Annotated in this window: 55 protein-coding genes (1 of these 55 cut by a window edge); 23 read left to right on the top strand and 32 right to left on the bottom strand. The window is 59.8% G+C overall.

All coding sequences use genetic code 11. The features are described 5' to 3' along the window. Together E4P00_RS22245 and E4P00_RS22240 are read left to right on the top strand one after the other, a co-directional pair. Window positions 1-351: the 3' portion of a cytochrome c oxidase assembly protein gene (locus tag E4P00_RS22245; protein WP_078822713.1), read on the top strand. 201 nt of this gene lie to the left of the window's left edge; 351 of the gene's 552 nt are visible here — the last part of the coding sequence; its start codon lies off the left edge, out of view; its stop codon occupies window positions 349-351. A 35-nt stretch (window positions 352-386) separates the two neighbouring features. Then, window positions 387-1,274 carry a cytochrome c oxidase subunit 3 gene (locus E4P00_RS22240; protein WP_005783427.1) on the top strand — a complete coding sequence of 296 codons (888 nt, stop codon included), beginning with the start codon at window positions 387-389 and terminating at the stop codon, window positions 1,272-1,274. Between the two features lie 6 nt (window positions 1,275-1,280). Here E4P00_RS22240 and E4P00_RS22235 read toward each other — a convergent pair whose 3' ends face one another. After that, window positions 1,281-1,484, bottom strand: a complete 204-nt coding sequence (locus tag E4P00_RS22235) for a twin transmembrane helix small protein (protein ID WP_032878566.1) — start codon at window positions 1,482-1,484, stop codon at window positions 1,281-1,283. A gap of 32 nt (window positions 1,485-1,516) precedes the next feature. Between E4P00_RS22235 and E4P00_RS22230 the strand changes: the two genes are divergently transcribed. Genes E4P00_RS22230 through E4P00_RS22210 form a run of 5 tightly spaced genes read left to right on the top strand, consistent with a single transcriptional unit; the run spans window position 1,517 to window position 5,440 of the window. Next, window positions 1,517-2,281, top strand: a complete 765-nt coding sequence (locus E4P00_RS22230) for an SURF1 family protein (protein WP_078822714.1) — start codon at window positions 1,517-1,519, stop codon at window positions 2,279-2,281. Next, window positions 2,247-2,831: a hypothetical protein gene (locus tag E4P00_RS22225; protein WP_005783430.1), complete on the top strand. Its 585-nt coding sequence runs from the start codon at window positions 2,247-2,249 to the stop codon at window positions 2,829-2,831. Before E4P00_RS22230 ends, E4P00_RS22225 begins: the two co-directional genes overlap by 35 nt. Before the next feature lie 10 nt (window positions 2,832-2,841). After that, window positions 2,842-3,921 (top strand): COX15/CtaA family protein, encoded by a 1,080-nt coding sequence (locus tag E4P00_RS22220; protein WP_078822715.1) that lies wholly within the window; start codon window positions 2,842-2,844, stop codon window positions 3,919-3,921. Beyond that, window positions 3,909-4,808, top strand: a complete 900-nt coding sequence (gene cyoE / locus E4P00_RS22215) for a heme o synthase (RefSeq protein ID WP_078822716.1) — start codon at window positions 3,909-3,911, stop codon at window positions 4,806-4,808. The genes E4P00_RS22220 and cyoE overlap by 13 nt, the downstream gene beginning before the upstream one ends. Then, entirely contained in the window at window positions 4,805-5,440 is a 636-nt protein-coding gene (locus tag E4P00_RS22210; protein ID WP_005783433.1) for an SCO family protein, read from the top strand. The genes cyoE and E4P00_RS22210 overlap by 4 nt, the downstream gene beginning before the upstream one ends. A 143-nt stretch (window positions 5,441-5,583) precedes the next feature. On the opposite strand, the gene E4P00_RS22205 is transcribed toward E4P00_RS22210, so the two are convergent. The 3 genes from E4P00_RS22205 to E4P00_RS22195 are packed head-to-tail and all read right to left on the bottom strand — an operon-like array spanning window position 5,584 to window position 8,087. Further along, window positions 5,584-6,354 (bottom strand): MetQ/NlpA family ABC transporter substrate-binding protein, encoded by a 771-nt coding sequence (locus E4P00_RS22205; RefSeq protein ID WP_032878561.1) that lies wholly within the window; start codon window positions 6,352-6,354, stop codon window positions 5,584-5,586. 51 nt (window positions 6,355-6,405) lie between these two features. Then, on the bottom strand, window positions 6,406-7,080 hold the full coding sequence (locus E4P00_RS22200; RefSeq protein ID WP_005783435.1) for a methionine ABC transporter permease: 675 nt from the start codon (window positions 7,078-7,080) through the stop codon (window positions 6,406-6,408). Then, window positions 7,080-8,087 carry a methionine ABC transporter ATP-binding protein gene (locus E4P00_RS22195; protein WP_103734077.1) on the bottom strand — a complete coding sequence of 336 codons (1,008 nt, stop codon included), beginning with the start codon at window positions 8,085-8,087 and terminating at the stop codon, window positions 7,080-7,082. Before E4P00_RS22195 ends, E4P00_RS22200 begins: the two co-directional genes overlap by 1 nt. 265 nt (window positions 8,088-8,352) lie before the next feature. Here E4P00_RS22195 and katE point away from each other — a divergent pair, with 265 nt between their 5' ends. After that, a complete protein-coding gene (gene katE, locus E4P00_RS22190) occupies window positions 8,353-10,494 on the top strand; it encodes a catalase HPII (protein WP_248133087.1) in 2,142 nt (713 codons plus the stop codon). A 100-nt stretch (window positions 10,495-10,594) separates the two neighbouring features. Here katE and E4P00_RS22185 read toward each other — a convergent pair whose 3' ends face one another. From E4P00_RS22185 to E4P00_RS22170, 4 genes are read right to left on the bottom strand one after another with little or no spacing between them, the layout of a single operon-like run. Beyond that, window positions 10,595-11,314, bottom strand: coding sequence for a PA5502 family lipoprotein (locus tag E4P00_RS22185; protein ID WP_248133085.1), 720 nt, complete (start codon window positions 11,312-11,314; stop codon window positions 10,595-10,597). A gap of 37 nt (window positions 11,315-11,351) precedes the next feature. After that, window positions 11,352-12,140, bottom strand: a complete 789-nt coding sequence (gene znuB / locus E4P00_RS22180) for a zinc ABC transporter permease subunit ZnuB (protein WP_032878556.1) — start codon at window positions 12,138-12,140, stop codon at window positions 11,352-11,354. Then, complete coding sequence (gene znuC / locus E4P00_RS22175; protein WP_005783440.1) at window positions 12,133-12,903, bottom strand: zinc ABC transporter ATP-binding protein ZnuC; 771 nt, start codon at window positions 12,901-12,903, stop codon at window positions 12,133-12,135. The genes znuB and znuC overlap by 8 nt, the downstream gene beginning before the upstream one ends. Then, window positions 12,903-13,397: a Fur family transcriptional regulator gene (locus E4P00_RS22170; RefSeq protein ID WP_177327430.1), complete on the bottom strand. Its 495-nt coding sequence runs from the start codon at window positions 13,395-13,397 to the stop codon at window positions 12,903-12,905. The genes znuC and E4P00_RS22170 overlap by 1 nt, the downstream gene beginning before the upstream one ends. A gap of 46 nt (window positions 13,398-13,443) precedes the next feature. Here E4P00_RS22170 and E4P00_RS22165 point away from each other — a divergent pair, with 46 nt between their 5' ends. Continuing rightward, window positions 13,444-14,373: a zinc ABC transporter substrate-binding protein ZnuA gene (locus E4P00_RS22165; RefSeq protein ID WP_078822719.1), complete on the top strand. Its 930-nt coding sequence runs from the start codon at window positions 13,444-13,446 to the stop codon at window positions 14,371-14,373. A gap of 34 nt (window positions 14,374-14,407) precedes the next feature. On the opposite strand, the gene E4P00_RS22160 is transcribed toward E4P00_RS22165, so the two are convergent. Next, a complete protein-coding gene (locus tag E4P00_RS22160) occupies window positions 14,408-15,361 on the bottom strand; it encodes a homoserine kinase (RefSeq protein ID WP_078822720.1) in 954 nt (317 codons plus the stop codon). A gap of 55 nt (window positions 15,362-15,416) precedes the next feature. Beyond that, window positions 15,417-15,707, bottom strand: coding sequence for a DUF2782 domain-containing protein (locus tag E4P00_RS22155; RefSeq protein ID WP_003187366.1), 291 nt, complete (start codon window positions 15,705-15,707; stop codon window positions 15,417-15,419). 74 nt (window positions 15,708-15,781) lie between these two features. Between E4P00_RS22155 and polA the strand changes: the two genes are divergently transcribed. Next, on the top strand, window positions 15,782-18,577 hold the full coding sequence (polA, locus tag E4P00_RS22150; RefSeq protein ID WP_248133083.1) for a DNA polymerase I: 2,796 nt from the start codon (window positions 15,782-15,784) through the stop codon (window positions 18,575-18,577). A 268-nt stretch (window positions 18,578-18,845) separates the two neighbouring features. On the opposite strand, the gene yihA is transcribed toward polA, so the two are convergent. Next, window positions 18,846-19,487: a ribosome biogenesis GTP-binding protein YihA/YsxC gene (gene yihA / locus E4P00_RS22145; RefSeq protein ID WP_005783451.1), complete on the bottom strand. Its 642-nt coding sequence runs from the start codon at window positions 19,485-19,487 to the stop codon at window positions 18,846-18,848. A gap of 192 nt (window positions 19,488-19,679) precedes the next feature. On the opposite strand from yihA, the gene E4P00_RS22140 reads away from it, so the two are divergent. From E4P00_RS22140 to E4P00_RS22115, 6 genes are all read left to right on the top strand, one after another. Continuing rightward, window positions 19,680-19,901: a cytochrome gene (locus E4P00_RS22140; RefSeq protein ID WP_078822722.1), complete on the top strand. Its 222-nt coding sequence runs from the start codon at window positions 19,680-19,682 to the stop codon at window positions 19,899-19,901. Between the two features lie 33 nt (window positions 19,902-19,934). Further along, a complete protein-coding gene (locus E4P00_RS22135; RefSeq protein WP_032878549.1) occupies window positions 19,935-20,561 on the top strand; it encodes a cytochrome c4 in 627 nt (208 codons plus the stop codon). Between the two features lie 167 nt (window positions 20,562-20,728). After that, window positions 20,729-21,364 (top strand): thiol:disulfide interchange protein DsbA, encoded by a 636-nt coding sequence (dsbA, locus tag E4P00_RS22130; RefSeq protein WP_032878548.1) that lies wholly within the window; start codon window positions 20,729-20,731, stop codon window positions 21,362-21,364. Between the two features lie 10 nt (window positions 21,365-21,374). Next, window positions 21,375-22,253, top strand: a complete 879-nt coding sequence (locus E4P00_RS22125) for an endonuclease/exonuclease/phosphatase family protein (RefSeq protein WP_005783460.1) — start codon at window positions 21,375-21,377, stop codon at window positions 22,251-22,253. Continuing rightward, window positions 22,250-24,295: a GGDEF domain-containing protein gene (locus E4P00_RS22120; protein WP_148854268.1), complete on the top strand. Its 2,046-nt coding sequence runs from the start codon at window positions 22,250-22,252 to the stop codon at window positions 24,293-24,295. The genes E4P00_RS22125 and E4P00_RS22120 overlap by 4 nt, the downstream gene beginning before the upstream one ends. An 88-nt stretch (window positions 24,296-24,383) precedes the next feature. Then, a complete protein-coding gene (locus E4P00_RS22115; RefSeq protein ID WP_032878546.1) occupies window positions 24,384-25,160 on the top strand; it encodes an N-acetylmuramoyl-L-alanine amidase in 777 nt (258 codons plus the stop codon). A 65-nt stretch (window positions 25,161-25,225) separates the two neighbouring features. Here the strand turns inward: E4P00_RS22115 and E4P00_RS22110 are convergent, their stop codons facing one another. Together E4P00_RS22110 and algB are read right to left on the bottom strand one after the other, a co-directional pair. Next, entirely contained in the window at window positions 25,226-27,013 is a 1,788-nt protein-coding gene (locus E4P00_RS22110) for an ATP-binding protein (RefSeq protein WP_078822725.1), read from the bottom strand. A gap of 10 nt (window positions 27,014-27,023) precedes the next feature. After that, window positions 27,024-28,370, bottom strand: a complete 1,347-nt coding sequence (gene algB / locus E4P00_RS22105) for a sigma-54-dependent response regulator transcription factor AlgB (RefSeq protein ID WP_032878543.1) — start codon at window positions 28,368-28,370, stop codon at window positions 27,024-27,026. Window positions 28,371-28,762: 392 nt separating this feature from the next. On the opposite strand from algB, the gene E4P00_RS22100 reads away from it, so the two are divergent. The 5 genes from E4P00_RS22100 to E4P00_RS22080 all read left to right on the top strand — a co-directional run bounded on the left by E4P00_RS22100 (window position 28,763) and on the right by E4P00_RS22080 (window position 33,161). After that, on the top strand, window positions 28,763-29,047 hold the full coding sequence (locus tag E4P00_RS22100; protein ID WP_032881167.1) for a hypothetical protein: 285 nt from the start codon (window positions 28,763-28,765) through the stop codon (window positions 29,045-29,047). A gap of 78 nt (window positions 29,048-29,125) precedes the next feature. Next, a complete protein-coding gene (locus E4P00_RS22095) occupies window positions 29,126-29,290 on the top strand; it encodes a DUF1328 domain-containing protein (RefSeq protein WP_003187386.1) in 165 nt (54 codons plus the stop codon). Window positions 29,291-29,292: 2 nt separating this feature from the next. Next, complete coding sequence (locus E4P00_RS22090; protein WP_078822726.1) at window positions 29,293-29,760, top strand: inhibitor of vertebrate lysozyme family protein; 468 nt, start codon at window positions 29,293-29,295, stop codon at window positions 29,758-29,760. Window positions 29,761-30,501: 741 nt separating this feature from the next. Continuing rightward, window positions 30,502-31,833, top strand: a complete 1,332-nt coding sequence (gene gltP / locus E4P00_RS22085; RefSeq protein WP_005783475.1) for a glutamate/aspartate:proton symporter GltP — start codon at window positions 30,502-30,504, stop codon at window positions 31,831-31,833. A 98-nt stretch (window positions 31,834-31,931) separates the two neighbouring features. Beyond that, complete coding sequence (locus tag E4P00_RS22080) at window positions 31,932-33,161, top strand: spore maturation protein (protein ID WP_005783476.1); 1,230 nt, start codon at window positions 31,932-31,934, stop codon at window positions 33,159-33,161. A gap of 92 nt (window positions 33,162-33,253) precedes the next feature. On the opposite strand, the gene E4P00_RS22075 is transcribed toward E4P00_RS22080, so the two are convergent. From E4P00_RS22075 to E4P00_RS21985, 19 genes are all read right to left on the bottom strand, one after another. Beyond that, entirely contained in the window at window positions 33,254-33,865 is a 612-nt protein-coding gene (locus tag E4P00_RS22075) for an ABC-type transport auxiliary lipoprotein family protein (protein ID WP_032878540.1), read from the bottom strand. Beyond that, window positions 33,862-34,800 (bottom strand): MlaD family protein, encoded by a 939-nt coding sequence (locus E4P00_RS22070; protein WP_005783479.1) that lies wholly within the window; start codon window positions 34,798-34,800, stop codon window positions 33,862-33,864. Before E4P00_RS22070 ends, E4P00_RS22075 begins: the two co-directional genes overlap by 4 nt. Before the next feature lies 1 nt (window position 34,801). Next, a complete protein-coding gene (locus E4P00_RS22065) occupies window positions 34,802-35,605 on the bottom strand; it encodes an ATP-binding cassette domain-containing protein (RefSeq protein WP_248133081.1) in 804 nt (267 codons plus the stop codon). Continuing rightward, complete coding sequence (locus E4P00_RS22060; protein WP_216090528.1) at window positions 35,602-36,750, bottom strand: ABC transporter permease; 1,149 nt, start codon at window positions 36,748-36,750, stop codon at window positions 35,602-35,604. The genes E4P00_RS22065 and E4P00_RS22060 overlap by 4 nt, the downstream gene beginning before the upstream one ends. A 54-nt stretch (window positions 36,751-36,804) precedes the next feature. Beyond that, window positions 36,805-37,836 (bottom strand): DUF5924 family protein, encoded by a 1,032-nt coding sequence (locus E4P00_RS22055; RefSeq protein WP_005783485.1) that lies wholly within the window; start codon window positions 37,834-37,836, stop codon window positions 36,805-36,807. Between the two features lie 69 nt (window positions 37,837-37,905). Continuing rightward, window positions 37,906-39,291: a pitrilysin family protein gene (locus E4P00_RS22050; protein ID WP_078822730.1), complete on the bottom strand. Its 1,386-nt coding sequence runs from the start codon at window positions 39,289-39,291 to the stop codon at window positions 37,906-37,908. Between the two features lie 58 nt (window positions 39,292-39,349). Next, window positions 39,350-41,008, bottom strand: coding sequence for a Na/Pi cotransporter family protein (locus E4P00_RS22045; protein WP_005783487.1), 1,659 nt, complete (start codon window positions 41,006-41,008; stop codon window positions 39,350-39,352). Between the two features lie 212 nt (window positions 41,009-41,220). Then, window positions 41,221-41,988: a TerC family protein gene (locus tag E4P00_RS22040; RefSeq protein ID WP_005783489.1), complete on the bottom strand. Its 768-nt coding sequence runs from the start codon at window positions 41,986-41,988 to the stop codon at window positions 41,221-41,223. 64 nt (window positions 41,989-42,052) lie between these two features. Further along, window positions 42,053-43,360 (bottom strand): CitMHS family transporter, encoded by a 1,308-nt coding sequence (locus E4P00_RS22035; RefSeq protein ID WP_003187405.1) that lies wholly within the window; start codon window positions 43,358-43,360, stop codon window positions 42,053-42,055. Between the two features lie 367 nt (window positions 43,361-43,727). Further along, a complete protein-coding gene (locus E4P00_RS22030) occupies window positions 43,728-45,689 on the bottom strand; it encodes a DUF4105 domain-containing protein (RefSeq protein ID WP_248133079.1) in 1,962 nt (653 codons plus the stop codon). Then, on the bottom strand, window positions 45,686-46,006 hold the full coding sequence (locus tag E4P00_RS22025; RefSeq protein WP_005783494.1) for a DUF2388 domain-containing protein: 321 nt from the start codon (window positions 46,004-46,006) through the stop codon (window positions 45,686-45,688). The genes E4P00_RS22030 and E4P00_RS22025 overlap by 4 nt, the downstream gene beginning before the upstream one ends. Window positions 46,007-46,032: 26 nt before the next feature. After that, on the bottom strand, window positions 46,033-46,341 hold the full coding sequence (locus E4P00_RS22020; protein WP_032878533.1) for a DUF2388 domain-containing protein: 309 nt from the start codon (window positions 46,339-46,341) through the stop codon (window positions 46,033-46,035). A gap of 105 nt (window positions 46,342-46,446) precedes the next feature. Further along, complete coding sequence (locus E4P00_RS22015) at window positions 46,447-46,767, bottom strand: DUF2388 domain-containing protein (RefSeq protein WP_032878532.1); 321 nt, start codon at window positions 46,765-46,767, stop codon at window positions 46,447-46,449. A 328-nt stretch (window positions 46,768-47,095) separates the two neighbouring features. Beyond that, window positions 47,096-47,311, bottom strand: coding sequence for a DUF1127 domain-containing protein (locus E4P00_RS22010; protein ID WP_248133076.1), 216 nt, complete (start codon window positions 47,309-47,311; stop codon window positions 47,096-47,098). Between the two features lie 318 nt (window positions 47,312-47,629). Next, window positions 47,630-49,123 (bottom strand): acetyl-CoA hydrolase/transferase family protein, encoded by a 1,494-nt coding sequence (locus E4P00_RS22005; protein ID WP_032878531.1) that lies wholly within the window; start codon window positions 49,121-49,123, stop codon window positions 47,630-47,632. A gap of 179 nt (window positions 49,124-49,302) precedes the next feature. Continuing rightward, window positions 49,303-50,739: an NAD(P)(+) transhydrogenase (Re/Si-specific) subunit beta gene (locus tag E4P00_RS22000; RefSeq protein WP_005783504.1), complete on the bottom strand. Its 1,437-nt coding sequence runs from the start codon at window positions 50,737-50,739 to the stop codon at window positions 49,303-49,305. Beyond that, complete coding sequence (locus E4P00_RS21995; protein ID WP_005783507.1) at window positions 50,739-51,062, bottom strand: NAD(P) transhydrogenase subunit alpha; 324 nt, start codon at window positions 51,060-51,062, stop codon at window positions 50,739-50,741. The genes E4P00_RS22000 and E4P00_RS21995 overlap by 1 nt, the downstream gene beginning before the upstream one ends. Before the next feature lie 15 nt (window positions 51,063-51,077). After that, the gene (locus tag E4P00_RS21990; RefSeq protein WP_005783509.1) at window positions 51,078-52,199 is read right to left on the bottom strand and encodes a Re/Si-specific NAD(P)(+) transhydrogenase subunit alpha; all 1,122 of its coding nucleotides are present in this window, start codon (window positions 52,197-52,199) and stop codon (window positions 51,078-51,080) included. Between the two features lie 452 nt (window positions 52,200-52,651). Then, window positions 52,652-53,551, bottom strand: a complete 900-nt coding sequence (locus E4P00_RS21985) for a LysR family transcriptional regulator (RefSeq protein ID WP_005783510.1) — start codon at window positions 53,549-53,551, stop codon at window positions 52,652-52,654. A gap of 156 nt (window positions 53,552-53,707) precedes the next feature. On the opposite strand from E4P00_RS21985, the gene E4P00_RS21980 reads away from it, so the two are divergent. Both E4P00_RS21980 and E4P00_RS21975 read left to right on the top strand, forming a co-directional pair. Next, window positions 53,708-54,889, top strand: coding sequence for an acyl-CoA dehydrogenase (locus E4P00_RS21980; RefSeq protein ID WP_005783512.1), 1,182 nt, complete (start codon window positions 53,708-53,710; stop codon window positions 54,887-54,889). A gap of 13 nt (window positions 54,890-54,902) precedes the next feature. Then, window positions 54,903-56,123 carry a CaiB/BaiF CoA-transferase family protein gene (locus E4P00_RS21975; RefSeq protein WP_032878530.1) on the top strand — a complete coding sequence of 407 codons (1,221 nt, stop codon included), beginning with the start codon at window positions 54,903-54,905 and terminating at the stop codon, window positions 56,121-56,123. Window positions 56,124-56,398: the final 275 nt, after the last annotated feature.

The raw sequence follows: 56,398 nt of genomic DNA, 5'->3' as shown, positions 1-56,398 counted from the left end.
ACCAACGCCATCGACATGGTCTGGGAATTTCATTCCAAGGCCGATGAGATTGTGGTCAACCCGGGGGCGGTCAACGAGATGCTGTTCGTGGCCTACAACCCCACCAATAAGCCGATGACCGCCCAGGCGATCCCGAGTATTTCCCCGGCCGAAGCGGCCATGTATTTCCACAAGACCGAATGCTTTTGCTTCACCCAGCAAGTGCTTCAGCCGGGTGAGCGCATCGAGATGCCGGTGCGTTTTATCGTCGACCGCGCGATGCCCAAGGATGTGAAGCATTTGACCCTGGCGTACACGCTGTTCGATATCACTGCGCGCCAACCGCCCGTGGCCGCGAGGACCGGGGGCTAGCTACTGTTTGCCCCCTCAATCAGGAGAGCGAATACATGTCGACTCATGATACGTACTACGTACCAGCGCAAAGCAAATGGCCGATAATTGCCACGATTGGCCTGCTGGTCACCGTGTACGGCCTGGCGGTGTGGTTCAACGACTTGAAGGCTGCGCGCCCCGAATCCCACGGGCCGTGGATCTTTTTCGTCGGCGGCCTGTTGTTGGCCTACATGCTGTTTGGCTGGTTCGGTGCTGTGATCAAGGAAAGTCGCGACGGGCTGTACAGCGCGCAAATGGACCGCTCGTTTCGCTGGGGCATGACCTGGTTCATCTTTTCGGAGGTGATGTTCTTTATCGCGTTCTTCGGTGCGTTGTTTTATGTGCGGCACATGTCGGCGCCATGGCTGGCAGGTGAGGGCTCCAAAGGCGTTGCGCATATGCTGTGGCCGAACTTCGAGTTCGCCTGGCCCTTGCTCAATAACCCTGACCCCAAGCTCTATCCTGCGCCTGAAGGCACCATCAGCCCGTGGGGCCTGCCGTTGGTGAATACCATCCTGCTGGTGAGCTCCAGCGTGACCATCACCATCGCCCACCATGCCCTGCGTAAAGGCCATCGGGGTGCGCTGAAAATCTGGCTGGCGATCACAGTGCTGTTGGGCCTGGCGTTTCTCGGGTTCCAGGCCGAGGAGTACATCCACGCCTATAAAGAACTGGGCCTGACCCTGGGTTCAGGGGTATACGGCGCCACGTTCTTCATGCTGACGGGCTTTCACGGCGCCCACGTAACCATCGGCACCATCATTTTATTCGTGATGCTGATGCGCATCCTGCGTGGGCATTTCAACGCCGAGCACCAGTTCGGCTTCGAGGCGGCCAGTTGGTATTGGCACTTTGTGGACGTGGTGTGGATCGGGTTGTTTTTCTTTGTTTATGTGCTGTGAGGCGGATTACCAAGGCGCATGAGAGACCAGTTGGCCGCTGAAAAAGCCCCAGGCGATCAAGCCCACGGTGATCACGGCCAGTACCACACGCACGGTCAAGGCAGTGACGAGGCGGTTGGAGTTGCCCTCGTCCTTGACCAGGAAGAACAGGCCACTGAACAGGCTCACGACAGTCGCGATCAGCATCAGGGCAATGGCTGCTTTGAGCATGGTCTGGCTCCAGGGCTACAGAGGGAGGGGCGATGAGATCCAGTATAGCCAGTGCCATGCAGCGCTTTCGTCCAGGTATCGCGCCGACGCTGGTGGTGCTGGTGTTGCTGCCGCTCATGGTGAGCCTGGGGTTCTGGCAACTGTCCCGTGGGCATGAAAAACAGCTGCTGGTGGAGCGTTATGCCGAGCGCCGCGCTGCCGAGCCGATCAGCAGTGCGCAGCTCAATGATATGGCCGACCCTGCCTTTCGCCGCGTCCATCTTCGCGGGCAATTGGACGCTGCGCACAGCATATTGCTGGATAACCGTATGCGTGACGGCAAGGCAGGTGTCGAGCTGCTGCAACCCTTTCAGGACCAGGCTAGCGGCCTGTGGCTGTTGCTTAATCGCGGCTGGTTGCCGTGGCCGGACCGGCGCACGCCGCCGGCCTTCTCCACGCCTGAACAGGCATTGAATCTTGACGCCTGGGTGTACGTCGCCCCCGGCGAGACCTTCCAACTGCATGCCGACCCTGCCAGCGCGCAATGGCCACGTTTGCTCACCGCACTGCATCCCGCCGCGCTGTGGGACGAGCTGGGGCGCAGCGGCTTTGCCTACGAACTGCGTGCCGAAGCGGGCCCGGGTACGTACGAAACCACCTGGCCTATCGTTGCCATGGGCCCGGAAAAACACCTGGCCTACGCAGTGCAGTGGTTCGCCATGGCACTGGCACTGCTGGTGCTTTACCTCTACCTCGGATGGCACAACAAAAAGGAGAAGCCCCATGGGAGCGGCCATGAATCCACCCAGCACGTCTGAAACGCCGGACCGGCGCAAAGGGCGCTGGCAGCTGATTTTGATCCTCATGATGGTGATCGGTCCGATGGCGCTGGCCACCTTCATGTACAAGTTGCAGTTCTGGGTGCCGGACAGCCGCAGCTATCACGGTGAACTGATCGGCAACGGCCAGACCCGTGCCGATATCGGCGTGCAGGCCGGCGAAGGTCGGTGGCAACTGTTGGTCACCGCACCCACCGCCTGCGCCGCCGATTGCCAACAACTGGTGTACTTGGCGCGCCAACTGCAAATCAGCCTTGGCCGTGATGCGTCCCGCGCCAACCATGCCCTGGCGGCTGCGCAACCGCTGAGCACCGACTATGAGGCCAAGCTCAAGGCTGAGTACCCGCAACTGCAGCGCTACCCGCTGGATGTGTCGACCTTTGCCAGGAACGCCGCGGCGCCCGGTGAGGCTCAACTGTGGATCGTCGACCCCCACGGCAACCTGGTGCTGCGCTACGACGCCAAGGTCAAGGGCAAGGACTTGCTCAACGACCTGCGCCTGCTGCTGAAACTGTCGAACATCGGATAGGGGCACCGTCATGGCCAAGCCTGGATTTCGCCTCGCGCTGTTTGCCACCTTATTGGCGCTGATCGTCGTGCTGCTCGGTGCCTATACTCGGCTGACCCACGCCGGGCTCGGCTGCCCGGACTGGCCCGGGTGCTACGGCTTTATCGGCGTGCCGCAAAGCGAAGCCCAGTTGGCCCACGCCGAACTGCATTTTCCGGATACGCCGGTAGAGGCCGATAAGGGCTGGGCAGAAATGACCCATCGCTACTTCGCCGGCACCCTGGGTCTGCTGATCGCGCTGCTGGCGGCGCGTGCGTGGAGCCATCGACGCGACCCGGGCCAGCCGGTGAAATTGCCATTGTTTGTATTGGTGGTGGTGTTCGCCCAGGCGGCCTTTGGCATGTGGACGGTGACCTTGAAGCTGTGGCCACAAGTCGTCACCGGGCACCTGTTGGGTGGTTTTGCGACCTTGAGCCTGTTGTTTTTGCTGACCCTGCGTTTATCCGGCGTGCTGCCGGCGCTGATCGTGCCCAGGCGCCTGCAATATTGGGCAACGGCGGGGCTGGTACTGGTAATCGGGCAGATCGCGCTGGGCGGTTGGGTCAGTTCCAACTACGCGGCCGTGGCCTGTGTCGACCTGCCGACCTGCCACGGCCAATGGTGGCCGGCGGCGGATTTTGCCAATGGCTTTCACCTGACCCAGCATATCGGCCCCAATTACCTGGGCGGCCAACTTGATAGCGAGGCGCGCACGGCGATCCACCTGACCCATCGCATCGGCGCGGTACTGGTCACCTTGGTGCTATTGGGGTTGGCCTGGCAACTGCGTGCAGTGGGCATGACGCGGTTGGCGGGCTTGCTGCTGATCGCCCTGGCTGCGCAAATCTGCCTGGGTGTGAGCAATGTGGCGTTCGGCCTGCCGCTGCCGGTGGCGGTGGGTCACAACGCGGGTGGAGCGGCCTTGTTGCTGAGCCTGGTGCTGGTCAATTACCACGCCCGCACGAGCCTGGTCCGGGTTCGCGCCCCGCTGACGCTCGGTTGGCGGTTCATCCCGCGCAAACAGGTCTCAGGCCTGATCACCCTTAAAGGAGAGATGCCATGGCGACCCTGATCGGCGCAGGTCACGATCGGGCAATCTGGCGTGACTATCTGGAGCTGACCAAGCCCAAAGTGGTGGTGCTGATGCTGATCACCTCGCTGGTGGGCATGTTCCTGGCCACTCGCGCTGGCGTGCCGTGGACGGTGCTGGTGTTCGGTAACCTGGGCATTGCCCTGTGTGCAAGCGGCGCGGCGGCGGTGAACCATGTGGTTGATCGGCGGATTGATGCGCTGATGGCGCGCACCCATAAGCGGCCACTGGCTGAGGGTCGTGTATCGCCCGCTGCAGCATTGGCCTTTGCGTTGTTGCTGGCGGTGGCGGGCCTGGCGCTGCTGCTGGCGTTCACCAACCCCCTGGCGGCCTGGCTGACATTGGCGTCGCTGCTCGGGTACGCGGTGATCTACACCGGTTTTCTCAAGCGGGCGACGCCGCAAAATATCGTCATCGGTGGCCTCGCCGGCGCAGCGCCGCCGCTGCTGGGTTGGGTGGCCGTCACCGGGCATGTGAGTGCCGAACCCCTGCTGTTGGTGCTGATTATCTTCGCCTGGACCCCGCCGCACTTCTGGGCCCTAGCCATTCACCGCAAAGAGGAATACGCCAAGGCCGACATCCCCATGTTGCCGGTCACCCATGGTGAGCACTACACCAAGGTGCATATCCTGCTATATACCTTCGCCTTGCTGGCGGTGAGCCTGATGCCCTATGTCATCCATATGAGTGGCGTGCTCTACCTGGCCTGTGCCCTGGTTTTGGGTGCACGCTTTCTGCAATGGGCCTGGGTGCTGTACCGTGGCAGCCAGCCGCACGCGGCGATCAACACGTTCAAGTACTCTATCTGGTACTTGTTGCTGCTGTTTATCGCCCTGCTCGTAGACCACTACTTACTGTTGAACCTATGACTCGAACTCAAAAAACCGTCTTCATCCTCGTGGCCCTGGTGGCGTTGATCATGGGCCTGACCGTCAACAAAGTGCTCTCGGGCAAAGGCCAGGGCGACCCGACCGCGCTGATCGACGCGGGCATCATCCTGCTGCCGCAAAGCCGCCAGTTGCCCGCAGTGAGCATGACCAACCAGGACGGCCAGCCGGTGCTGGCCAATGAATTGAAAGGCAAGTGGAGTCTGTTGTTCTTCGGCTACACCTTCTGCCCGGACATCTGCCCGACCACCCTCGCCCAGCTGCGCCAGATCAAGAGCGAGCTGCCTAAAGAGGCTGTGGATAAGTTGCAGGTGATTTTGGTCAGCGTCGATCCGAACCGCGATACTCCGGCCCAGCTCAAGCAGTACCTGGGTTACTTCGACCCGCAATTCCAGGGCCTGACCGGCGCGAATGTTGAGGATGTGCAGAAGGTTTCGAATGCCGTCAGCATCCCCTTCATTCCGGCAGATACCAGCAAGCCGAACTACACCGTGGACCACAGCGGCAACCTGGCGCTGATCGGCCCGGATGGTACCCAGCGTGGCTTTATCCGAGCGCCGCTGAACAACCAGAAACTGGTAGCGCAGTTGCCAGGCTTGCTCCAACGCAAGTAAAGACAACACAAAACCAAATGTGGGAGGGGGCTTGCTCCCGATAGCGGTGGGTCAGTCAGCTCATGCATCGACTGACACCCTGCTATCGGGAGCAAGCCCCCTCCCACATTTTTGATCTTCAGTGTTTTGGAGATCTAGGCGGGTCAGAACGCCGGCTTGATCGCGCCTTTGTACTTCTCTTCGATGAATTTTTTCACTTCAGGCGTGTGCAAGGCTGCAACCAGCTTCTTCACTGCGTCCGAATCCTTGTTGTCTTCGCGGGTCACCAGGATGTTCACATAAGGCGAGTCGCTGCCTTCGATGACCAGGGCGTCCTTGGATGGATCCAGCTTGGCTTCCAGGGCGTAGTTGGTGTTGATCAGTGCCAGGTCGACCTGGGTCAGCACGCGCGGCAGGGTGGCGGCTTCCAGTTCGCGGAACTTGAGGTTTTTATCGTTGCCGGTGATGTCCTTGATGGTCGACAGGATGTTGGTCGGGTCCTTCAGGGTGATCAGACCGTTCTTGGCCAGCAGCAACAGCGCACGACCGCCGTTGGTGGCGTCGTTAGGGATCACCACGTTGGCGCCGTCAGGCAGGTCGGCCAGTTTCTTGTACTTGCTGGAGTAGGCACCCAGCGGCTCCAGGTGCACGCCGCCAACGCTCACCAGGTGAGTGCCCTTGGCCTTGTTGAACTCATCCAGGTACGGCTGGTGCTGGAAGAAGTTGGCGTCCAGGCGTTTTTCAGCCACTTGCACGTTTGGCTGCACGTAATCGGTGAAAACTTTGACCTGCAAATCCACGCCTTCTTTGGCAAGGGCAGGCTTCACGAATTCGAGGATTTCCGCATGAGGCACCGGCGAGGCAGCGACCTTGATCGTCTCGGCATGGGCGGAAAACGCGGCAACGGCAGCGAAGGCAACCAGTAGTTTTTTCATCCAGCAAGCTCCTTGTTCGGGCATCTGCCGGCTGTGAGCCGGCAATGGCCGTTATTTTCGAGAAAAATGCACCACCAGCCTGTCGCCGACGGTTTGCAGAATTTGCACCAGGATCAACAGCATTACCACGGTGACTACCATCACATCGGTCTGGAAGCGCTGGTAACCAAAACGGATCGCCAGGTCACCCAGGCCACCAGCTCCGACTACACCGGCCATGGCCGTGTAGGAAACCAGTGTAATCGCCGTCACCGTAATCGCCGCGAAAATGCCGGGGCGCGCCTCGGGCAACAGGGCGTTGGTGATGATCTGGCGCGTGCTCGCACCCATGGATTGGGTGGCTTCGATGATGCCGCGGTCGACTTCACGCAGGGCCGTTTCCACCAGCCGCGCAAAGAATGGCGTAGCGCCTACGACCAGCGGCGGGATCGCACCGGCAACGCCCAGCGACGTGCCCGTGATCAGGACGGTGAACGGAATCATCACGATCAACAGAATGATGAACGGCAGCGAGCGCAGGATATTCACGATCAGCGACAGCAGCGCGTACAGGCCTTTTTGTTCGAACAGTTGGCGCGGGCTGGTCAGGAACAGCAGCACACCCAGAGGCAGGCCCAACAGCACGGTGAAGAACAGCGAGCCGAACAGCATGGTCATGGTGTCGCCGGTGGCGAGCCAGATTTCGGACCAGTCGATATTGGCAAAGAAACTCAGGAAAACGTCCATCAGCGCAGGACCTCCATGTGAACGTCGGCGGCGGTGAAGCGCGCAAACGCGGCCTCCATGTCACCGCCGGTGACGGCGAGGGTCAGTTGCCCGTAAGGGATGTCTTTGATGCGGTCGATACGACCGGCCAGGATGCTGTAGTCCACGCCTGTTTCGCGAGCGACGGTACCCAGCAATGGCGCGTAGGTCGCATCGCCCTGGAACGTCAGGCGTACGATGCGGCCCGGCACGTGGGCGAAGTCGTCGCGCTGCTCGCCTTCGTCAACCTGTTCGGCTTCCTGAACGAAACGCTTGGTGGTCGGATGCTTTGGGTGCAGGAACACATCGGCGACCGAACCTTGCTCGACGATCACGCCAGCGTCCATCACTGCAACTTGGTCACACACGCGGCGGATCACATCCATTTCATGGGTGATCAGCACGATGGTCAGGTTCAGTTCGCGGTTGATCTCGGCCAACAGTTGCAGGACTGACGCGGTGGTCTGTGGGTCGAGGGCGCTGGTGGCTTCGTCGCACAGCAGGATCTTTGGCTTGGTCGCCAGGGCGCGGGCAATACCGACGCGCTGTTTCTGACCGCCGGACAACTGCGCCGGGTACTTCCTGGCGTGGTCCGACAGGCCGACGCGAGCAAGCAGCTCAGCCACGCGCTGGTCGATCTCCTTGCGCGACAATTCACCGGCAAGCGTCAGTGGCAGAGCGACGTTGTCGGCCACGGTCTTGGACGCCAGCAGGTTGAAGTGCTGGAAGATCATCCCGACCTGCTGACGGAAGCGGCGTAGGCCGTTGGCATCCAGGGCGGTGACTTCTTCATCGTCGACCGTGATCTGCCCGCCGCTGGGTTCTTCCAGGCGGTTGATCAGGCGCAGCAGTGTGCTTTTACCCGCACCCGAGTGGCCAATCAGGCCAAACACCTGGCCATTGGCGACGCGCAGGCTGGTGGGGTGCAGTGCGGGGATATCCTTACCGGCGACGCGGTAGGTTTTATGGACGTTTTGAAACTCGATCACGTAGCGAACCTTGTGGGGCGCATTGAAAAGGGATCAGCGGTTAGCCGGGCGCGCATTTTAGCCTGTCCATCTAGTGTTTCTTAGCATTTATTTCGTATCCATCCAGCGATTTGGCAATAACGAGACCAAAGGTCATAAAAAAGGAACGGCGCAAAACCCTGTCAGTCACTACTTAAGCAATTCGATCTCCCGGGTGCCGTGCCTGGGGTTTCGCTCAAACGAGCCGGGGAACGCTCTGGCCACTTTGACTAAGGAGTTTTGACTGATGAGTACCAAGAAGCCAGCCACCCCGCCCAAGAGTGAAGTCGCGGGCACTGATACCCTGGACCGAGGCAATACCAACGCCAAATTGCAGGCGTTGGAAGAATTCCGTTCCGATGCGACCGGCCAGGCCCTGCGCACCAACCAGGGCGTGAAGATTTCCGACAACCAGAACAGCCTGAAAGTCGGCGCCCGTGGCCCTTCGCTGCTGGAAGACTTCATCATGCGTGAAAAGATCACGCACTTTGACCATGAGCGTATCCCTGAGCGCATCGTGCATGCCCGTGGTACCGGCGCCCATGGTTATTTCCAGAGCTATGGTGACCATTCGACACTGACCAAGGCCGGTTTCCTGCGTACGCCCGAACATAAGACGCCGGTATTCGCGCGTTTTTCCACGGTGCAGGGCCCGCGCGGTTCCGGCGACACCGTGCGCGATGTGCGCGGTTTTGCCGTGAAGTTCTTCACCGACGAAGGCAACTTCGACCTGGTGGGCAACAACATGCCGGTGTTTTTCATTCAGGATGCAATCAAGTTTCCTGACTTTGTACATGCGGTAAAACCTGAGCCGCACAACGAGATACCTACCGGCGGCTCGGCACACGACACCTTCTGGGATTTCGTTTCGTTGCAGCCGGAGTCGGCGCACATGGTGATCTGGGCCATGTCTGACCGGGCGATTCCAAAAAGCCTGCGCGCCATGCAGGGTTTTGGTGTGCACACCTTCCGCTTGATCAATACCGAAGGTAAATCCAGCTTCGTGAAATTTCACTGGCGCCCAAAAGTAGGCACGTGCTCCCTGGTATGGGACGAGGCGCAAAAGCTGGCCGGTAAGGACACGGACTATCACCGCCGTGACCTGTGGGAATCGATTGAGAGCGGCGATTACCCCGAGTGGGAACTGGGTGTGCAGATCGTGGCGGAAGAAGACGAACACAAGTTCGATTTCGACTTGCTCGACCCGACCAAAATTATTCCTGAAGAGCTGGTGCCGATCACGCCGCTGGGCAAGATGGTGCTCAACCGTAACCCGGATAACTTCTTCGCTGAAGTCGAGCAGGTCGCGTTTTGCCCTGGCCATATCGTGCCGGGCATCGACTTTACCAATGACCCGCTGCTGCAAGGCCGCTTGTTTTCCTACACGGATACGCAGATCAGTCGGTTGGGCGGCCCCAACTTCCATGAGATTCCGATCAACCGCCCGGTAGTGCCTTTCCATAACGGCCAGCGCGACGCTCAACATCGCACCGTGATCGATAAAGGGCGGGCCTCGTACGAGCCGAACTCGATTGATGGTGGCTGGCCGAAAGAAACGCCTGCCGGTCCTGCCGATGGAGGTTTCGAGTCCTACTACGAGCGCGTCGATGCCAATAAGGTGCGCGAGCGCAGCGAGTCGTTCGGCGACCATTTCTCCCAGGCGACGTTGTTTTACAACAGCATGAGCCACCACGAGAAAGAGCACATCATCGCGGCCTACAGCTTCGAGTTGGGCAAGGTTGAGCGCGAGTTTATCCGGGCGCGCCAAGTCAACGAGATCCTGGCCAACATTGACCTGGAACTGGCCAAACGCGTGGCGCAGAACCTGGGCTTGCCAGCGCCGACCAAGGGCACAGTGCCCGCACGTGAAACATCGCTGAAGGAATCACCGGCATTGAGCCAGGTGAATTTGCTGTCTGGCGATATCAAGACGCGCAAAGTGGCGATTCTGGCGGCTAACGGCGTTGATGGTGCGGCAATTGATGCGCTCAAGGCAGCGCTGGAGGCAGAGGGTGCCCATGCCAAGTTGCTCGGCCCGACTTCGGCGCCTGTGACCACTGCCGATGGCAAGACGCTACCTGTAGACGCTTCGATGGAAGGCATGCCGTCCATTGCCTTCGACGCGGTGTTTATCCCGGGCGGTAAGGACTCGGTGAAGGCGTTGAGCGGCGATGGCGTGGCGTTGCATTACGTACTGGAAGCGTACAAGCACCTCAAGGCGATTGCGGTGGCCAGTGATGTGAAACCGTTGCTGGACTTGCTGAAGCTGGAAGCGGATGCGGGGTTGATCGTGGGCGCTGATGCCAAGGCCTTCAAGGCGTTCTTTGCTGCGATTGCACAGCATCGGGTTTGGGAGCGGGAGCCGAAATCCAAGGCGATTCCGGCTTAAATTATCGGTTGTTTGTTAGATCGTCATCGCAGGCAAGCCAGCTCCCACACGTGAATGTGTTCACCCTTCAAATGTGGGAGCTGGCTTGCCTACGATGCTTTTAGTCCGCCTTGCGCGGAATCAGCACAACCTGCGCCGGAATGTGTTTCAGGATCTGCCGGTGAATCTTCAAGTCATACCCCGAATCAATTCGTTTCACCCGTTTGGTCAGCAATGTGGCCAGCCACGGGTAATCCTGGGTGCGTGGCACCTGGATGCTGACATCGCACTGGTAATTCACCACGTCGGTGGCGATGGCGTCCAACTGATGACGCATGTCTTCGACATCCGCGAGGTTCAGCGCCACGGTGGTGCTCGGCGCTGCGGGGTCGATGACCTTGGCCGCAGGCTTGGCTTCGGCGGCTTTCAACGCGGCTTCTGCCTGATCCAGTTCGGCCTTGCGCGCATGGCTGATAGCGCTGTTGACGCCACCGGTCAGTGCCGGGGCTTTTGGCATCAGCGCGCGGGCCCGGCTCAGGGCGGTGGCGGCGGCGTTGACATCGCCTTTTTGCAGCACGATCTGGCTGCGCTGCAGGTAGGCTTCGGCCAGTTGACGCTGATAGGCCTCAAGTGCGGGATCGTTGGGGGACTGGGCCTGCAACGCCGCAAGTTGGTCTTCGGCGGTTGCCAGTTCGCTGCTGGCCAGGTTTTGCTCCAGCTGCGCGATGGCCACAGCGCGTGAGTCCGGGGCCTCGGGGGCAGCGGGCGGCGTGCTTTGACAGGCACCCAGCAGCAGGGAAAATGTGGCAAGGAGCAGATAACGGGAGGTGAACGGCTTCATTCCTGCGACTCTCTATTTGCGCAAAAAGCGAGCAAGTCTACACCCCTCGACGGGGCAGGACAAAACTCAGCAGAAACAGGGCGGCCGCCGTAACCACAATCGACGGCCCGGCTGGCGTGTCCTTGAACCAGGACAGCGCCAGGCCCCCGCACACTGCGCACATTCCCAAGAGGCTGGCGCCGATTGCCATCTGCTCCGGTGAGCGGGCATGACGCTGGGCGGCGGCGGCGGGAATGATCAGCAGCGACGTGATCAACAATACGCCGACTATCTTCATCGCGACAGCGATCACCACGGCGATGAGCAACATCAGGGCCATGCGCAGCCCTGCGACGGGCAAGCCTTCAACCCGGGCGAGTTCTTCATGCACGGTGATCGCCAGCATCGGGCGCCACAGGGCCACCAACAACACCAGTACGCCAGCGCTGCCGCCGAGGATCCAGGCCAGATCAGTCGGGCTGATCGCCAGCAGGTCGCCGAACAGGTAGGCCATCAGGTCGATACGCACTTCATGCATGAAGCTCAATACCACCAGGCCCAGGGACAGGGTGCTTGGCGCGAGGATGCCCAGCAGGGTGTCGGAGGCCAGCGGCTGGCGTTGTTGCAAGGTCACCAGCAGTACCGCCAGCAGCAGGCAGCCCACGGTCACGGCGATGGTCGGGCTCACGTCCAGCAGAAAGCCCATGGCCACGCCCAGCAACGCCGCATGGGACAAGGTGTCACCGAAATAGGCCATGCGCCGCCAGACCACAAACGAGCCCAGCGGGCCCGCCACCAGTGCCAGAGCCAAGCCTGCCAGCAGGGCGTAGAGCAGAAAATCAGCCATGCTTGCAGCTATCTCCATGAACGTGGGGAGTATCGACAACGGCACCATGCAGGTCATGGGCGTGGTCGTGATGATGGTGGTAGATCGCCAGGCTCTGGGCGTTTTTGCCGAACAGTTCCACGAACGCCGGGTCGCCACTGACCTGTTCCGGGTGGCCGGAGCAGCATACGTGGCGGTTGAGGCAGACCACCTGGTCGGTGGTGCTCATCACCAGGTGCAGATCATGGGAGACCATCAGCACGCCGCAGCCATGGCGGTCGCGCAGGCGGGTGATCAGGCTGTACAACTCGGCCTGGCCGGCGACGTCGACGCCTTGTACGGGCTCATCGAGCACCAGCAACTCTGGCTCGCGCAACAAGGCGCGGGCCAGCAGCACGCGCTGCATTTCGCCGCCGGAGATGCTTTGTACCGGGCTGTCGATCACCTGCTCGGCGCCGACTTCCTTGAGCGCGGCCTGTGCACGGGCGCGGTCGACACCGGGCACCAGGCGCAGGAAGCGCAATACGGACAGCGGCAGGGTCGGGTCCACATGCAGTTTTTGCGGCATATAGCCCACGCGCAGTTTGGGCTTGCGCCATACACTGCCGCTGTCGGGCTTGAGCAGGCCAAGCACGGCGCGCACCAAGGTGGTCTTGCCTGCGCCATTGGGGCCGATCAACGTGACGATTTGCCCCGGCTCCACGCTCAGCGCGATGTTTTCCAGCACGTTCTGCCCGGCGAACGTGACGCCGACCTGCTCCAGACGGATCAACGCGTTGCTCATCAAGCCCCCTGGCAGCCCGCGCACAGGCCGACCACTTCAACCGTTTGCCCCTCGACCTTGAAGCCGACGTCGGCAGAGCTTTGGATAATGGCGTCACTGATGCTTTTTTGTTCAAGCTCGATGGCCGCGTGGCACTCGCGACAGATCAGGAACTGGCCCTGATGCGCGTGCTCCGGGTGGTTGCAGCCGACAAACGCGTTGAGCGAGGCGATACGGTGAACCAAGCCATTTTCCAGCAGGAAATCCAGTGCGCGGTACACGGTAGGTGGTGCAGCGCGGCGGCCGTCCTGTTCGCTGAGTACGCCAAGAATGTCGTACGCGCCCAGCGGTTTGTGGCTCTGCCACACCAACTCCAGCACCCGACGACGCAAGGCGGTCAGGCGCAAGCCTTTTTGTGCGCACAGGGTATCGGCCTCTGACAATGCGGTGTGCACGCAGTGAGAGTGGTCGTGGGGACGGCTGGCAAGCGGTGTTTTAGGCATGAGCGGCGACAGATATTTGATAGAGACGTTATTATGTTACCCGTTCCTACGCCATTGAGTGGTCATCGTGTCCCGACTTTTTCCCGTTTTTGTCGTATTTGTCACCAGTTTGTTCGTTGCGGGTGCCGCTCAGGCCGATGTGAAGGTGCTGACCAGCATCAAGCCGTTGCAGCTGATTGCTGCGGCGGTGCAGGACGGTGTGGCGGTTCCGGAGGTATTGCTGCCGCCGGGTGCGTCGCCGCATAACTTCGCATTGCGCCCATCCGACGTACGGCGCGTGCAGTCGGTGGACCTGTTGTATTGGATCGGACCGGACATGGAAACCTTTTTGCCGCGCGTGTTGAAAGGCCGTACGGCAAATACCGTGGCGGTGCAGGACCTGCCAGGGATGAAATTACGTATTTTCGGCGAAGATAGCCATTCCCACGCCGACGATGCCGACGAGCATGACCATGATCATCGACCTGGCAGCGTCGATGCACACTTGTGGCTATCGACAGTCAATGCGCGGGTAATCGCCAACCGGATGGCTGCCGACCTTAGCACGGCCGATCCTGCGAACGCCGAGCGTTACCAGGCGAATGCCAAGGCATTCGATGGCCGTCTGGACGCGCTGGATGCGCGCTTGAAAACGCGTTTGACGGGTGTCGAAGGCAAGCCTTACTTCGTGTTCCACGAAGCCTTCGATTACTTCGAAGAGGCTTACGGCCTTAAGCACGCCGGCGTGTTCAGCGTGGCCGCCGAGGTGCAGCCAGGCGCCCAGCATGTGGCGGCGATGCGTACACGCTTGCAGGAGGTGGGTAAGACCTGCGTGTTCAGCGAGCCGCCGCTGCGCCCGCGTTTGGCCGAGACATTGGTTGCTGGGTTGCCGGTGAAGTTGGCGGAACTGGATGCGTTGGGCGGCTATACCCCTGCGACGGCGCAGGGCTATGAGCAGGTGCTGGAAAAGCTGGGCAATGATCTGGCCGGTTGCCTGGAATCGCTTTAAATGCGGGAGGGGGCTTGCCCCCTCCCACATTTCTTTAGAGCGCGAACGGCAGGTGGACGCTGACCTGCTGGCGTTGCAGCAGCCGGTGCTCGAACTCCGCCGGGTCATGAATCAACACATCCTGCCCGGCAAACGACTCCGCCGCGATCAACCGTGACAACCAGAACCGTACGCACGCCACGCGCAGCATGGTCGGCCATAGCTCGGCTTCCTTCGCAGTAAACGGCCGCAGCCCTGCATAAGCCCCCAGCAGCGCCCGGGCGCGTTGCCCGTCGATCGCGCCATCGGCATCCGAACACCAGTCATTCAAGGCAATCGCCACGTCGTAGAGCATCGGCCCCGAGCAGGCGTTGTAGAAGTCGATCAAGCCTGTAAGGTGTGTGCCTTCGAACATCGCATTGTCGCGAAACAGATCGGCGTGAACGTTGGCCCGTGGCAGGCCGAGGATGTCAGCTTTGTGGGTTTCGATCTCGCTCAATGTGTCCTGCAGCAGGCGCTGCTGTGCGTCGTTGAGGTGTGAAATCAGCTGCGCGCCCTCACTGAGCATCCAGTCCAGCCCGCGGTCGGTCTTGCGCTCCAGCACTTTTTCGCCCTGAGTCGCCAAGTGCAGGTGGCCGAGCAGGTCGCCGACCTGGGCGCAATGTTGGGCGTTGGCGTCCTTGATGTGCTTGCCGGCCAGGCGCGGTTGCAGCAAGGCGGGTTTGCCCTTGAGTTCGCGCAAAGCGATGCCGTCGGTGGTACGCAAAGCGTAAGGCACCGGCAGGTTGGCGTCGTGGAGCACGTCGAGCAGTTCGATGAAGAACGGCATTTCTGCCACGGGGCCGCGCTCAACCAGGGTCAGGACAAACTCACCCTGCTCCAGGCTGATAAAGAAATTGGTGTTTTCGCTGCCGGCGGCAATCCCCTGGAAATCAAGCAGGCGGCCGAGCCCATAAGGGGCGAGAAAGGTTTCCAGCTCGGGCCGAGCCAGGGGGGTGAACACAGACATGGTTAAAACTGCCGTTACGGGCGCTGGCTTAGCAGCGCCGGTTAAAATTAAGAAATCATTTCCATTCGAAGATCTTCCATGACGGGATCAGCATATCCGGCTGGTCAGAGCGGATGAAGTTCGCATCGGTTCCGTCCGCGCGCACCAGGAAATAAGGTGGAGCGCCCTTCGGGGTAACCTTGATGGCGTACAGGAAGCCGTTCTGGCGATACTCCTGGATAGTCTTGTCGCCTTCCGTGCGAATGGTAACTTCCGGGTCTGCCGAAGGCGCATCGTCTGCCGCCATGGCAGCCATCGGAGCGAGTGCAATCAAACCGGTCAACAGCAGGCGATTGAATGTACGCATGATAACCTTGTCCCTTTGTTTTCATTGGTCCGGCTATTCTAGCGCCTGACCCGCCGAAAAGGTTGATCCTGCTCATGAGCCAAGCGCCCCTCGTCCTGGTGGACGGTTCTTCTTATCTGTACCGCGCCTTCCACGCGCTGCCACCGCTGACCACCTCCAAAGGCCTGCCGACCGGTGCGGTCAAGGGCGTGTTGAACATGCTCAAAAGCCTGCGCAAGCAGTACCCGGACAGCCCGTTCGCGGTGGTGTTCGACGCCAAGGGTGGGACCTTTCGCGATGAGATGTACGCCGAGTACAAGGCCAACCGCCCGAGTATGCCCGATGACATGCGCCTGCAAATCGAGCCGCTCCATCAAAGCGTGATCGCCCTGGGCTTCCCGTTGCTGTGCGTCGAAGGCGTCGAGGCTGACGACGTGATCGGCACCCTGGCGCGCAGCAGCGCGGCCGCCAGCCGCCCGGTGGTGATTTCGACCGGCGATAAAGACATGGCACAGCTGGTGGACGGGCACATTACCTTGGTCAACACCATGACCGGTAGCTCGATGGACGTTGAGGGCGTAAAGGAGAAATTCGGCGTCGCTCCCGAGCAGATCATCGACTATCTGGCGTTGATGGGCGATTCGTCCGACAACATCCCAGGCGTCCCGGGTATTGGGCCGAAGACCGCCTCGGGCTTGTTGGTGGGAGTGAATGGCGGCCTCAAAGAGCTTTATGAGCAGCTGGATATTGTGCCGACGCTGCCTATCCGCGGGGCCAAAACCCTGCCAGCCAAGCTTGAAGAGCACAAGGAGATGGCATTCCTGTCCTATCAGTTGGCGACGATCAAGATCGATGTGCCACTGGACGTGGGCCTGGATGACCTGCACCTGATCGAGCCGGATCGCGAAAAGCTGCTGGAGCTGTACACGCTGCTTGAGTTCAAGAGCTGGTACGACGAGATCCAGCGCGATGCCAAGCGTGTGGACCTCAAGTCGGCGAGCGAGGTTGCACCTGCCGCCGAAACGCCGGTCGAGGCCGTTATATCGGTACCGGTAGAGGCGGTTTACACCACCGTCCTGGACCAGGCCACCTTCGACGTGTGGCTGAAAAAACTCAACGATGCGCCGTTGTTTGCCTTTGATACCGAAACCACCGGCATTGACGCTCAACAGGCGCAATTGGTTGGGGTCTCGTTTGCTGTGCAGCCCCATGAAGCCGCCTACATCCCGCTGACCCATTCCTATATCGGCGCGCCGGATCAATTGGATCGGGACACCGTGCTGCTGGCCTTGAAACCGCTGCTGGAAGACCCGACCAAACTCAAGGTTGGCCAGCACGCCAAGTTCGATATGAACATCCTCGCCAACTGCGCCATCGGTGGCGACCCTGCACAGGGCATCACTGTGCGTGGCATCGCCTTCGACACCATGCTCGAATCCTACGTGCTGAACTCCACGGCGACCCGCCATGACATGGACAGCCTGGCGAAGAAGTACCTGGACCACGACACGGTCAGCTTCCAGGACATTGCCGGCAAAGGCGCCAAGCAGCTGACGTTCGACCAGATTGCCCTTGAACAGGCTGGCCCTTACGCAGCCGAAGATGCCGATGTGACCTTGCGCCTGCATCAGGAGCTGCACGCAAAGCTGGCCGCGATCCCGAGCCTGGCCAGTGTGCTGACGGATATCGAGATGCCATTGGTGCCGGTACTGGCACGCATCGAGCGCCAGGGCGCATTGGTGGACAAGGAGCTGCTGGGCATCCAGAGCATCGAGCTGGGTAACAAGATGGTCGAGCTGGAGCGCCAGGCCTTCGAGATCGCCGGTGAAGAATTCAACCTCGGCTCACCCAAGCAGCTTGGGGCGATTCTCTACGAGAAGCTGGGGATGCCGGTGTTGAAAAAGACCGGCAAGGGGCAGGCTTCCACCGCCGAAGAAGTGCTGGCCAAACTGGCCGAAGATGATTTTCCGTTGCCCAAGGTGCTGATGCAGTACCGCAGCATGAGCAAGCTCAAAAGTACCTACACCGACCGCCTTCCGGAGCAGATCAACCCTCGCACCGGGCGCATTCATACGTCTTACCATCAGGCGGTAGCGGCAACCGGGCGCTTGTCCTCCAGCGACCCGAACCTGCAGAACATCCCGGTGCGCACCGCCGAAGGGCGGCGGATTCGCCAGGCGTTTGTCGCGCCCAAGGGCTACAAGCTGCTGGCGGCGGACTATTCCCAGATTGAGCTGCGGATCATGGCGCACCTGTCCAAGGACGAAGGGCTGATGAACGCCTTCCGAAACGATCTGGACGTGCACACCGCCACGGCTGCCGAGGTATTCAAGGTTGAGCTGGCTGAAGTCACGTCCAACCAGCGCCGCAGTGCCAAGGCGATCAACTTCGGCCTGATCTACGGCATGGGTGCCCAGAAGCTCGGCAAGGACATCGGCGTCGATACCAAGACCGCCAAGGCCTACATCGATGTGTACTTCGCCCGCTATCCAGGTGTTCGCGAATACATGGAGCGCACGCGTGCCCAGGCAGCGGACCAAGGCTATGTGGAAACCTTCTTCGGGCGGCGCCTGTACTTGCCGGATATCAACTCCAACAAGCCTCAGGAGCGCGCTGCGGCAGAGCGCACAGCCATTAACGCGCCCATGCAGGGCACGGCGGCGGACATCATCAAGAAAGCCATGGTGCAGGTGGATAACTGGCTGACCGAGTCGGGCCTGGATGCCAAGGTAATCCTGCAAGTGCACGACGAATTGGTGCTGGAGGTACGTGAGGACCTGGTCCCACAAGTCAGCGAGAAGATTCGCGAACATATGAGTGCTGCAGCCCAGCTGGACGTACCGTTGGTGGTGGATGTGGGCGTGGGCGATAACTGGGACCAAGCGCACTGATTGCAGAGCTGCGCCAACACCGAGGGTGCTGGCGCAGTGCTTTAGAGCGCAAATCGCCGTCAGTTATTTCCAATAGTTTTTTGGAGCTGCCGGAACTTAACCTGTGAACTGCCACTCAGAGTTACTGAATGGGTGGTGAAGCCCTTCAATGCTCCTATGTTGTGTTAAGTGTTGGCAGATATCTGGACCCCGCCCTAGCGGTCCGGAACTTGGACCCCGAACTTCCCTCCCCATACGAAGTCCGGGGTTTTTTTTGCCCGCAGAAAAGTTACTCGGTAGCTTCTGCGCCTTTGTCCGCCAATTCCATCCAGCCGGCCAGCACCGTGTAAGCCTCTTCCAGGCCCATGCGCTTCGGCGCCGAGAACAGCTGGATAGTGATCGTATCGCCCCAGCCTTTACGGATGTCGGACTGCACTTTGAGCAGCGTGTTCTTGGCTGCGCCGTAGGTGAGCTTGTCGGCCTTGGTCAGCAGGATGTGCATCGGCATGCCGCTGGCGACGGCCCAGTCGAGCATCAGCAGGTCGAAGTCAGTCATCGGATGGCGGATGTCCATCATCAGAATCAGACCCTTCAAACTCTCCCGGCCACCCAGGTAAGCCTCAAGGTGACGCTGCCAGTGCAGCTTCAGCGGGATAGGTACTTTTGCATAACCGTAGCCCGGCAGGTCGACCAGACGCCGATCATCGTCTAGCTTGAAGAAATTGAGCAGTTGCGTGCGACCCGGGGTTTTCGAGGTGCGCGCCAGGCTGGCGTGGGTCAGGGTGTTCAGTGCGCTGGATTTGCCAGCGTTGGAGCGGCCGGCAAAGGCGACTTCAAAGCCCTCGTCATCGGGGCATTGGTCCACTTTGGCGGCGCTGAGCATGAACGTGGACTGTTGGCACAGGCCGAGGATGGGATTCTTGAGTTGCATGAGATTTCCGATGTGGGCGGTGCCGAAAAAGGGTGCGGCAAGCGGTGTCGTTTCCGTTTCAGTAGCGCCAGTATATAATGCCGCAGATTTTGTGTGTGCTTTGTCCCAGCGAAGGATGAAGTCCACGGGAGCGAAAGACCTTTATTGCGCATTAGAACGCAAAACGCTCTCAAACCCTGAAAAGGTCGATGTATGGCCTCAATGGTTGCCGCTTTTGGTGTCCTGAACCCGCTTAACGGCGCTCAGGCTACACAGGATCCACAAGCGCTGTACAACCGAGTTTGTGTGGTCACGCTGATGCAGCGCGTGACCCAGGGTTTCAAGGCAATGCCGCCGCGTGGTTTGTGCATGGACTGCAGTACTGAGGATTACCAGGCCGTCATTGAGTTGGCGGTGAGTAAACCCGGTAGATAACTCTTAAACCCTTAGCCGTAGTTGGATTAGCTGATGAACAAACTGATCGTGAGTCTGCTGTTGACCTTGGGCATCACAGGCGCTGCCGTCGCTGCAGAGGGCCCCGTCAAAGGTGATGCCACTGCCGGTCAAGCGAAAGCCGCCGTATGTGGTGCCTGCCACGGGCCGGATGGCAACAGCCCGGCGCCGAACTTCCCCAAACTGGCCGGCCAGGGTGAACGTTACCTGAGCAAGCAGATGCACGACATCAAGGACGGCAAGCGCACAGTGCTGGAAATGACCGGCATGCTGACCAATCTCAACGATCAGGACCTGGCGGACCTCGCGGCGTATTTTGCCAGCCAGAAAGGCAGTGTGGGAGCTGCTGATCCTAAGTTGGTCGCTCGCGGAGAAAAGCTGTTCCGTGGCGGTGACCTGGAAAAAGGCTTGCCTGCCTGCACCGGTTGCCACTCGCCAAATGGCGCTGGCATCGCCGCCGCTGGCTTCCCGCACCTGAGTGGCCAGCATGCTACCTATATCGCCAAACAGCTGACCGATTTCCGTAAGGAAGAGGCCGGACGAGCGAATGATGGCGACGCCGCAATCATGCGCACCATCGCTCGCAAGCTGAGTGACGAAGACATTGCAGCCGTCTCCAGTTACATCCAGGGCCTGCATTAAGTTGCACGCAACGTTAACACTCGATTAATCCCGCGATGCAAGCATAAAAGGGTGGCTCAGGCCGCCCTTTTTTGTGGCCGCTGCCGTTACACTAACGAACTCATGCCCGCGTAGACCTGTCACAACAAAGGTCGCGTGAGGCGACTTTATTTGTCCAGGAGTAAAGCATGCGTAATCTGATCCTCAGCGCCGCTCTCGTCACTGCCAGCCTCTTCGGCATGACCGCGCAAGCAGCCGATGTGCCGCTTGAAGCCGGTAAAACCTACGTTGAATTGGCTAACCCTGTACCGGTGTCGGTACCCGGCAAAATCGAAGTGGTGGAGCTGTTCTGGTATGGCTGCCCGCATTGCTACGCTTTTGAGCCGACCATCAACCCATGGGTTGAAAAGCTGCCCAAGGACGTTAACTTCCGTCGCCTTCCCGCCATGTTTGGTGGCCCATGGGATGCCCACGGCCAACTGTTCCTGACGCTCGAAGCCATGGGCGTGGAACACAAAGTTCACAACGCCGTCTTCGAAGCGATCCAGAAACAGGGCAAGCGCCTGACCAAGCCGGACGAAATGGCTGACTTCGTCGCCACCCAGGGCGTGGACAAGGACAAGTTCATGGCCACTTTCAATTCCTTCGCCATCCAGGGCCAGATCAAGCAGGCCAAGGAGCTCGCGCAGAAGTACGGTGTGCAAGGCGTTCCAACCCTGATCGTCAACGGCAAGTATCGTTTCGACCTGGGCACTGCCGGTGGTCCTGAAGCGGTCCTCAATGTTGCCGACCAACTGATCGCTAAAGAACGCGCAGCCAAGTAAGGGGCCCGCCATGCGCCGTTGGGGTACCGAACGCGTCGTTGGCCTGCACGAGCCGCAGGTCAACGAACACCACCTGCAAGCCACGGGCCTGCCGGCAGACAGCCGCTTGCGCCTGCTCAGCTTCAACATTCAGGTGGGCAACAGTACCGAGAAATACCGGCACTACCTCACCCGTGGCTGGCAGCACGTTCTACCGCACAAGGGGCGTACCGGTAACCTGCAGAAGATCGGCGACCTGCTCAGCGACTTCGACCTGGTCGCCTTGCAGGAGGCTGACGGCGGTAGCCTGCGCTCGGGCTACATCAACCAGGTGGAGCATCTTGCCCAGCTCGGCGCGTTTCCGTACTGGTATCAGCAGCTCAACCGCAACCTGGGGCGCCTGGCACAGCATAGTAATGGTGTGCTCAGCCGCTTGAAGCCGACCGCCATCGAGGATCACCCGCTGCCGGGTCCGAAAGGCCGCGGTGCGATCCTCGTGCGTTTCGGTGAAGGTCCTGAAGCCTTGGTGGTGGTGATGATGCACCTGGCACTCGGCGGACGTACCCGTAACCTGCAGCTTGCCTATGTGCGTGACCTGATTGGTAACTACAAGCACCAGGTGTTGATGGGGGACATGAACACCCATGCCAACGACCTGTTGCAGAATTCCCCGCTGCGCGACCTGGGCCTGTTGGCCCCGCAAGTCGAAGCCACATTTCCCAGCTGGCGCCCGCAGCGCTGCCTTGACCACATCCTGCTCAGCCCGAGCCTTACACTGGAAAGTGTGCGAGTGCTGGCGCAGCCCATTTCCGATCACCTGCCCGTCGCGGTAGAGATTCGTCTGCCGGGTTCGCTTACCGCTGATGCATTACCCGCGTTGAGCCCAGGCCCTCGCGGACCTCTTGCATGAGCGACGACGCCCAGCGCTGGAAAGAGAAATACCTCAAGAGCATCGAGCAACAAGACAAGCTCGAACGCCGCTGGGCCGCCCGCCTCGACCTGCTGCGCCGCGGCCTGGTGCGCAGCACGCTGGCGGCTGAAGGGACCGACCGCGCTGTTGATCAATGCATGAAAGAAATGCGTGATGTAGTGCGCACGGACGACATGGACGCAGCCCTCGCAGCGCTGTTGCCGCGCCTGGAAAAGGCTGTGCTGGATTCCGAGCAGCGCCGCGAAACCCGGGTTGACCAGATCAGCACCGCACTCACGGCCCTGGTTGCCCAGCTGCAAAAGCTTGCGTTGCCCCGCGAGGTGGCCCGCCCGCTGAAGGCCTTTGCCAAACAGCTCGATAGCCGCGTCGGCCAGGCGCGGGAGATACCGCTGTTGCTCAGTGAGCTAAGCAGCCTGCAAGGGCAGGCGCTGAATAATCTGGAGCCTGAAAGCGAAGCCTCACGCGCGGGTCCTGGGCTGCTGCAGCGCCTGTTTGGCAGTAAGGAGGCATCGAGTGAAGCGCCGCAGGTTGACGCTGCGCCACTCCCCACCGCGCAGGTGGCGCCGTCAAAGCCCGCTGCGCCGCCACCTTCGCCCGAGCCGCAGGAGCCCGTACAGTCCGAAGAGTTGACCCAGGCCTTGCGTGCCTTTGCACCGCAACCACAAACGCCGCTCGCTCCCGCATCGGAGCTGGTAGCGCCGGCCCCGGTGGAAGCGGCTCGCGACACCTTCGCATTCGAGGCACCGCCTTCTGCAGCCCCGATTGCTTCACCTGTGCAGGCCCCTGAGCCGCCGATAGAAGAGCCGGCCCCTGAAAGCGCGCTCGCCGCCTTTATTGAAGCGCCGCAGGTTGAAGTCGACGCGCCGGATCAAACCAGCATAGGTAGCCTGTCTCTCCCGCCGGTGCTGGAAATTCCCGAGCCCGACGAACTGCAGTCCGATGGGATATACGCCCTGCCCGACTCGCCTGAGCCGTCCTACAGCTCGGTGGCCAAGCACATTGAAGATACGTTACTGGGCCTGTTGGAAGATCTGTCCCTGCCTGAACGTCACCGGCCCCAGGCCGAAGCCATGCGCGAGCGGCTTGCCCACGGCTTGAATTGGTACGAGCTGATCCCGATCCTGGATGACCTGGCGGTGCTGATGCTGGCGATCACCGACAGTGGCCAGCATGAGTTCGAGGCTTATCTCAAGCAACTCAACGAGCGCCTTGAGGCATTTCAGGGCCACCTGCAGGTTGCCAGCGAGGGCCACGCCGATAGCAGCCTGGCCGCGCGGGAGCTGGATACGCAGATTCGTGAACAGGTCGACGGTTTGCAAAGCAGCGTGCAGGAAGCCGCCGATCTGAGCAGCCTCAAGCAGGTACTCGAAAGCCATCTCGAAGGCTTGCTCGGGACCATGGACGAGCATCAGCAGCAGCGTGACCAACGTGAGCAGGAAGTGGCGGCGCGCCTCAAAACCCTGGCTGAGCGGGTGGCCAACATGGAGCAGGAAGCCCAGGGCTACCGTGAGCACCTGGAAGTACAGCGCCAGAAGGCCTTGCTCGATCCGCTAACCGGCCTGCCCAACCGGGCAGCGTGGAGCGAACGCCTTGATCACGAGGTCAACGCCTGGCATCAACGCGGCAACAGCCTGTCGCTGGCGATGCTCGACCTGGATCATTTCAAGCGCATCAATGATGGCTACGGTCATCTGGCGGGTGACAAGGTGCTCAAGATCATCGCCAACGTGCTGAGCAAGCGCCTGCGGCCCACCGACTTCATCGCGCGTTTCGGCGGTGAGGAGTTTGTGCTGCTGATGCCCGACTCAGCCTTGGCGGATGCCTTGGCTGTCGCTCAAGTATTGCGCGCGGCCATCGAGGCATGCCCGTTCCACTTCAAGGGCGAGCCGGTGACGATCACGGTGTCCATGGGCGTAGCGCAGTTTCAACCTGGCGAGCGCAGCGACTTGGCCCTCAAGCGAGCCGATGAAGCGCTTTACAGGGCCAAGGCAGCGGGACGCAATCAAGTGCAGGTGGCATAAAAGATGTTCCATTTTGTAATTTGACCGCCGGGCTAATTACGTTACGTTACACTGTTGCATTATCGTCTCTCAGTGTACTGCTCCTGCCATGAAATCCTTGTCTATTGCTTTTGTGTTTCTCCTGCTCGCCGGTTGCGCCAGCGGCCCGCGGCTGAATACCAGCCACCCTTCGGTGAACCACGACAACCGCGTGCAGTTTGTTGTCGTGCATTACACCTCTACCAACCTTGAGCGCTCGCTGGCATTGCTGACCCATGGCCAGGTGAGCAGCCATTACCTGATCGGCGACGACGCCTCAGGCACCATCTACAAGCTGGTGGATGAAAGCCAGCGTGCCTGGCACGCGGGGGAAAGCGAGTGGATGGGGCGCACCTGGCTCAATTCCAGCTCCATCGGCATCGAGATCGTCAACCCTGGGTTCCGTGATACGCCGACAGGGCGTGTGTGGTACCCGTATTCCGAAGCGCAGGTGCAGTCGCTGATCGTGCTGCTCAAGGACATCAGCAAGCGTAACGGTATCGACCCCAAGAACATCATCGGGCATAGCGACATTGCCCCACTGCGCAAGCTGGACCCGGGGCCGCTGTTCCCCTGGAAGCGTCTGGCCGCAGAAGGTCTGGCCGTCTGGCCGGATGCACAGGCCGTGGCACGATTCCAGGTGCAGTACGGCGCTCAGCTGCCGAGCGTCACCTGGTTCCAGGAAGAACTCGCTCGCCTGGGCTATCAGACGCCGCAGACCGGGGAGCTGGATGTGGCCACGCGGCACGTGATCGCCGCCTTCCAGATGCGCTTCCGCCCTTCATTGTTTGATGGCACTCCGGATGCTGAAAGTGCTGCGATCCTGCGGGCCTTGAACCAGCGCTGATTGTGTAGATGTAGGAGCGAACTTGCTGTGGCGAGGGAGCTTGCTCGCCACAGAGCGCTGTTTTTTTACAACGGTAATGCCATATAGAACTGCGTACCCTGCCCCGGTCGTGAATACACGCCCATGCGGCCGCCGTGCAACTGCACGATCTCCTTGCACAGGGCCAGCCCCAGGCCCGCGCCGCCTTTCTTGCGACCCACCTGCACAAAGGGTTCGAAGATTCGCCCTTGCTGGCCATAGGCGATACCTTCGCCGTTGTCTTCAACGCTGATAATCACCCGTTCGCCATGACGCCGTGCCTGCAGGCGAATCTGCCCGCCTTCGGCGGTGTGGCGCAACGCGTTGCCGAGCAAATTGTCGAGCACGCGCTCCAGTTGCACCTGGTCGGCATACAGTCGCGGCAACTCCGGCTGGGCTTCCACCAGCAACTCAATGTGCTGCGCATTGGCGGGTTCGGTAAATCGCGCCCGTGCGTGTTCCAGCAGGTCGGTCACATCGCAGGCCCCCAGGGTGAGTTTTTGCAGGCCGTTCTGGTAGCGCGAGAAGTTGAGCAAGTCGTTGATCAACTGCATCAGGCGCTGCATTTCTTCGTTGACCGTATCCAGCAGGTCCGCTTCACGGGAGTCGGCCGGGAACTTGGCTCGCTCGCGAAACAGGCCGAAGGCCATGTGCATGCCTGTCACCGGCGTGCGCAGCTCATGAGAGGCGCGCAACACGAACTCGCTACGCACTCGTTCGAAGGCGCGCTGTTCGGTGACGTCATGCAGCACCATCACAGCCCCCAGAATATGGCCCTGTGTATGGCTCACAGGGGTCAGGCTGTAGGTCAGCAGGCGCAGTTCGCCCTCGACTTCCACTTCCAGATCATCCGGCGCCCGCTCCAGGTTGCCGCCGCGCAGCACCAGTTGCAGTTGTTCATCCATCTCTGCACGACCCAGGGCTTCGCCCAGGCCCTGACCGAGGCGCTCTTCGTCCCAGCCCAGTTGGCGCTGTGCAACCGGGTTGAGGTGCTCCAGGCAGCCCTGCCGATCAATCATCAGCAGGCCGTCATCAATACTGTCGAGCACGGCTTGCAGGCGCTGTTGGCCGGCCAGCAGTTCATCGACATTGGTGGCCTGATGCTGGCGCAATGCTTCGGCCATGATGCCGAAACGGCGGGTCAACTGATTCATTTCCGCTGCGGAGGAGATAGGCAGCGTCACTTCAAAATCGCCCTGTCCGATCTTGTCGGCGGCTTTGGCCAGTGCCTCGATCGGTCCGCCAAAACGCCGCGCGATGCCATGGGCCGTGACAAAGCCAATGATCAACACTGCGAGGCCCACCAACCCGAGCAACCCTGCAATCAATAACGCGCGCTCACGGGACTTGTGCTCGCTGGCGCTGATGTTCTCCAGAGCCTGCTTGTGATCGGCAATCAGTCCGTTGCGCAGTATGTTGAAGGTTTCAGTGATTTTTTCCTTGCTGCCCGGCGGCGGTGTTTCCTGTTGGGATTGGTCGAACGCTTCGAGCAGGTTCTGGTAGTCGGAGCGGGCCTGGCCAAAGCCATGGCTTTTACCGATCGACTGCTCATGGGCGACGCCTTGGTCCAGCAGGTCGAAATAATGCTGCTTGGAGGCCCTCAGGGCCTCAGGGTCGGGTCGTTTCTCCAGCATCATGATCAGCTGGTCGCCCAGGCTCTGACGCAACTTGAGCCCCAGGTCCAGCGTGATGAAGTTACTGCGAATCAGCGATTCCTGGGTCTTGGCCATTTGCATGACGCTGACCAGGCCCAGGATCAATCCCAGCAAGGCCACGGTGATCAGCGCTGAAATGCTCAGAAATAACCGAGTGCGCAGTTTCATCGCGAGCTTCATAAGGTCCTGCTCACAGGTTGTACTGTTTGCGTTTGCGGTACAGGGTCGACGCGTCGATGCCGAGGGTGCGGGCTGCTTGATCCAGCGTGTCACTGGTGGCGAGCACGGCACCGATATGGGCTTTTTCGAGCTCGTCCAGGCTCAACGCCGCGCCGATACGGGGCGCATTGTTGGTCGGTTGCTCGGCCATCCCCAAATGGCTGATCTCTACCTTCTCCTGGGGGCAGATGATGCTGGCGCGTTCCACTACGTTACGCAGCTCGCGGATGTTGCCGGGCCAGCGATAGTTGAGCAGCGCTTCACGGGCCTGATCACTGAATCCGCGCGCGGGGCGGGCGTATTCCTTGACGAAGCGTGCCAGGAAGCGGTCAGCCAGGGTAAGGATGTCTTCACTGCGTTCGCGCAGCGGCGGCAAGTGCAGGGTGATGACATTGAGGCGGTACAGCAAGTCTTCCCGGAAGCGGCCGTCGCGCACCATGTCTTCCAGATTCAGGTTGGTGGCGGCGAGGATGCGCACGTCGGCGCGGCGGGTGACTGGGTCGCCCACACGCTCATATTCCTTATCCTGAATGAAGCGCAACAGCTTTGGTTGCAACGTGAGGGGAAAATCGCCGATCTCATCGAGAAACAACGTGCCGCCGTCAGCCTGGTTAACGCGTCCCAAGGTGCTTTCACTGGCGCCGGTGAACGCGCCGCGGCTGTGGCCGAACAGTTCGCTTTCCATCAGCTCGGCGGTCAGTGACGGGCAGTTGATGGTCACGCAAGACTTCTTGGAGCGTTTGCTCCAGCCGTGAATGGCACGGGCCAGCTCACCTTTACCGGTGCCGGACTCGCCGAGGATCAAGATGTTTGCATCGGTCCCGGCCACTTGGCGCGCAGTTTCCAGTACCACCATCATCGACGGGCTGTGAGAGTCGAGGCCATCCTTGGGCTGGCGCACTGCGCCTTCCAGGGCCTCCAGTCGCGCAGAGAGCTGGCGTACTTCCAGTTGCTTGGCGGTGGCCAGGCGCAATTGGTCCGGACTGCAAGGTTTGACCAGGTAGTCGGCGGCACCGGCCTGGATTGCGTCCACGGCGGTATCCACGGCGGAGTGGGCCGTGACGATCACCACACGCATCCACGGAGCCTGGATACGCATCTGCGCGAGTACATCCAGGCCGTTGTCCTCGCCCAGGCGCAAGTCCAGAAAGCACAGGTCAAACACCTGGCGCTGCATCAGGGCATCGGCCTGGGCGGCGCTGTTGGCGGTGGCAACGGTGTAGCCCTCGTCTTCCAGGCAATAACGGAACGTGCGGAGGATTGCGGATTCGTCATCCACTAAAAGAATGCGGCCTTGAAGCTCCTTGGCTGAATCCATCTGTCCCGCGCTCCTTAACTATTAAATAAGATGGTGTTTAGTCCCGGAATAATCGGGCAAGTTGCATGGTTTATTCTGATTCATAAAAGGCATCTTCGTGTAGGTATCTACACGCCTTCCTACAAAGCGCCGGCTGATAGCCTTTTTGTGCGTTATCGCGACTTCGGCAACTGAGCGTGCGCTTTCGATCCCCTGACCCGACCACTGGCCATCGTGCATTTCGCACGGCATCTAAAGAGGCATCGTGCAGGATGCTGGGTGCAACATCCTTTCATGTCACATAACCTATTGATTTTATTGTGTTTTATTTTGCAATAAAGCTGGCACGCAGTCTGCAATATCCCTCCCAAGAGTGTCATGAACGAATAATCAGAATGCGGGAGAACAGCAGCATGACTCGCCAAAGCCTCAGCCAATTGCGTGTATCGCCGCTGCGTATGCAGCAGGGCCTGTTTGCCAGCCTGGCCTTGATGGTCACGTTGATTGCCGGCCAGCAGATGCAGCACTGGCAGCAGAGTGAGCAGCCAGCCCCGCAATTTGAGCGTCCGGTGATGACCCAGAACCATTTCCGTTCCATTGGCAGCGCCAGCGCTAATGTAACTGCCCCGCAATTGAGCTTGGTCGATCAGGATTCCACCCTGGATGAACTGCCTGCTCAAGAGCGCTGGGTGTTCTAGGCAAGAACAAGTCGCTTGTGTTGAGCGACTGCACGGCACTACCGCTGTTACCCCTATAGAAGCATAAGGAGAATCACCATGTTGAGTTGGGCAATCACATTTCTGATCATCGCCATTGTCGCTGCAGTCCTGGGCTTCGGTGGTATCGCTGGCACCGCCACCGGCATCGCCAAGATCCTGTTTGTCGTCTTCCTGGTGATGTTCATTGCTTCGTTCTTCTTTGGTCGTAAAGGCCGAGGTTGAATATGACCACTCTGCCTTTTAAAGCCATTGCTGCCGCCCTGCTCTTGGGCGGCAGCGGCCTGGCGATGGCCGCCAATGACGGGCAATCCCGGGCGAACGAATTGCTCAATTCGGATCCGCAATACCGTGAAACCTGGCAAGGCGTGGTGAAGAAAGAAGAGCGTCTGCCGGAATGGGTGATGAACCTGTCCGGCACCGCTGAGCAAATGAACGCTGTCGAGGAAGATGGCGACAAGTACTTGGTCGGGCCGCTGTGTGAAACCGCGGATACCTGCCGGAGCAAGCGTTTGATCGTGGCCTTCAGTTTCGATAAGGAAGATGCCTACGCGATGTTGGTGGAAGTCCCAGCCGGTTTGCCGGCCGACAAGTCCCCGACACGGCATGCCGATTACCGTTTCCTCGGTAAGCCGGATGAAGGCATGCAAAAGCTGTTGATGGAACAACTGAAGAAAGATCCGAATTGGTACTAGGTTCCGTCTGAGACGGAGCCAGCGTCCATAGAAAGAAGCCCCTGCGCTTCTTTCTGTTTGCATCACTCGCCAAGGGTGGTGCATGACCAGGGGGCCGGGTTGCTCTGATCGATCAAGATCGGCGTGACCTACGGGCACAGGGAGTGCCTGCGAAAGGGCCGGGTTAGGCGAAAAGCTGCGACGCAAGTTCACAAGTCCTCAAGCTTGCTGAACTTGCGGCGGGCTTATGACTCTCATGCCCGCGCTTGGCTCTCGCTTCATGGCTCTCGCTTTATGCCTCTCATAGTCGCAATTTTGCTTTTTGCCTCTCGCCAACCATTACCGGGTATGTCGACGCGACCATCTATCGAGAAATTTTCAGACGCGCCATAGGACATTTCCGGTGCTAGGTGATGGATTTCTCACGCATTTCTGCCAAACGTTGCAAGTCGTTCAGTATCACTGAGCGAGCCTGATTTGGCCGCCTCACGGCATATTCACCCGCCTGAATGGCGTATTCGAACTGACCGTTTGGACAATTATTTTCAAAAAAAGCCATGCCGATTCGGCATAGGGTAGGCGTTTACGGCATTAGACGTCGCTCCCTTGCATGGGAATAGTTGCGCCTTTTTTCGCCTACCAGTAAGCCATTTCGGCCACGCTGCGGTGACCTTCCATGGAGGCTGATGCACACACTTTTTCGCTTTCGAGCGTTGCAGCTGGCGCATTTGCCATAAGTCCACTTGAAGTAAGGGTAATGACATGAAGAAGGCAAAGCTAAGCCTCGCCTGGCAGATCCTCATCGGTTTGGTACTGGGGATCGCAATCGGTGCAGTGCTCAACCATTTCAGTGCTGAAAAGGCCTGGTGGATCAGCAATGTATTGCAGCCGGCAGGCGATATCTTTATCCGCCTGATCAAGATGATCGTGATCCCGATTGTGATTTCCTCGCTGATCGTCGGCATTGCCGGTGTGGGCGACGCGAAAAAGCTCGGTCGCATCGGCGTCAAAACCATCCTTTACTTCGAAGTGGTCACTACCATCGCCATCGTGGTTGGCCTGCTGCTGGCCAACCTGTTCCACCCGGGCGCCGGCATCGACATGAGTACCCTGGGTACCGTCGACATCTCCAAGTACCAGGCGACCGCCGCCGAGGTGCAGCATGAACATGCGTTCATCGAAACCATCCTCAACCTGATCCCATCGAACATCTTCGCGGCGGTTGCCCGTGGTGAAATGCTGCCGATCATCTTCTTCTCGGTGCTGTTCGGCCTGGGCTTGTCGAGCCTCAAGCCTGAGCTGCGCGAGCCGCTGGTGACGATGTTCCAGGGCGTATCCGAGAGCATGTTCAAAGTCACTCACATGATCATGAAGTACGCCCCTATCGGCGTGTTTGCCCTGATCGCGGTGACCGTCGCCAACTTCGGCTTTGCCTCCCTGCTGCCGCTGGCCAAGCTGGTGATCCTGGTTTACGTCGCCATTCTGTTCTTCGCCTTCGCGGTACTGGGCCTGATCGCCCGTCTGTTTGGCTTCTCGATCCTGAAAGTGATGCGCATCTTCAAGGATGAGCTGGTACTGGCTTACTCCACCGCCAGTTCCGAAACTGTGCTGCCCCGGGTGATCGAGAAGATGGAAGCCTACGGCGCGCCGAAGGCGATCTGCAGCTTCGTGGTGCCGACCGGTTATTCGTTCAACCTCGACGGTTCGACCCTGTACCAGAGCATCGCGGCAATCTTTATTGCCCAGCTGTATGGCATTGACCTGTCGATCGGCCAGCAACTGATGCTGGTTCTGACCCTGATGGTTACCTCCAAAGGTATCGCCGGCGTGCCGGGTGTGTCCTTTGTAGTGTTGCTGGCTACCCTGGGCAGCGTGGGCATCCCGCTGGAAGGCTTGGCGTTTATCGCCGGTGTCGACCGTGTGATGGACATGGCGCGTACCGCACTGAACGTGATCGGCAATGCCTTGGCCGTATTGGTCATCTCCCGTTGGGAAGGCATGTACGATGACGCCAAGGGCGAGCGCTACTGGAACTCCCTGCCGCACTGGCGCAGCAAGGAAGCGTTGCCAGCCGGCGAGACTACTCGCGGCTGATAGCACGATTGCGCTGACACGAACCCCGGATAATTCCGGGGTTTGTCGTTTCTGTCAGCCCCGCTATCATTCGCCCCATCTTTCGGGGGATTCAACTGATGCTAAATGGCCTGTGGCTTGGCTTCTTTGTCGTGGCAATGGTGTCAGCACTGGCGCAATGGCTGGTGGGCGGTAACGCCGGGATTTTTGCGGCGATGGTCGAAAGCATTTTCGCCATGGCCAAATTGTCGGTGGAAGTCATGGTGCTGCTGTTCGGCACCCTGACCTTGTGGCTGGGCTTTTTGCGCATCGCTGAAAAAGCCGGGATCGTCGATTGGCTGGCCAAGGCGCTCGGCCCGTTGTTTCGAAGGCTGATGCCGGAAGTGCCTGCCGGTCACCCTGCCATCGGCCTGATCACCCTCAACTTCGCCGCCAACGGTTTGGGCCTGGACAACGCCGCCACGCCCATCGGCCTGAAAGCCATGAAGGCCTTGCAGGAACTCAACCCCATCCCCAACACGGCGAGCAACGCGCAGATCCTGTTCCTGGTGCTCAATGCGTCCTCGCTGACCCTGTTGCCGGTGACCATCTTCATGTACCGCGCCCAGCAAGGCGCCGCCGATCCGACGCTGGTGTTCCTGCCGATCCTGCTGGCCACCAGCGCATCGACCCTGGTGGGCCTGCTGTCGGTGGCGGTGATGCAACGCCTGCGGTTGTGGGACCCGGTGGTGCTGGCTTATCTGATTCCTGGCGCGTTGGTGCTGGGCGGCTTCATGGCGCTGCTGGCGACACTCTCGGCCACGGCGCTGGCCGGTTTATCCTCGATCCTGGGCAACCTCACGTTGTTTGGCCTGATCATGCTGTTTCTGGTGATCGGCGCGTTGCGCAAAGTCAAGGTGTACGAGGCCTTCGTCGAAGGGGCCAAGGAAGGCTTCGACGTGGCCAAGAACCTGTTGCCCTACCTTGTAGCGATGCTGTGTGCGGTGGGCGTGTTGCGGGCCTCGGGCGCGTTGGACTTCGGTCTGGAAGGGATTCGCCATGTGGTGGCCTGGACGGGCATGGATACACGGTTTGTCGATGCGCTACCGACTGCGATGGTCAAGCCTTTCTCCGGCAGTGCGGCACGGGCGATGCTGATCGAGACCATGCAGACCCAGGGTGTGGACAGCTTCCCGGCCTTGGTGGCGGCGACAATACAGGGCAGTACTGAGACCACCTTCTATGTGTTGGCGGTGTACTTTGGTTCGGTGGGCATCCAGCGCGCGCGCCATGCGGTGGGCTGTGCGTTGCTGGCGGAGTTTGCCGGTGTCGTGGCGGCTATTGCGGTGTGCTACTGGTTCTTCGGTTAAGCCTTAGATTGCTATCGGGGGCAAGCCCCCTCCCACATTTTGAATGCATTCGCAGATCAAGTGTGGGAGGGGGCTTGCCCCCGATGAGGCTGTCAGCGTTTAGAGGAAGCCTTGCCTTGCTGCACCACCCAATCCACCACCTGCTTGTTCAACTGATCCCCCACCTTTCCAAAGGCTGCCACCACCGCCGGCACCTTGGTATCACCCACCGGCTGCCTTACCTCAAACCGCCGGCTGGCAATAATCCGCTGATCGCTGCCGCGCACCAAACGCGCATCCAGGCGAATCACCACCTCCACCGCGTCACCCCGGTATTCACTTTGAAACGCCTGCAACTGCCCGCCCAACTCATAGTCGGCTTGCAGGTTGGTCTCGTCGGTACTCAGCAGCGTTACCCGTCCATCGCGTTGGAAGCCGTCCAGCAGGCGGTTGCGTAAGAGTACCGGCGCCGGGTCGCTCCAGCGTGAGTTCGCATAGCTGCTGATCAGGTTGCCGTCAGGCACCACGGCAATGCGTGGACTGTCGAGAAACTCGCTGGTCTGGGGTTTGGCTACGCGCAGCGACCAACTCACCGGCGTGCCTTGGGTGGTTGGTTGGGTGGACACCAGGCGGTACACGTCTGACGGGTCAGGCTTGGGCAGAATCGAGCAGGCGCTGAGCAGTGCCAGGGCCACAGGGGCGATCATCAGGTAAGCACGCTTCATGGCGTGAACTCCTTGTTCTTGTCACTGCCCAGCAGGTAACCGCTGGGGTTGGCTTCCAGGCGACGGGAGATGGCGCGCAGCGAACCGAGGGTTTCACGCAGCTCACGCACCGCTGGCGCCAGTTCGTTGAGGCCCTGCATACCGCTGTTCACCGAGTCCTGGTTGTTGGTCAGCAAGCTGTTGATGGTGGCGGTGCTTTGCTCCAGGGATTTCATCGCCTGCTCGGCGCTGCCGAAGGCTTGCTTGCCTTGCTCGTTGAGCAGGCCATTGGCGCTGCGCATCAACACGGTGGTTTGTTCCAGCGCGGCACCCGCCTGTTTGCTCACCTGCATCAATTGCTGCATTACCACCTTGATGTCGCCGCGTTGCTCGGCGATGGCACCGGTGGTTTGTTGCAGGTTATCCAGGGTGTTGCTCAAGCGTTCGACGTTTTCCCGGGAGAACATGTGGTTGGCGTTGTGCAGCAGCAGGTTGACGCTGGTCATCAGGTCGTTGCTGTTATTGAGCAGGCGAGCGATGGGCGATGGCGAGGCGATGATTTCCGGCAGGTTGCCGTTCTTGCCCTTGAGTTCCGGGCTCTGCGGGGTGCCGCCGCTGAGCTGGATGATCGAGGTGCCGGTGATGCCGGTCAGCGCCAGCTTGGCCTGGGTGTCTTCCTTGATCGGCGTCTGCCCGGCCAGGCGGATGCGGGCGAGGACGCGACGCGGGTCTTTGGGGTCCAGGCGCAGGCTGGTGACGTCGCCTACCTTGATCCCGCTGTACTGCACCGCACTGCCTTGGGACAGGCCGCTGACCGCTTCGTTGAAGATCACTTCGTAATCCTGGAAGGCGCTGTCGACGCTGGATTTGGCCAGCCATAGGCCGAAGAGCATAGCGCCGACCACCACAATTACGCTGAACAGTCCGATCATCACATGATGGGCTCGGGTTTCCATGTCATACCTCGTTGAGCGATTGAGCGGCATCCAATGCCGCGCGGCCCCGGGGGCCGTGGAAATATTCGTGAATCCAGGCGTCGTCCGTTTCCGAGACGACATCGATGGCGTCGGCCACCAGCACTTTCTTCTGCGCCAGCACCGCCACGCGGTCGGTGATGGTGTACAGCGTGTCGAGGTCGTGGGTGACCAGGAACACGCTCAAGCCCAACGCATCGCGCAGGGTCAGGATCAGTTGGTCGAACTGCGCTGCGCCAATCGGATCGAGGCCAGCGGTGGGTTCATCGAGAAACAGGATGTCCGGGTCCAGTGCCAGCGCACGGGCCAGGGCCGCGCGCTTGATCATGCCGCCGGACAACGAAGCCGGGTATTTGTCGGCGGCCGACAGGGGTAGCCCGGCCAGGGCCAGCTTGACTGCGGCCAAGTGCTCGGCGTCGGCGCGGCTGAGGCCGGCATGTTCGATCAATGGCAGGGCAACGTTCTCGGTAACGGTCAGCGAGGAAAACAGCGCGCCCTTCTGGAACAGCACGCCAAAGCGCCGCTCCACCAGCGAGCGTTCGTGCTCAGGCAGGCTGGGCAGATTCTTGCCGAACACCCGCACCTCACCTTCGCTGGGCCGACGCAGGCCGACGATGCTGCGCAGCAGCACCGACTTGCCGCTGCCGGAGCCGCCGACCACTGCCAGAATCTCGCCTTTGTATAAATCCAGGTCGAGGTTTTCATGCACGCTCTGGCTACCAAAGCGGTTGCACAAGCCGCGCACTTTAATCACCGCCTCAGTGGGCGCACGGTGTAGACGACTCACCAGCCCATCTCCATGAAGAACATCGCGGCGACCGCATCCAGCACGATCACCACAAAAATCGATTGCACCACGCTGGAGGTGGTGTGCGCGCCGACTGATTCGGCGCTGCCGCTGACCTTGAAGCCTTCCAGGCAACCAATGGCCGCGATCAGGAAAGCGAAGATCGGCGCCTTCACCATGCCCACCAAAAAGTGCTGCACGCCAATGTCCGATTGCAACAGCGAGAGGAACATCGCCGGTGAAATATCCAGGGCCACCGCACACACCACGCCACCGCCGACAATCCCCGAGAGCATCGCCAGGAAAGTCAGCATCGGCAGCGCCACCAGCAGCGCCAGAACCCGCGGCAATACCAGCAGCTCCATCGGGTCCAGGCCCAGGGTGCGGATGGCGTCGATTTCTTCGTTGGCCTTCATTGAGCCGATTTGCGCGGTGAACGCACTGGCGGTACGGCCGGCGATCAGGATCGCGGTGAGCAGCACGCCGAATTCGCGCAGGAAAGAGAACGCCACCAGGTCCACGGTAAAAATCGTTGCGCCAAAACTCTTGAGCACGGTGGCGCCAAGAAACGCCACCACCGCGCCCACCAGAAAGGTCAGGAGGGCCACGATGGGTGCGGCATCGAGACCGGTCTGTTCGATATGGGCGACCATCGGCGTAAGGCGCCAGCGCTTGGGTCGAAACATCCCGCGGACGAAGGTCTCAAGGATCAGGCCAATAAAACCCAGGAGTTTCTTGGCGTCTTGCCAGACGGTGTCCACCGCGCGGCCGATACGGGCCAGCACCTGGATGCCGGCGCTTTCTTCCGGCTCTTTGAGCGGGACGCAAAAATCATTGAGGGAGCGGTAGACCGTCTTGAGCAGCGCCCGGTCGGCGGCCGACAGGCTGCAATCGGTCTGCTCGGCGCAGTGCTGGATGCGGTCGGGGCCCAGCAGCTCGACCAGCAGTGACGCGCCGGCGGTATCCAGCGCACCGAGGCCGTTAAGGTCGATTCGGGCGCTGGCGTCGTATTGGCCGTCGAGTGTGTCCGACAGCTTTTTCAGGTTGGCGTAGTGGGCAAGCGTCCAGTCGCCGGTAATCCGCAGCGAAGGCGGGGTGCTGGACGTATCAAGATGGGCTGCGCCGGCGGTCGTGCGAGTGGTCATAAGCTCCGAGCTTGTTTGGCTATCCACAATGGCTACGTAATAGCACGATCTGACCTACTTTGGGTTGTCCGCTTGTGCTGTGTCGATCACCTTGAAGCGCAAGACGCCGATCACTTGGCCGTCCTCGGTGAGGACCTGCACTTGCCAGCGCCCCGCTGCGTCGCCCGGGAAATTCTGCTTGTGCGTCCAGGCGCGATAGCCCTCCTTGCGCCCACCATGGATATCCAGAGCAATGCGGTCGACTTCCTTGCCGTTGAATTTCCACACATGGTAGATCCGCTCATCCAGCCCGCGTGGGGCGTTGATCGCGGTGTAGGCGTAGAGGCCACCGCTGCGCAACTGGTCGGCGGTGACCTCCTTGAGGTCATCGCCCGGGGTGCGATCCTGCAGTTGGGTGCTGATGGCGACTTCGGTCATCCACAAGGTGGCCGGCGGCACCCAACTGCGCAGGAACCAGCCGGCGCAACCGATCGCCGCCGTGACCCCCAGCAGCATCGCCCAGCCTTTGAGGCTGCGCAGCGGCAGGCTGACCGCCAGGCTCGGGATCGACAGCGCCATGGCCACGCCCAGCGCCAGCTTGTAACTCTGGGCCGTGGTCAGGTGCATGATAATCGGCAGCGCGGTGAGCAATGCGGCAAACAAGGTCAGGGTGTGCAGGGCCAGGAACAGCGAGCGCTTGGGCGCCAGCCACTTGTAGTACAGCGGGTCGATGATCGACACCAGTGCCGCCGCGCCGAGCAGGCCGGTGAACAGCGATTGGCCGCTGTTCCAGGCAGTGGTGACGAAAAAGAAGGGCAGGACAAAGAACAGGCTTTCCTGGTGGATCATCTGCGTGGCATAGCGCAGCAGCGGTTCCGGGATCTCGCGCTTGAAGAGCTTGGCAAACAGTTGGGTGAAGCTGTTTTCCAGCATCAGCCACAACCAACTGACCAGCATGATGACGGCGATCCAGCTGGCCATGCCTTGCTGGCGGTCCACCAGGATGAAGCTGCCCACACCCGAGATAAAACCGCCGAGTGCAATTACCCCTGGGTAGCGCTTAATCAGTTCGAGGATGCGCTGGATTAGATGGGTCAGGTTTGGCATTCGGCGGTTCGCAGTCTTTGTAGGAAAAAATCCCAGACAGAATAACGTCTTAGCGCTGGGCTCGGTGCTTCATTCCATGATCCGTTGGCGATAACGCCGAACGCCAATCAACACTATGGCGATGAGCCCAAGAACGCCCGCACCTATCCAGGTCAGGGCGTCATAGCTCAACAACGGCTTTTCGATGCGCCAGTAGCCCGGTTGCTTGAAGACCTCGCGCATCGCCTGGTTGGTTTGCGAAAGGCTCACTGCCTTGATGCGCTTGACCGGGTCGCTGAAGCGGCCGTCAGCGTAGTCGCCGGCGGCACTCCAGTAATAATCGGCCAACGCACTGTTGCCCTGTACCGCCCAGGCTTGGCGAGCAATGGCAGCCTGCTGCAGGCGAGTGAACACCTTCGGGTCGAGGCCGTCCTTGAGCAGTTGTGCCTTGAGGTCTTGCAAGACTTGCTCGGCTTCAGGGAGATTTTCCCGTTCGAGGTCGGCGTTCAGGCTCAGGAAGCCTACGCCGCCGAGCACTTCGCGTTCGCTCCACGGACCGTAGGACAAACCATGCTTCAGACGCAGCTGTCGATACAGCGCCCAATCGAGATAATCCTTGAGCAGGTCGTAGGTTTCGTCATGCTGGTCGTCCAGCACCGGCTCGGGGAACAGCCAGTGCAGTTTGGCGCCATCGCCGACCCAGCCATGCACCAGGTCGCGCTGGCGGGCGGCGGTGTGCTGGATCTGCGGCAGCGGGCGATGCTCGCTCGGGTCTACCGGGTCGAGCTGGCCGTAGGTGCGTTCCAGGTAGGCTGGCAGCAGCTTGTCCAGATCGCCGACGACGATCAGGGTCATGTTGTTGGGCGCGTACCAGGCTTTGCGCAGTTTCTCCAACTGATCGCGGGTCAGGTGGCCGACCTGCGCGCGTTCGGCGCATTTGAGCCCCAACTCGACGGCTAATTGGTTGCTGGCGCTGTGGCCCAGGTCCTGGCGATCCAGCAAACGTTGCAGGTGCGAATAATGGCCGCCGTCTTCGCGCTCGACCACCTGCTTGGCGGCGTTGATATTGGCATCGGTCAACTGCGTGCGGGTCAGGATTGCCAGCAGCAGGTCCAGCACCTTGCGTTGGTTGTGCGCGGGGGCCTCGATGACGAATGTGGTGTCGGCGTTGCTGGTGTAGGCGTTCCATTCGCCGCCCAACGCTTGCATGCGGTCTTCGAGGTCGCCTTCGCCACCGCCGTCGATGCCGCTGAACAGCAGGTGTTCGAACAGGTGGGGAAGCTCTTTGTCTTCGCAACCGAAATCATCCAGGCCCACGCCGACCACCAGGCGGATGGCCACGTGCCCGCGTTCGGTGCCCGGTTTGAGCAGCAGCTGCAGGCCGTTGGGCAAGGTGTAGCCCTCGACTTGCTGACGGTCGAAGGCAAAGGTGTGTGCCGATCCTAGAAGCAGGCAGGCGAGTAACAGGCGACGCATAACAAGCTTCCTGGCGAGTGAGGTCCATTGTTAACTGACTTCACTGGCCGTCGTACGTTCAGGGCGAATGGGTGATGTCGGCAATATCTTCGGTGGAGAGTGCGCCAGTGTCGGACGTTTCCAAGACTACATAAGCGCTGCTGCAAAACAACGAGTTCAAGCGTTTCATGTCGGCGATCAGCTCCAGGTGCAGGGAGCTGGTTTCCAGGCTCTGTACGATTTTGCGCTGCAGGCGGCTGACATGGGCGTGAGCCAGGCGACGTTCCTGGGCGCGGAAGCGGCGCTTTTCACGCAGCAATTGGCGAGCGCTCTCCGGGTCGCCGCTGAGGAACACCGACAGACCCAGGCGCAGGTTGGCGATCAGCTGGCTGTGCAAACCGCTGAGTTCTTCCAGGCCCACTTCGGAAAATTGCCGCCGCTGCGAGGTTTTCTGCTGCTGGACCTTGCGCAACATGCGTTCGATCAAGTCACCTGCCAACTTCAAGTTGATCGACAGCTCGATGATCTCAGCCCAGCGGCGGTTGTCTTGTTCGCTCAGGTCTTCACGGGGCATTTGCGCCAGGTAGAGTTTGATCGCGCTATAGAGCGCCTCGACATCATCGCTGAGGCTGCGCATTTGCTGGGTGATTGCGGTTTGATTACCGCGCAGCACCTCCTGCATGGAGGTGAGCATATTGTCGATCAGGTCACCCAGGCGCAGGGTTTCGCGGGCGGCGTTGGCTAAGGCCAGGCTCGGCGTGGTGAGCGCGGCCAGGTCGAGGTGGCGTGGTTTGGCCTTGCCATTGGTTTCTTCGCGCTCGGGCAACAGCCAGGCGCACAGCCGCGCCATAGGGCCAATGGTGGGCAGCAGAATCAAGCAGCGCGTGACGTTATAGAGCAGGTGAAAGGTGATGACCATGCCTTGTGCGCTGTAATCCAGACCGTCCATCCAGCCCACGAGCGGGTCAAGCACAGGAATGATCAGCAACAGGCCGATCAGTTTGTACAACAGGCTGCCCAGGGCCACTTGGCGGCCGGCGGTGTTTTGCATGCTGGTGCTTAGAAATGCCAGCACACCGCTGCCGATATTGGCGCCGATCACCAGGCCGATGGCCACGTGCAAACCGATCACGCCGGCGCCGGCCAGGGTGGCCGTAAGCAGCACGGCGGCGAGGCTGGAGTAGGAAATCATTGCGAACAGCGCGCCGACCAAGGCGTCGAGCAAGATATCGCCGGTCAGCGAGGCGAAGATCACCTTGACGCCCTGGGCATGGGTGATGGGCCCGGCGGCCTCGACGATCAATTGCAGCGCAAGGATGATCAGCCCAAGGCCGATCCCCACCCGGCCCAACTGCCCTGCCCGCGTCTGTTTGCGCGACAGGAAGAAAATCACCCCAAGGAAGATCAGCAGCGGCGACAGCCAGGACAAGTCGAAGGTCAGCACCCGCGCCATCAGCGCGGTACCGACGTCGGCGCCAAGCATGGTGGCCAAGGCCGGTGTAAGGCTCATCAACCCCTGGCCGACAAAGGAAGTGACCAGCATCGCCGTGGCGTTGCTGCTTTGCACCATGGCGGTCACCAGGATCCCGGCGATAAAGGCCAGCCAGCGCTTGGACATGTTCTGCCCGATGACTTGGCGCAAGTTGGAGCCGTAGACCCGCAGGATGCCGGTACGGACGATGTGCGTGCCCCAGATAAGCAGGGTCACGGCGGAAAGCAGATTGAGCAGGGTCAGCATGCTCGGCCCCCCGTGTGGGTGCGCTCCAGGAGGAGCGAAGGAAAGTTACCGCGTGCCGTTCTACGTCTTGTACTTAAGCTGTAGTTGGCGAATGGGCTCTGCGCCAGCATCGCATAGCTAAAGTGGGGATTGAAACAAAACTGTCATGAAATCAGCTTTTTGGCAGACGAAAAAATGGGGCGCAAGCGCCCCATTTCAGCAGCGGGTCAGGTTTATTGACCCGGAATGTCTTTACGCAGTTTCACTGGATCCTGCTGCTTCTTCTTTTTCGCGATGGCGGTACGCATCTTGATGTTCACCGCTTCCACTGCCAGCGAGAACGCCATGGCGAAGTAGACATAGCCTTTTGGCACATGCACGTCGAAGGATTCGGCGATCAGCACGGTACCCACCACCAGCAGGAACGACAGCGCCAGCATTTTCAGCGACGGGTGCTTGTCGATGAACTCGCTGATGGTGCCGGCAGCCAGCATCATCACCAGTACGGCCACGACGATTGCAGCTACCATCACCGGCACATGGGAAACCATGCCGACGGCGGTGATCACCGAGTCCAGGGAGAACACGATGTCGATGATGGCGATCTGGATGATGGTGTAGATGAACTTGCCACCGGCGCCTTTGGGCTCGTCGTTGGTTTCGTCTTCCCCTTCCAGGGCGTGGTACATCTCCTGGGAGCTTTTCCACAGCAGGAACAGGCCACCGAAGAACAGGATCAGGTCACGGCCGGAAATGCCCTGGCCAAACACCACGAACAGGTCGGCGGTCAGTTGCATGACCCAGGTGATCGACAGCAGCAACAGGATGCGCGTGACCATGGCCAGTGCCAGGCCGAAGATCCGGGTACGCGCCTGCATATGCTTGGGCATGCGGCTGACCAGGATCGAAATCATGATGATGTTATCGATGCCCAGGACGATCTCGAGAGCCGTCAGGGTGAAGAAGGCAATCCAGATTTCCGGATTGGTCAGCCATTCCATGTGTATTCCTTTGAGCAAGTGTTAAACCGCGCAAGCTGTAGCGCCGCGCGGTGAGTCAGTACGATTATAGAGTGCTGAACAGCGGAAAAATCCCCATCAGCAATGCGGCGAACATTATGCACAGGCATACCAGCACTGCCCACTTCAAGGTGAAGCGTTGGTGGTCGCCGAACTCAATACCCGCCAGCGCCACCAGCAAGTAAGTCGAGGGTACCAGCGGGCTGAGCAGGTGCACGGGTTGCCCGACGATCGATGCACGGGCCATTTCTACCGCGGTGATGCCGTAGTGGCTGGCCGCTTCGGCCAATACTGGCAGTACGCCGTAATAGAACGCATCGTTGGACATGAAGAAGGTGAACGGCATGCTCACCAGCGCAGTGATCACTGCCAGGTACGGGCCCATGGCTTCCGGGATGACCGCCAGCAGGCTTTTTGACATGGCGTCGACCATGCCGGTGCCCGACAGGATGCCTGTGAAGATCCCGGCGGCGAAGATCAATCCGACGACCGCCAAGACGCTGCCGGCGTGGGCCGCAACGCGGTCTTTCTGCTGTTGCAGGCACGGGTAGTTGACGATCATCGCGATACTGAACGCCACCATGAACAGCACCGGCAGCGGCAACAGGCCGGCAATCAGGGTGCACATCAGGGCCAGGGTAAGGGCGCCGTTGAACCAGATCAGTTTCGGGCGGCGGGCGTCGGGGAATTGCGACACGCTGATTTCGCTGTGGTCGATCTCGTCGCCCTGCAGGTGCAGTTCACCCAGGCGTGCGCGCTCACGCTTGCCGTACATGTAGGCAATTACCAGGATCGCCACGACGCCAGCGGCCATGGCCGGAATCATCGGTACGAAGATGTCGGACGGATCAACATGCAACGCACTGGCCGCACGAGCCGTCGGGCCACCCCAGGGTGTCATGTTCATTACACCGCCGGCGAGAATGATCAGACCGGCCATGATCCGCGGGCTCATGCCTATGCGCTGGTACAGCGGCAGCATGGCGGCGACGCAGATCATGTAGGTGGTGGCGCCATCACCGTCCAGGGATACCACCAAAGCCAGCACGGCAGTGCCGACCGAGACTTTCAGCGGGTCGCCCTTGACCATCTTGAGGATCTTGCGCACGGCCGGGTCGAACAGGCCGGAGTCGATCATCAAGGCAAAGTAGAGGATGGCGAACATCAGCATCACGCCAGTTGGCGCGAGCTTGGTGATGCCTTCGAGCATCATTGGGCCGATCTTCGGCGCGAAACCGCCGAACAGTGCAAACAGGATGGGCACGATGATCAAGGCGATCAGCGCAGACAGGCGCTTGGTCATGATCAGGAACATGAACGTGATGACCATGGCAAAGCCAAGGAAAGTCAGCATAGGAATACTCCAGGCGTAGCGCGGCTAGGGAATGGCGAACCGGGTGAGGGTCAGCGCAGAACGAAAGGCACGAGGCGTACGGGTGGAGTGGGTGCGAACAGGCGGGTACGAGCGGACATCGGGAATCACCATTGTTGTTGTTTACAGCCGGTCTGTTGCCGGCAGTTGGGGCGATCCTAGACGGGTAAGCTTTCAGCCAGCTTTCGCTGGAGAAACTGGTGACACACGGTTTTAAGGCTCATGCAGATAAAAATATGGGAGGGGGCTTGCTCCCGATAGCTGGAGTTCAGTCAATATTTCCAGTGACTGATACACCGCTATCGGGAGCAAGCCCCCTCCCACAATTTGATTGTGTACCGCTATGTTTTTAGGGCAGTTCGAGGCCGCCGGCCGCTTTATGCAGCGCACGCAGATGCTCACCCAACTGCTTGAGGTTGGCCTCACAGGCCGCAATCTCGGCAGCGCGGGCCGGATCGAGCAGCGCCCTCACCTCTTTATCCAGCTCGCCGGTCAATGATTGCAACTGCTTCTGACGTTCGGCGCTCTCCGACTCCAGGCGCTTGGCTTCCGAAGGTTGCGGTAGGCCATAGCCGCCACTGTCGAGCAACTCGGCCGGGCGACTGAGAAAGCCACTGTTGGCGAGGATCTGTTGCAGCGTGTTGTTGGCTTTCTCCATGCCGCCATTTTTCAGCTCGCGGGCATTGAGATAGCGCTGTTTGACTTCGTCCTGAGCGAGCATCAGTTGCTTGCGATAGCTGGCTTGTTCAAGCAACAACAATGCAGCGCTGGTACGCAGGTCGGCCTGGCTGAACCACTGGCGGCGCGCTTGCGCATCCAGGGCCAGCCAGTCTTCGACCTGGGTCTGCTTGATCGGCAGGCGCTTGCGCAGTACATCGAACATCGCCTGGTAGCGTTCGCGGAATGAGTCGAAGTGGTACCCCAGGCGCAACGCCTCACGCTTGTCATTCAATACGCTGGTATCGGCCAGGCCACGTGCGCTGAGCACTTGCAGCAAACCGTTGGGGGTGATGTTGTCCAGGCCGGTCAGTTGCGGGTTGGCACTGCCACTGCGTAACAGTTTCAGGCTTTCAACCGCACAGTTGTTGGAGATAAAGAAATAGTTGCCGTCATAGCTCCAGTGCATTTCAGCCGCATGCTCGACGGTGTCGTTGATTTCCTGGCGGTTGAGCTTCAGCGGTACCGACGCCAGGCCTCGTAATTCGGTCTTGGTGTATTCATCGATGACCTGGGCCAGCGGCAATACGAACAATCGCGACGGGTACTTGCCCACCAGGCCATCCCAGCTCGACAGCTGTACGTCACCGACGAAGGCGCGGTAGGACAGCACCAGGTGGCGGTCCAGATCCAGCCGACAGTCAGGGCCACGCGGGCGACCTGGCGCGCAGATCACCAGCCGCAGCATGCTATGGCCCCAGCGGCTCACCAGATTCTGGTTGGCCTCGGCGAGCAGGTAGTCGATTTCATACACCCGCTCCGGGTCTATTTGCCCCAGTGGCGTCTTGGCGAAGTCATTGCCGGCGTTCAGGAACGGGTATGTCTTGGCACAGGGTTGCTGTTCGGGCGGCGCCCAGCCGAAATGTTCCTTGTAATAGCGGAACAGCGCGGGGCGTCGGCAGGCGTAGCTGGGGTCGAGGAGGAAGTACTCCATGTTGACCGCCACGAACTCCAACGGGCTGGTGGTTTCGTAGATGTCCGGGCTGCGCACCACCTGATTGTTATGCTGTTCACGCTCGCCGCGGCGGCCGACATATTGTGGCCAGCCGGCGAGGTCCAGCAGGCGGGGATCATCACTGAGAGTGAAGCGCCGGTCGTTCTGGCCACGGCATTGATCGGGCAGGCCGATCAAGCCGGTAATGTTGTTCTGGCGACTGCAACGCTGGATCAGTGCGCGCTCGTCTTTGGGCCACAGGCGTGCGCGGTCATAGATGTGGGTCAGTTCATGCAGCACCGTGGCGAGCAATTCCTTGCGCACTGTGCCGTGGGGGCGATTGGTTTTGAGGGTGGCGGCGCTGCCGTCGGTCAGGCTGGCGAGCAGGTTTTGATTAAGGTCCAGCTCGGACACCAGGGACGCCTGGCCATAGGCATTTTCAGGCATCTTGTCGGTCCAGCCGACATCAATCCTCCGATCCAATTGCTCGACAAAACGTGGCGGCAAGGCGCGCAGCGCTTCATCGAGCAATGCCTGGCTGGCCTGCTGTTCGGCCGGGCTCAAACCATCGGTTTTGAGCCGCAGTTGCAGGCTGGCCTGGGCTGTACTTGCACACAACAGCACAACCCCGGCCAGGAGCCAGGTTTTGATGCGCCTCACAGAGCGAGGATAGCTTCGGCGAGGGTCTGGTCGCTGGCATCACGGGCTTCTGGCACGCGGGTGCGAAGGGTATCGAACGCAGCTTCAAGCTGGGCACCACGGATCTCTCCATTCGTGGCTACGAAGCTGGCGGCGTCGTCGTGGGCTTCGCGCACGATTTTGGAGTCGCGGATGGACGTGGTGGTGTCTGAGGTGAAATCAATGGTGCGCGCCGACGCACGCACGATGATGTTGCTGGTGGCCTTCAAGGTTTGCGCCTGGGCGACATCGACCAAAAACAGCAGGCCGAGGGCGGCGACGATCAACGGGCTACGCATCGAGTGACTCCGAAATACAAAGATAACTATTGGACGAGAATTGCTTGCGCCAGTTCAAGGTCGCTCGCATGAAGTTTTGGCCGGCTGTGGCGCAGATAATCCAGCGCGGACTCCAGGCGTGCGCCCCGCCATTGGCCGTCAGTGGCAATGAAAGCGGCAGCATCATCCTGAGCGGCCATCACCAACTTGTTGTCGAACGGCGCAGAGGTCACCTTGCCGGTGGCATACACGCTGACAACGGTGCTCTGGGTGGACACATCCATGGCCAAAGCCAAGGGTGACCAGCAGGCGCAAAACAGTACGGGAACAATCAACAGGCGGTATGAAAAAGCCATGGGACTCGACAACTGAAAACGAGCGCCAAGGCTAGCGCAATGACCAGGCGAGGGCCAGCGCCGAGGCATTCGGGAGCGGCAGGCGCTCCCGTCTGTTGCCGCAGATCAGATCGCCAGGATTGCCTGTGCCAGCTGTGCATCGGTAGCGATGGCCAGTTGCGGCGCTTGCTGGCGGATGTGGGCCAGGGCGCTTTCCAGTTTCACGCCACGGATAGCGCCTTCGCTGGCGACGAAGCTGGCTGCGTCATCACGGGCGGCCTGTACGACCTTATTGTCGCGCAGGGAGGAGGTCGCATCGGAGGTGGCGTCGGAAGTGGCTTTCAGGGCACCAACGATCGAGTCGGTGGTCATGATGAAGCTGCTCGCGTTAGCGTTGGCGGCCAGGGTCAGCACAGCGGCGGTGCACAGCAGGCGAAGGCGGGACATGGGGTAACTCCTGTAGACGAAATAAGGTGGCGCGACGCGGCCACAGTGAGACGGACTGGGACTGTTGAGCATCAGACGCTCGCTCTACAGGGTTCGCCACGTGGTGAGTGGATATTAGGCTTGGACCGGTGCAACAGGAAGCCTGTAATTTAACTGTACTGGTTAATAATGATTTTATTAGAACTGTACCTGTAGATAGAAATCCTACCGATTCAATGCCCTTTCGCAGAAACAACAAAGCCCGCCTCCGGTTACCCGGGGCGGGCTTTGCTTTAACAAATCAGAGTGCTGGCGGTGGACCCGGTGGGTCAGGGCCAGCGGGCGCTGCTTAGCGCCAGAACGGCTTGCTCAGCTCTTCGTAGCGTTGAGCTTCGCTGATACCGGCGTCAGCCAGCAGACGCGAATCCAGGCGAGCCAATTGGTGGCGGCTGGAGATGCGGCGCTGCCACAACATCAGGTTGGCGAGAATGCGCAAAGGCAGGGAAGCGTTGGTGTTTACAGCTTTCTCTTCGAAGAACAGTTCGGAACTGAGTGTACGTTCCATGATGACATCCTTCCGCTTGTGGCGGGATTAGGTAGTGGTTTAACTGATGCCAATGATCCTCCTCCGGCGCAAGACTCTCTAGATACAGTTCACCTGTATTGTGATGGGGCAGTTAACTGTTTAATACGGCTGTACGGTACGGAAATGGGGCAACTGTACCTGTGCGCACCCAAAAGGTGCGAAATGGGTGTTTTCAAGATGAGTTGTGGGATATTTAAGTAGGAAATGAGCGGTACAGTAGTACAGTTTTTTGCATAGACAGTGGCTAGGCTGCCGAGCTGATGAAACTGTAGTTGCATCAGCTCGGATCTGTATTCATCAAGCCTTGAGCATATGCCCGGTTTCTTCCAGGTTGATGTGCCAACTCAGTGCCTGGCGCAGGATATGCGGCGTGTGCCCACCGATGGCGCAGGCGGCTTCGAAGTAAGTATTGAGCGCGTCGCGGTAGGCCGGATGCACACAGTTGTCGATGATCACCCGCGCACGCTCCCGCGGTGCCAGGCCGCGCAGATCGGCCAAGCCCACTTCGGTGACGAGGATGTCCACGTCATGTTCGGTGTGGTCCACATGGCTGACCATCGGCACCACGCTGGAAATCGCGCCCCCCTTGGCAATCGATTTGGTGACAAAGATTGCCAGGTGCGCGTTGCGCGCGAAGTCCCCGGAGCCGCCAATGCCATTCATCATCCGCGTGCCGCAGACGTGGGTGGAGTTGACGTTGCCGTAGATATCGAACTCCAGCGCGGTGTTGATACCGATGATGCCCAGGCGGCGCACCACTTCAGGATGGTTGGAGATTTCCTGTGGGCGCAGTACCAGCTTGTCTTTGTAGTGCTCCAGGTTGCCGAAAACGTCGGCATTGCGGCGCTCCGACAAGGTAATCGAGCTGCCGGATGCGAAGCTCAGCTTACCGGCGTCGATCAGGTCGAAGGTCGAATCCTGCAGCACTTCCGAGTACATCGTCAGATCTTCGAAGGGCGAATCGATCAAGCCACACATCACCGCGTTGGCAATGTTGCCGATCCCGGCTTGCAGCGGGCCGAGTTTGTTGGTCATGCGTCCGGCATCAACTTCCTGCTTGAGGAAGTTGATCAGGTGGTTGGCGATGCCTTGAGTGTCACCGTCAGGCGGCGTCACGGTTGAGGCAGAGTCGGCCTGGTTAGTGACCACGATAGCGACGATTTTCTCTGGCGGGATCGGAATCGCAGTGCTGCCAATGCGGTCGTCGACCTTCACCAGCGGGATAGGCGTGCGCGTCGGCCGGTAGGTCGGGATATAGATGTCATGCAGCCCTTCCAGGTTCGGATTGTGCGCGAGGTTGATCTCGACGATCACGTGCTTGGCAAAAATTGCGAAGCTGGCTGAGTTGCCTACGGACGTGGTGGGCACGATGTGCCCTTGTTCAGTGATGGCGACCGCTTCGATTACCGCAATGTCCGGCAACTTGAGCTGGTTGTTGCGCAGTTGCTCGACGGTTTCCGATAGGTGCTGGTCAATAAACATCACCTCGCCAGCATTGATCGCTTTGCGTAGCGTGCTGTCGACTTGAAACGGCATGCGTCGCGACAGTACGCCAGCTTCAGTCAGTTGCTTGTCCAGGTCGTTGCCCAGGCTGGCGCCGGTCATCAGGGTGATTTTGAGGGGCGAAGTCTTGGCGCGTTCGGCCAGGGCGTGGGGGACGGCCTTGGCTTCACCGGCGCGGGTGAAGCCGCTCATGCCGACGGTCATGCCGTCCTCGATCAGTGCAGCGGCGTCTGCCGCGCTCATGACCTTGTTCAACAACGAAGGCAAGCGGATACGATCACGGTACATGAATTGTTATCTCAGGCTACGGAAGCAAGGTGGGCAGTGTAGTGATTTCAAAAAGTTTCGGCCCGCTACCATGGTCGAATGCCAGGTGGCGATTTAGAGCCTTTGGTCGGGTTTCATCCGCTAATAAAAAACCCCAGCCTACGTGAGGCCAGGGTTTCGGGTATTGCGCTGGCGCAGTGTTATTCGACGGCTTTGACCATATCTTCGATGACCTTCTTGGCATCACCGAAGACCATCATGGTCTTGTCCAGGTAGAACAACTCGTTATCCAGGCCTGCATAGCCGCTGGCCATCGAGCGCTTGTTGACGATGATGGTCTTGGCCTTGAACGCCTCGAGGATCGGCATACCGGCAATCGGTGAGTTCGGATCGTTCTTGGCCGCCGGGTTGACCACATCGTTGGCGCCCAACACCAGCACCACGTCAGCCTGGCCGAACTCAGAGTTGATGTCTTCCATCTCGAACACCTGGTCGTAAGGCACTTCGGCCTCGGCCAGCAGCACGTTCATATGCCCAGGCATACGGCCCGCCACCGGGTGGATCGCGTACTTCACGGTGACGCCGCGATGGGTGAGCTTCTCGGTCAGCTCTTTAAGCGCGTGTTGTGCCCGTGCGACAGCCAAGCCATAGCCCGGCACGATGATGACCGTGTCGGCGTTGGTCAGCAGGAAGGTAGCGTCGTCGGCCGAGCCGGACTTCACCGGCCGAGCTTCTTTCGAGCCAGCTGCTGCACCGGCGTCTGGCGTATTGCCGAAACCGCCCAGCAGTACATTAAAGAAGGAGCGGTTCATCGCCTTGCACATGATGTAAGACAGGATCGCGCCGCTGGAGCCGACCAGGGAGCCGGCGATGATCAGCATCGAGTTGTTCAGCGAGAAACCAATGCCCGCCGCTGCCCAGCCGGAATAACTGTTGAGCATCGATACCACTACCGGCATGTCGGCGCCGCCGATCGGGATGATGATCAGCACGCCCAGCACGAAGGCCAGCGCCAGCATCAGCGCGAACGCAGTGAGGTTGCCGGTGAACATGAACGCCAGGCCCAGGCCCAGGGTTGCCAAGCCGAGCACAAGGTTCAGCTTGTGTTGCCCACCAAACTGTACCGGTGCGCCTTGGAACAGGCGGAACTTGTACTTACCCGACAGCTTGCCGAATGCGATCACCGAGCCGGAGAAGGTGATAGCACCGATGGCGGCACCGAGGAACAGCTCCAGGCGGTTACCGGCCGGGATCGAATCGCCCAGGTGTTTGACGATACCCAGGGATTGTGGCTCGACGACCGCTGCAATCGCGATAAACACCGCTGCCAGGCCGATCATGCTATGCATGAACGCCACCAGCTCCGGCATCTTGGTCATCTCTACGCGTTTGGCCATGATCGAGCCGGCCGTGCCGCCGACCAGCAGGCCGACGATGACGTAGCCGATACCGGCGGTAGCCAGCTCCGCGCCGAGCTTATAGATCAGGCCTACGGTGGTCAGCACCGCCAGTGCCATGCCGAGCATGCCGAACAAGTTGCCGCGTCGGGAGGTGGTGGGGTGCGACAGGCCTTTGAGGGCCTGGATGAAGCAGATCGACGCGATCAGGTAGAGCGTCGTCACCAGATTCATGCTCATTACTTCTGCACCTCTTCTTTCACAGCTTTGGGCGCTTTCTTCTTGAACATCTCAAGCATCCTACGCGTAACCAGGAAACCGCCGAACACGTTAACCGCAGCCAAAGCTACCGCCAGGGTGCCCATCGTCTTGCCCAACGGCGTCACGGTGAGGGCGGCGGCCAGCATGGCGCCCACGATCACGATCGCGGAAATCGCGTTTGTCACTGCCATTAATGGCGTATGCAGCGCGGGGGTAACGTTCCAGACCACGTGGTAACCGACATAAATCGCCAGCACAAAGATGATCAGGTTGTAGATACCGGGGGAGATAAGCTCTTCCATCGTCTGAATCCCTGTTTAGGCGTTTTTGCGGATGACTTGGCCGTCGCGGCACATCAGGCACGCGGCGACGATGTCGTCTTCGAGGTTGATTTCAAACTGCCCTTCCTTGGTGAAGACCAGCTTCAGGAAGTCCAGCAGGTTGCGCGCGTACAAGGCCGAGGCATCTGCGGCGACAGCGCCTGCCAGGTTGGTCGGGCCGCAGATGATCACGCCGTTTTCCACCACGACTTGGTCAGCGACGGTCAACGGGCAGTTGCCGCCCTGAGCTGCGGCAAGGTCGATGACCACCGAGCCGGGTTTCATCTGCGCGACGGTATCGGCGCTAAGCAGAGTAGGCGCCTTGCGGCCTGGGATCAGTGCGGTGGTGATGACGATGTCGGCCTGCTTCGCGCGTTCGTGCACGGCCAGGGCCTGGCGCTGCATCCAACTGGTGGGCATCGGGCGCGCGTAGCCGCCGACACCGACGGCGCATTCACGCTCTTCATCGGTTTCGTAGGGCACGTCGACGAACTTGGCGCCCAGGGATTCGATTTGCTCTTTTACTGCCGGACGGACGTCGGACGCTTCGATGACCGCGCCCAGGCGTTTTGCCGTGGCGATAGCTTGCAGGCCCGCCACACCGGCGCCGAGGATCAACACGCGCGCAGCTTTCACAGTGCCGGCGGCGGTCATCAGCATCGGCATGAAGCGCGGGTAGTGATGAGCGGCCAGCAACACAGCCTTGTAACCGGCGATATTGGCTTGCGAAGACAGCACGTCGAGGCTTTGGGCCCGTGAAGTGCGTGGCGCGGCTTCGAGGGCGAAGGCGGTGATGCCGCATTCGGCAAGCTTGGCGATGGTTTCGTTGCTGAACGGATTGAGCATGCCCACCAATACGGTGCCGCTTTTGATCAGCGCCAGTTCGCTGTCGCTGGGGGCAACCACCTTGAGGATCAGCTCGGCGCCGAACGCATCGCTGGCACTGCCAATGGTTGCGCCTGCCGTTTCATAAGCACTGTCGACGATGCTGGCGTTGATGCCTGCACCGCTTTGTACAGTGACCTTATGGCCCTGGCCGATCAGCTTCTTGATGGTTTCCGGGGTGGCAGCCACCCGCGTTTCACCGGTCTGGGTTTCGAGAGGAACACCAATGTGCACGTCAAATCTCCTGCATGATCTTTTTGCTTTTGATCTTTTTGTAAAAAGGCCAGTGCACCGCGAGTGGCGCAACTGGGGCGACCGATCAGCACGATCCCGCTGAAATGACAGCGGGGCGCGGCATTTTGCAGGCGAACTTTACGGCCTTCAAGAGATTATGACGGGTGACGAAAAATTAACTACAAGTCACCCTGTGACTGATTGTCGCAACCGCCTTGAATAACCTCTTTAAATACAAGTCTTTAAAGGCTCAAGGGCATTTACTCGATGTTTTCCAATCGCCGATGTGAATGGTCGCTTATAGGCTGGTATTAGTCGCTACAAGCCCTGTAGATCATGGCTTTGAGCCTTGTTTTTGCTCAACCGGTACAGACTGTCTAAATGCGACATATACGTATATCTGTAGGATTCAAATTAACCTGACTACAGGGTCAACAAGGCGGCTTTATCCTTTAAATGCCGGGGTTGTAGCGCTTTGATTGTTCAATCAGCCAGTCCTTGAATGCGTGTAGGGAGGCCGATTCGACTTTTTTATCGGGAATCATGAGGTAGTACGCCTTTTCGCTGCTTAGCGTTTCGGTGCTCGCAATCACCAGTCGCTGCTCCTTCAGCTCGCGCTGGATGAGGAAGGGAGGTATCAGTGCGATGCCCATGTCATGCATAGCCGCTTGGGACAACATCGAGAATAGCTCGTATCGAGGGCCTGTCATGTCGCGAGGCAGACTCAGCTGTTGCGCGTTGAACCACTGACGCCAGGCATAGGGGCGTGTTGTCTGCTGTAGCAGCGGTAATTCGGCGATCTCTTGAGGAGTTAAGTGCGCGCGGCCTCCAAGTAAGTGTGGACTGCACACCGGGACAGGGTTTTCTCCCATCAGCCGGTGTGACTCTGTGCCGGACCAATCGGCATCGCCGAAGTAGATCGCGGCGTCGAACGCGGTGTCGGCGAACAGGAACGGGCGTGTCCGATTGGTCAGATTCACGGTCACCTCCGGGTGCCGGTCCTGAAAGTCCTTGAGGCGTGGAATCAGCCATTGCGTGCCGAAGGTCGGTACCACCGCCAACTCGATGGCGTTGGTGCCCTGCTGACCCATGACCGAGAGGGTGTCGCGCTCTACGGCGTCCAGCTGTGTAGCAACTCTGCGGCTGTAAGAGAGGCCTGCCTCTGTCAGCTTCACCCCGCGACGCGAGCGGCGAAACAGTTCGACACTTAAAAACTCCTCAAGGCTGGCGATCTGTCGACAGATGGCGCCTTGGGTGATGGAAAGCTCCTGTGCCGCCTTGGTGAAGCTTTCGTGACGGGCTGCCGCTTCGAAGCTGATAAGCGCGGTGGTGCTAGGGATTTTTCTGCGCATGTACGTTGCCCTCACAGATAAGGCGCATTTATGGGCTTTTCGAGTGTTACGGAGTGAGAAATTAGCACAACCCTATGCAGAAACCTCGTTTGCCCTCTGCGCGTGGCCGGCCTAGTCTGAATCACGACTTCCGTTTTTATCCGCGAGGACTTATTCATGGCTGGCAAGGCAAGCTTCAACTGGATCGATCCACTGCTGCTGGATCAACAGCTCACCGAAGAGGAGCGCATGGTGCGTGACAGTGCCGAGCAGTTTGCTCAGGACAAGCTGGCCCCTCGCGTGCTCGAAGCCTTCCGTCATGAAAAGACTGATCCCGCTATCTTCCGTGAGATGGGAGAAACCGGTTTGCTGGGGGCGATGATTCCCGAGCAGTACGGTGGCAGCGGCTTGAACTACGTCAGCTACGGGCTGATTGCGCGTGAGGTGGAGCGTGTCGACTCCGGCTATCGTTCGATGATGAGTGTTCAGTCGTCACTGGTCATGGTGCCGATCAATGAGTTCGGCACCGAGGCGCAAAAACAAAAATACCTGCCGAAATTGGCGTCCGGCGAATGGATTGGCTGTTTCGGGCTCACCGAACCCAACCATGGTTCTGATCCGGGCGCGATGATTACCCGTGCGCGAAAGGTAGATGGCGGCTACAGCCTGACCGGCGCGAAGATGTGGATCACCAACAGCCCGATAGCCGACGTGTTTGTGGTGTGGGGCAAAGATGATGCAGGCGATATCCGTGGTTTCGTCCTGGAAAAAGGTTGGAAGGGCCTTAGCGCCCCGGCGATTCACGGCAAGGTCGGCTTGCGAGCGTCCATTACCGGCGAAATTGTCATGGATAACGTGTTTGTGCCGGACGAGAACATTTTTCCGGATGTGCGTGGCTTGAAGGGGCCTTTTACTTGCCTGAATTCGGCGCGCTACGGTATCTCCTGGGGGGCGTTGGGGGCTGCTGAGTTCTGCTGGCATACCGCGCGCCAGTACACCCTGGATCGTCAGCAGTTTGGTCGGCCATTGGCTGCAACGCAGTTGATCCAGAAGAAGCTGGCCGATATGCAGACCGAGATCACCTTGGCTCTGCAAGGTTGCCTGCGTCTGGGGCGGATGAAAGACGAGGGGACCGCAGCGGTCGAGATTACATCGATCATGAAGCGTAACTCGTGTGGCAAGTCCCTGGACATCGCCCGCATGGCCCGCGATATGTTGGGCGGCAACGGCATCTCCGACGAATTCGGGGTGGCGCGGCACCTGGTCAACCTCGAAGTGGTCAATACCTATGAGGGAACCCACGACGTGCATGCCTTGATTCTTGGGCGCGCACAGACCGGTCTTCAGGCGTTCTATTAATAGGAGCACGGACATGGGCGCGCTTTCCCACCTGCGGGTACTGGATTTATCGCGTGTACTGGCGGGCCCTTGGTCCGGGCAGATTCTTGCGGACCTTGGGGCCGAGGTGATCAAGGTCGAAAGGCCAGGCAGCGGTGATGACACGCGCGCCTGGGGGCCGCCCTTCCTCAAGGACGCATACGGCGAAAATACCAGTGAGGCGGCGTACTATCTGTCCGCCAACCGAAATAAAGAATCGGTGACCATCGACTTCACTAAGCCTGAAGGGCAGAAACTGGTGCGTGATCTGGCGGCCAAGTCAGACATCCTGATCGAGAACTTCAAAGTGGGTGGTCTGGCGGCTTATGGGCTGGATTACGAGTCGCTCAAGGAGATAAATCCTGAGTTGATCTACTGCTCGATCACGGGCTTTGGGCAGACGGGGCCTTATGCCGCGCGTGCCGGCTACGACTTCATGATTCAAGGGCTGGGTGGGTTGATGAGCCTGACCGGCCGGCCTGAAGGTGATGAGGGCGCAGGGCCGGTGAAAGTCGGTGTGGCATTGACCGATATTCTCACGGGACTCTATTCGACCGTCGCGATCCTGGCAGCGTTGGCTCACCGCGATCATGATGGCGGTGGGCAACATATCGATATGGCGCTGCTGGATGTGCAGGTGGCTTGCCTGGCTAATCAGGCGATGAATTACCTGACCACCGGAGTCTCGCCAAAACGCCTGGGCAATGCGCATCCGAACATCGTGCCGTATCAGGACTTTCCTACGGCTGATGGTGATTTCATCCTGACGGTGGGTAATGACGGCCAGTTCCGCAAGTTCGCTGAAGTTGCTGGGCAGCCGCAATGGGGGGATGACCCGCGTTTCGCCACTAACCAGGCGCGAGTGGCCAACCGTGCTGCGCTGATTCCGTTGATCCGCCAGGCGACTGTCTTCAAGACAACGGCTGAGTGGGTGTCGCAATTGGAGCGAGTGGGCGTGCCGTGTGGACCGATCAATGATCTGGCGCAAGTTTTCTCCGATCCTCAGGTCCAGGCGCGCGGCCTGGCGATGGAGCTTCCCCATGCGCTGGCGGGGATGGTGCCTCAGGTTGCCAGCCCGATACGCTTGTCCAAGACGCCAGTGGAATATCGAAATGCACCACCTCTCCTGGGGGAGCACACGCTTCAGGTGCTGCAGGGGATTTTGGGGTTAGGGGCAGCTAATGTGGCTGCGTTGAAGGAGGCGGGCATCGTCTGAATGATTCCTTCTATATAGAGGGCACTCATGGCGTTCCTATAAGTGGTGGTGGTTTTTTAATCAATTCTAACTAATTGATAGAAAAGCAGAATTAAGAGTTGACGGCAGATTCTGGAAGCCTATAATTCGCCCCACTTCCGGCGCAGTCGAAACGGAAAACTCCTTGGTAAACAATGAGTTACGCAGTTTTCGGCAGCAAGTTGCTTCAGTTTATCGAAGCCAGAAGGAAGTTGAAAAAGAGGTGTTGACAGCAGCGTGTAACGCTGTAGAATTCG

It is taken from the genome of Pseudomonas sp. B329 (genome assembly GCF_023127835.1).
GTDB lineage: Bacteria > Pseudomonadota > Gammaproteobacteria > Pseudomonadales > Pseudomonadaceae > Aquipseudomonas > Aquipseudomonas synxantha_A.
The sequence above is the reverse complement of the archived record's forward strand: the minus strand, read 5'-3'. Positions and strand labels throughout refer to the sequence as shown.

Coding starts and splice junctions, on each gene's coding strand:
- E4P00_RS22240 (WP_005783427.1), top strand. CDS start 387: ATGTCGACTCATGATACGTACTACGTACCAGCGCAAAGCAAATGGCCG.
- E4P00_RS22235 (WP_032878566.1), bottom strand. CDS start 1,484: ATGCTCAAAGCAGCCATTGCCCTGATGCTGATCGCGACTGTCGTGAGC.
- E4P00_RS22230 (WP_078822714.1), top strand. CDS start 1,517: ATGAGATCCAGTATAGCCAGTGCCATGCAGCGCTTTCGTCCAGGTATC.
- E4P00_RS22225 (WP_005783430.1), top strand. CDS start 2,247: ATGGGAGCGGCCATGAATCCACCCAGCACGTCTGAAACGCCGGACCGG.
- E4P00_RS22220 (WP_078822715.1), top strand. CDS start 2,842: ATGGCCAAGCCTGGATTTCGCCTCGCGCTGTTTGCCACCTTATTGGCG.
- cyoE (WP_078822716.1), top strand. CDS start 3,909: ATGGCGACCCTGATCGGCGCAGGTCACGATCGGGCAATCTGGCGTGAC.
- E4P00_RS22210 (WP_005783433.1), top strand. CDS start 4,805: ATGACTCGAACTCAAAAAACCGTCTTCATCCTCGTGGCCCTGGTGGCG.
- E4P00_RS22205 (WP_032878561.1), bottom strand. CDS start 6,354: ATGAAAAAACTACTGGTTGCCTTCGCTGCCGTTGCCGCGTTTTCCGCC.
- E4P00_RS22200 (WP_005783435.1), bottom strand. CDS start 7,080: ATGGACGTTTTCCTGAGTTTCTTTGCCAATATCGACTGGTCCGAAATC.
- katE (WP_248133087.1), top strand. CDS start 8,353: ATGAGTACCAAGAAGCCAGCCACCCCGCCCAAGAGTGAAGTCGCGGGC.
- E4P00_RS22185 (WP_248133085.1), bottom strand. CDS start 11,314: ATGAAGCCGTTCACCTCCCGTTATCTGCTCCTTGCCACATTTTCCCTG.
- znuB (WP_032878556.1), bottom strand. CDS start 12,140: ATGGCTGATTTTCTGCTCTACGCCCTGCTGGCAGGCTTGGCTCTGGCA.
- znuC (WP_005783440.1), bottom strand. CDS start 12,903: ATGAGCAACGCGTTGATCCGTCTGGAGCAGGTCGGCGTCACGTTCGCC.
- E4P00_RS22160 (WP_078822720.1), bottom strand. CDS start 15,361: ATGTCTGTGTTCACCCCCCTGGCTCGGCCCGAGCTGGAAACCTTTCTC.
- E4P00_RS22155 (WP_003187366.1), bottom strand. CDS start 15,707: ATGCGTACATTCAATCGCCTGCTGTTGACCGGTTTGATTGCACTCGCT.
- polA (WP_248133083.1), top strand. CDS start 15,782: ATGAGCCAAGCGCCCCTCGTCCTGGTGGACGGTTCTTCTTATCTGTAC.
- yihA (WP_005783451.1), bottom strand. CDS start 19,487: ATGCAACTCAAGAATCCCATCCTCGGCCTGTGCCAACAGTCCACGTTC.
- E4P00_RS22140 (WP_078822722.1), top strand. CDS start 19,680: ATGGCCTCAATGGTTGCCGCTTTTGGTGTCCTGAACCCGCTTAACGGC.
- E4P00_RS22135 (WP_032878549.1), top strand. CDS start 19,935: ATGAACAAACTGATCGTGAGTCTGCTGTTGACCTTGGGCATCACAGGC.
- dsbA (WP_032878548.1), top strand. CDS start 20,729: ATGCGTAATCTGATCCTCAGCGCCGCTCTCGTCACTGCCAGCCTCTTC.
- E4P00_RS22125 (WP_005783460.1), top strand. CDS start 21,375: ATGCGCCGTTGGGGTACCGAACGCGTCGTTGGCCTGCACGAGCCGCAG.
- E4P00_RS22120 (WP_148854268.1), top strand. CDS start 22,250: ATGAGCGACGACGCCCAGCGCTGGAAAGAGAAATACCTCAAGAGCATC.
- E4P00_RS22115 (WP_032878546.1), top strand. CDS start 24,384: ATGAAATCCTTGTCTATTGCTTTTGTGTTTCTCCTGCTCGCCGGTTGC.
- E4P00_RS22110 (WP_078822725.1), bottom strand. CDS start 27,013: ATGAAGCTCGCGATGAAACTGCGCACTCGGTTATTTCTGAGCATTTCA.
- algB (WP_032878543.1), bottom strand. CDS start 28,370: ATGGATTCAGCCAAGGAGCTTCAAGGCCGCATTCTTTTAGTGGATGAC.
- E4P00_RS22100 (WP_032881167.1), top strand. CDS start 28,763: ATGACTCGCCAAAGCCTCAGCCAATTGCGTGTATCGCCGCTGCGTATG.
- E4P00_RS22095 (WP_003187386.1), top strand. CDS start 29,126: ATGTTGAGTTGGGCAATCACATTTCTGATCATCGCCATTGTCGCTGCA.
- E4P00_RS22090 (WP_078822726.1), top strand. CDS start 29,293: ATGACCACTCTGCCTTTTAAAGCCATTGCTGCCGCCCTGCTCTTGGGC.
- gltP (WP_005783475.1), top strand. CDS start 30,502: ATGAAGAAGGCAAAGCTAAGCCTCGCCTGGCAGATCCTCATCGGTTTG.
- E4P00_RS22080 (WP_005783476.1), top strand. CDS start 31,932: ATGCTAAATGGCCTGTGGCTTGGCTTCTTTGTCGTGGCAATGGTGTCA.
- E4P00_RS22075 (WP_032878540.1), bottom strand. CDS start 33,865: ATGAAGCGTGCTTACCTGATGATCGCCCCTGTGGCCCTGGCACTGCTC.
- E4P00_RS22070 (WP_005783479.1), bottom strand. CDS start 34,800: ATGGAAACCCGAGCCCATCATGTGATGATCGGACTGTTCAGCGTAATT.
- E4P00_RS22060 (WP_216090528.1), bottom strand. CDS start 36,750: ATGACCACTCGCACGACCGCCGGCGCAGCCCATCTTGATACGTCCAGC.
- E4P00_RS22055 (WP_005783485.1), bottom strand. CDS start 37,836: ATGCCAAACCTGACCCATCTAATCCAGCGCATCCTCGAACTGATTAAG.
- E4P00_RS22050 (WP_078822730.1), bottom strand. CDS start 39,291: ATGCGTCGCCTGTTACTCGCCTGCCTGCTTCTAGGATCGGCACACACC.
- E4P00_RS22045 (WP_005783487.1), bottom strand. CDS start 41,008: ATGCTGACCCTGCTCAATCTGCTTTCCGCCGTGACCCTGCTTATCTGG.
- E4P00_RS22040 (WP_005783489.1), bottom strand. CDS start 41,988: ATGGAATGGCTGACCAATCCGGAAATCTGGATTGCCTTCTTCACCCTG.
- E4P00_RS22035 (WP_003187405.1), bottom strand. CDS start 43,360: ATGCTGACTTTCCTTGGCTTTGCCATGGTCATCACGTTCATGTTCCTG.
- E4P00_RS22025 (WP_005783494.1), bottom strand. CDS start 46,006: ATGCGTAGCCCGTTGATCGTCGCCGCCCTCGGCCTGCTGTTTTTGGTC.
- E4P00_RS22020 (WP_032878533.1), bottom strand. CDS start 46,341: ATGGCTTTTTCATACCGCCTGTTGATTGTTCCCGTACTGTTTTGCGCC.
- E4P00_RS22015 (WP_032878532.1), bottom strand. CDS start 46,767: ATGTCCCGCCTTCGCCTGCTGTGCACCGCCGCTGTGCTGACCCTGGCC.
- E4P00_RS22010 (WP_248133076.1), bottom strand. CDS start 47,311: ATGGAACGTACACTCAGTTCCGAACTGTTCTTCGAAGAGAAAGCTGTA.
- E4P00_RS22005 (WP_032878531.1), bottom strand. CDS start 49,123: ATGTACCGTGATCGTATCCGCTTGCCTTCGTTGTTGAACAAGGTCATG.
- E4P00_RS22000 (WP_005783504.1), bottom strand. CDS start 50,739: ATGAGCATGAATCTGGTGACGACGCTCTACCTGATCGCGTCGATCTGC.
- E4P00_RS21995 (WP_005783507.1), bottom strand. CDS start 51,062: ATGGAAGAGCTTATCTCCCCCGGTATCTACAACCTGATCATCTTTGTG.
- E4P00_RS21985 (WP_005783510.1), bottom strand. CDS start 53,551: ATGCGCAGAAAAATCCCTAGCACCACCGCGCTTATCAGCTTCGAAGCG.
- E4P00_RS21980 (WP_005783512.1), top strand. CDS start 53,708: ATGGCTGGCAAGGCAAGCTTCAACTGGATCGATCCACTGCTGCTGGAT.
- E4P00_RS21975 (WP_032878530.1), top strand. CDS start 54,903: ATGGGCGCGCTTTCCCACCTGCGGGTACTGGATTTATCGCGTGTACTG.